Annotated in this window: 34 protein-coding genes and 1 pseudogene; 22 read left to right on the plus strand and 13 right to left on the minus strand. The window is 58.0% G+C overall.

Annotated features, from left to right (window positions below):
• Positions 1 to 179 (plus strand): annotated as a pseudogene (locus tag M3I56_RS34135) (IS256 family transposase); the annotation flags it as partial.
• 663 nt (positions 180 to 842) lie between these two features.
• Here the strand turns inward: M3I56_RS34135 and M3I56_RS34140 are convergent.
• The 3 genes from M3I56_RS34140 to M3I56_RS34150 form a co-directional block, all read right to left on the minus strand.
• A complete protein-coding gene (locus M3I56_RS34140; protein WP_254357751.1) occupies positions 843 to 3,995 on the minus strand; it encodes a glycosyltransferase in 3,153 nt (1,050 codons plus the stop codon).
• A complete protein-coding gene (locus M3I56_RS34145; RefSeq protein ID WP_254357752.1) occupies positions 3,982 to 5,589 on the minus strand; it encodes a bifunctional 2-polyprenyl-6-hydroxyphenol methylase/3-demethylubiquinol 3-O-methyltransferase UbiG in 1,608 nt (535 codons plus the stop codon). The genes M3I56_RS34140 and M3I56_RS34145 overlap by 14 nt, the downstream gene beginning before the upstream one ends.
• A gap of 693 nt (positions 5,590 to 6,282) precedes the next feature.
• Positions 6,283 to 7,221 carry a sulfotransferase family 2 domain-containing protein gene (locus tag M3I56_RS34150; RefSeq protein WP_254357753.1) on the minus strand — a complete coding sequence of 313 codons (939 nt, stop codon included), beginning with the start codon at positions 7,219 to 7,221 and terminating at the stop codon, positions 6,283 to 6,285.
• 640 nt (positions 7,222 to 7,861) lie between these two features.
• Between M3I56_RS34150 and M3I56_RS34155 the strand changes: the two genes are divergently transcribed.
• From M3I56_RS34155 to M3I56_RS34210, 12 genes are all read left to right on the plus strand, one after another.
• Positions 7,862 to 8,122 (plus strand): hypothetical protein, encoded by a 261-nt coding sequence (locus M3I56_RS34155; RefSeq protein ID WP_254357754.1) that lies wholly within the window; start codon positions 7,862 to 7,864, stop codon positions 8,120 to 8,122.
• Between the two features lie 21 nt (positions 8,123 to 8,143).
• Positions 8,144 to 9,001 (plus strand): glycosyltransferase, encoded by an 858-nt coding sequence (locus M3I56_RS34160; RefSeq protein ID WP_375541840.1) that lies wholly within the window; start codon positions 8,144 to 8,146, stop codon positions 8,999 to 9,001.
• On the plus strand, positions 8,998 to 9,954 hold the full coding sequence (locus M3I56_RS34165) for an NAD-dependent epimerase/dehydratase family protein (RefSeq protein WP_254357755.1): 957 nt from the start codon (positions 8,998 to 9,000) through the stop codon (positions 9,952 to 9,954). The genes M3I56_RS34160 and M3I56_RS34165 overlap by 4 nt, the downstream gene beginning before the upstream one ends.
• Positions 9,955 to 9,977: 23 nt before the next feature.
• Positions 9,978 to 10,994 carry a glycosyltransferase family 4 protein gene (locus M3I56_RS34170; protein WP_254357756.1) on the plus strand — a complete coding sequence of 339 codons (1,017 nt, stop codon included), beginning with the start codon at positions 9,978 to 9,980 and terminating at the stop codon, positions 10,992 to 10,994.
• A gap of 11 nt (positions 10,995 to 11,005) precedes the next feature.
• On the plus strand, positions 11,006 to 12,889 hold the full coding sequence (locus M3I56_RS34175) for a nucleoside-diphosphate sugar epimerase/dehydratase (RefSeq protein ID WP_254357757.1): 1,884 nt from the start codon (positions 11,006 to 11,008) through the stop codon (positions 12,887 to 12,889).
• A gap of 1,186 nt (positions 12,890 to 14,075) precedes the next feature.
• A complete protein-coding gene (locus M3I56_RS34180) occupies positions 14,076 to 14,609 on the plus strand; it encodes a hypothetical protein (RefSeq protein WP_254357758.1) in 534 nt (177 codons plus the stop codon).
• A gap of 323 nt (positions 14,610 to 14,932) precedes the next feature.
• Entirely contained in the window at positions 14,933 to 15,592 is a 660-nt protein-coding gene (locus M3I56_RS34185) for a hypothetical protein (RefSeq protein WP_254357759.1), read from the plus strand.
• Between the two features lie 13 nt (positions 15,593 to 15,605).
• Complete coding sequence (locus M3I56_RS34190) at positions 15,606 to 17,657, plus strand: hypothetical protein (protein ID WP_254357760.1); 2,052 nt, start codon at positions 15,606 to 15,608, stop codon at positions 17,655 to 17,657.
• A 29-nt stretch (positions 17,658 to 17,686) separates the two neighbouring features.
• Positions 17,687 to 18,853, plus strand: coding sequence for a nucleotide sugar dehydrogenase (locus M3I56_RS34195; RefSeq protein ID WP_254357761.1), 1,167 nt, complete (start codon positions 17,687 to 17,689; stop codon positions 18,851 to 18,853).
• Positions 18,854 to 19,179: 326 nt separating this feature from the next.
• On the plus strand, positions 19,180 to 20,106 hold the full coding sequence (locus M3I56_RS34200; protein WP_302057115.1) for a UDP-glucuronic acid decarboxylase family protein: 927 nt from the start codon (positions 19,180 to 19,182) through the stop codon (positions 20,104 to 20,106).
• Positions 20,103 to 21,068, plus strand: a complete 966-nt coding sequence (locus M3I56_RS34205; protein ID WP_254357763.1) for a glycosyltransferase — start codon at positions 20,103 to 20,105, stop codon at positions 21,066 to 21,068. The genes M3I56_RS34200 and M3I56_RS34205 overlap by 4 nt, the downstream gene beginning before the upstream one ends.
• Positions 21,065 to 21,496, plus strand: coding sequence for a GtrA family protein (locus M3I56_RS34210; protein ID WP_254357764.1), 432 nt, complete (start codon positions 21,065 to 21,067; stop codon positions 21,494 to 21,496). The genes M3I56_RS34205 and M3I56_RS34210 overlap by 4 nt, the downstream gene beginning before the upstream one ends.
• Before the next feature lie 52 nt (positions 21,497 to 21,548).
• On the opposite strand, the gene cysC is transcribed toward M3I56_RS34210, so the two are convergent.
• Positions 21,549 to 22,151 carry an adenylyl-sulfate kinase gene (gene cysC, locus M3I56_RS34215; protein WP_254357765.1) on the minus strand — a complete coding sequence of 201 codons (603 nt, stop codon included), beginning with the start codon at positions 22,149 to 22,151 and terminating at the stop codon, positions 21,549 to 21,551.
• A 425-nt stretch (positions 22,152 to 22,576) separates the two neighbouring features.
• Between cysC and gmd the strand changes: the two genes are divergently transcribed.
• Together gmd and M3I56_RS34225 are read left to right on the plus strand one after the other, a co-directional pair.
• Complete coding sequence (gmd, locus tag M3I56_RS34220; RefSeq protein WP_254357766.1) at positions 22,577 to 23,611, plus strand: GDP-mannose 4,6-dehydratase; 1,035 nt, start codon at positions 22,577 to 22,579, stop codon at positions 23,609 to 23,611.
• Positions 23,611 to 24,510: an NAD-dependent epimerase/dehydratase family protein gene (locus tag M3I56_RS34225; RefSeq protein ID WP_254357767.1), complete on the plus strand. Its 900-nt coding sequence runs from the start codon at positions 23,611 to 23,613 to the stop codon at positions 24,508 to 24,510. Before gmd ends, M3I56_RS34225 begins: the two co-directional genes overlap by 1 nt.
• A gap of 107 nt (positions 24,511 to 24,617) precedes the next feature.
• Here M3I56_RS34225 and galE read toward each other — a convergent pair whose 3' ends face one another.
• From galE to M3I56_RS34240, 3 genes are all read right to left on the minus strand, one after another.
• Positions 24,618 to 25,649, minus strand: a complete 1,032-nt coding sequence (galE, locus tag M3I56_RS34230; RefSeq protein ID WP_254357768.1) for a UDP-glucose 4-epimerase GalE — start codon at positions 25,647 to 25,649, stop codon at positions 24,618 to 24,620.
• 32 nt (positions 25,650 to 25,681) lie between these two features.
• Positions 25,682 to 26,800 carry a glycosyltransferase family 4 protein gene (locus M3I56_RS34235; RefSeq protein ID WP_254357783.1) on the minus strand — a complete coding sequence of 373 codons (1,119 nt, stop codon included), beginning with the start codon at positions 26,798 to 26,800 and terminating at the stop codon, positions 25,682 to 25,684.
• Positions 26,801 to 27,221: 421 nt separating this feature from the next.
• A complete protein-coding gene (locus M3I56_RS34240; protein ID WP_254357769.1) occupies positions 27,222 to 28,502 on the minus strand; it encodes an O-antigen ligase in 1,281 nt (426 codons plus the stop codon).
• 339 nt (positions 28,503 to 28,841) lie between these two features.
• Between M3I56_RS34240 and M3I56_RS34245 the strand changes: the two genes are divergently transcribed.
• Together M3I56_RS34245 and M3I56_RS34250 are read left to right on the plus strand one after the other, a co-directional pair.
• Entirely contained in the window at positions 28,842 to 29,213 is a 372-nt protein-coding gene (locus tag M3I56_RS34245) for a CidA/LrgA family protein (RefSeq protein WP_254357770.1), read from the plus strand.
• The gene (locus M3I56_RS34250; protein ID WP_254357771.1) at positions 29,210 to 29,953 is read left to right on the plus strand and encodes an LrgB family protein; all 744 of its coding nucleotides are present in this window, start codon (positions 29,210 to 29,212) and stop codon (positions 29,951 to 29,953) included. The genes M3I56_RS34245 and M3I56_RS34250 overlap by 4 nt, the downstream gene beginning before the upstream one ends.
• Positions 29,954 to 30,565: 612 nt before the next feature.
• Here the strand turns inward: M3I56_RS34250 and M3I56_RS34255 are convergent.
• Together M3I56_RS34255 and M3I56_RS34260 are read right to left on the minus strand one after the other, a co-directional pair.
• The gene (locus tag M3I56_RS34255) at positions 30,566 to 30,955 is read right to left on the minus strand and encodes a hypothetical protein (RefSeq protein WP_254357772.1); all 390 of its coding nucleotides are present in this window, start codon (positions 30,953 to 30,955) and stop codon (positions 30,566 to 30,568) included.
• On the minus strand, positions 30,952 to 31,962 hold the full coding sequence (locus M3I56_RS34260; protein ID WP_254357773.1) for a PRTRC system protein D: 1,011 nt from the start codon (positions 31,960 to 31,962) through the stop codon (positions 30,952 to 30,954). Before M3I56_RS34260 ends, M3I56_RS34255 begins: the two co-directional genes overlap by 4 nt.
• A gap of 944 nt (positions 31,963 to 32,906) precedes the next feature.
• On the opposite strand from M3I56_RS34260, the gene M3I56_RS34265 reads away from it, so the two are divergent.
• From M3I56_RS34265 to M3I56_RS34275, 3 genes are all read left to right on the plus strand, one after another.
• Positions 32,907 to 33,821 carry a hypothetical protein gene (locus M3I56_RS34265; RefSeq protein WP_254357774.1) on the plus strand — a complete coding sequence of 305 codons (915 nt, stop codon included), beginning with the start codon at positions 32,907 to 32,909 and terminating at the stop codon, positions 33,819 to 33,821.
• Between the two features lie 500 nt (positions 33,822 to 34,321).
• Positions 34,322 to 34,480, plus strand: coding sequence for a hypothetical protein (locus M3I56_RS34270; RefSeq protein ID WP_254357775.1), 159 nt, complete (start codon positions 34,322 to 34,324; stop codon positions 34,478 to 34,480).
• Complete coding sequence (locus M3I56_RS34275) at positions 34,477 to 34,725, plus strand: hypothetical protein (protein ID WP_028208500.1); 249 nt, start codon at positions 34,477 to 34,479, stop codon at positions 34,723 to 34,725. Before M3I56_RS34270 ends, M3I56_RS34275 begins: the two co-directional genes overlap by 4 nt.
• 1,176 nt (positions 34,726 to 35,901) lie before the next feature.
• Here M3I56_RS34275 and M3I56_RS34280 read toward each other — a convergent pair.
• On the minus strand, positions 35,902 to 36,150 hold the full coding sequence (locus M3I56_RS34280; RefSeq protein WP_254357776.1) for a hypothetical protein: 249 nt from the start codon (positions 36,148 to 36,150) through the stop codon (positions 35,902 to 35,904).
• A 1,767-nt stretch (positions 36,151 to 37,917) separates the two neighbouring features.
• On the opposite strand from M3I56_RS34280, the gene M3I56_RS34285 reads away from it, so the two are divergent.
• Positions 37,918 to 38,133 (plus strand): hypothetical protein, encoded by a 216-nt coding sequence (locus M3I56_RS34285; protein ID WP_254357777.1) that lies wholly within the window; start codon positions 37,918 to 37,920, stop codon positions 38,131 to 38,133.
• Between the two features lie 138 nt (positions 38,134 to 38,271).
• On the opposite strand, the gene M3I56_RS34290 is transcribed toward M3I56_RS34285, so the two are convergent.
• The 3 genes from M3I56_RS34290 to M3I56_RS34300 are packed head-to-tail and all read right to left on the minus strand — an operon-like array spanning position 38,272 to position 40,733.
• Positions 38,272 to 39,075: a hypothetical protein gene (locus tag M3I56_RS34290; protein WP_254357778.1), complete on the minus strand. Its 804-nt coding sequence runs from the start codon at positions 39,073 to 39,075 to the stop codon at positions 38,272 to 38,274.
• A 54-nt stretch (positions 39,076 to 39,129) separates the two neighbouring features.
• Positions 39,130 to 39,585 (minus strand): hypothetical protein, encoded by a 456-nt coding sequence (locus M3I56_RS34295; RefSeq protein WP_254357779.1) that lies wholly within the window; start codon positions 39,583 to 39,585, stop codon positions 39,130 to 39,132.
• A 59-nt stretch (positions 39,586 to 39,644) separates the two neighbouring features.
• Positions 39,645 to 40,733: an integrase domain-containing protein gene (locus tag M3I56_RS34300; RefSeq protein WP_254357780.1), complete on the minus strand. Its 1,089-nt coding sequence runs from the start codon at positions 40,731 to 40,733 to the stop codon at positions 39,645 to 39,647.
• Between the two features lie 1,589 nt (positions 40,734 to 42,322).
• Here M3I56_RS34300 and M3I56_RS34305 point away from each other — a divergent pair.
• Positions 42,323 to 42,596: transposase (locus M3I56_RS34305; RefSeq protein ID WP_254357781.1), on the plus strand; the 274-nt coding region annotated here is incomplete at its 3' end.

Below are 42,596 nucleotides of genomic sequence, written 5' to 3' on the forward strand. Positions count from 1 at the left end.
TACGCAAGATCGTCAAGACGCGTGGGCACTTCCCCACGGACGAGGCCGCGACCAAACTGCTGTGGCTGGCCTTGCGCAATATCACGGCTGACTGGAGCCGTGCCGCACATGACTGGAAAGCCGCGATGAACCAGTTCGCGATCCTCTACGAGGATCGCTTCACCAGGAATCATTTGTAGAATGCAATTGATGACCTGCCAGACGGCAGGTTTTTATCTGCCTTGCACACAAAAATTCAGACACTTCCAGTCCGACCTCTACAACATCTTGCTTTGATGCCTTCGTGGGTTATAAAGATCTATCCGGAAACCATGTTCCGAGATGAAAACCGCACTGGTTGATCTTCAAAAGATCGGCAACTACTCGAAGTGTTCAACTTGTGAGGTATCTTCGATACAGCACTGTGGGTGAGCTCATTCCACTATGTCCGGCGCATCAATGCACGCTTTTCGGCCGGCTGACCCATATGGAATTTGCTAAGGAAGGTATCAGCTAAAACGGGAGTCCAAGATTCACGGCTCCAATCAACTTGTTTCGCGCCGCCCAAGCTGCAGTCCATCATGTAACTCGTTGCGTTCGTTGCTTGGTGAAGTAATCCACAACAGACAAATACCCCTCAGACGGCCCTAGCCGATTTGTTGCACTACGACAAAAACATTGAAGGGACATTGTGCAACCAAATCGTCGAACCTCAGTTCACTCTCAGCCGGATCGACGTCGGTGGCCATGCCCAGGCGCCCGCCATTGGACGGAATATGACACCGCGCCCGGTTCGCAGGGAGCGGGGCCACGTGAACGGCAAACGGCGATCTCCGCAAATGGAGGCCGCCGTCCGCGCCAAATCAGCGTGGCCTTGATGTGCTGCACCCTGAATCGTCCGTCAAGTGAGCGAACAACGTGTCCATGATCCAGTCCGGTATTGGGACGGAATATTCATGAAATCCGCGGATCAGGTGTTCCCTGAAGCCAGGCGTCGCCTCATAGTGTTTCTCGATATCGTAAAGCATCTGATATCGCTCCGGATGCTTCTTGTACAGCAATGCATCTTTCTCAAAGAAATGTGCACGTGCGGCGTGAGATTCCCTATCCAACGATCTTGGTTGGGCTGGATGGAATACGACGATATTGTGTCCGTATGGAACGGCCCCTTGATGCAGCATTCGCCAACCTATATCCGTATCCTCCCTGAAGTGCGGGTGATCGAACTGGAGGTCGAATCCTCCCAGATACTGGAATACCGCCGATTTTACGAACAGATTGGCAGTCATGAAGCCAATTCCTTCGAATCCGACATTGCTCACCGGGCGCCATTCTGGGTCGTCGAGATGGTCGGATTCGATTCGGCCTTCAATCCCGACTACGTCGGGCTCCGAGAAGTAGGGGCGGGCATTGAGGAGCCAGTCCTCCCTGGGTTGGCAATCGTCATCGACGAATGCAATGATCTCGCCCTGTGCCAGCATCGCTCCGGTATTGCGCGCGCGAACCGCGCCCTTTACGGGACTATGGTAGTAAGTCATCGGGTAGCCAAATGATTCGTCGGCGCTCAGCCAGCGTTCTGCCGACTGATCCACCACGATCACTTCGAAGTCGCGTTCGATTTGAGATTGCAGACATGCAATCAGAATTTTCAATTGATGATGACGCTCGTACGTCGGGATAACAACCGAAAATTTGGGACGAGGTTGGCCCGCCATTCGCTGACGTGACTCGATGAATACCCCAAGCTGGTTGGAAATGCGTTCCCAAGCGTAGCCGTCTTCGACACATCGCCTAGCTTCCCGAGCAAGACGTTCTCGCGTCAATTTGTTGTTGAGTCCATCAATTGCAACGCCAAACGACTCGACAACGGGCTCCGCAATAATCATGACCTTTCGCCCACCGGTTTCGATGCCCCGTGCGCCCACCGCAGTCGTGACGACCGGCAGGCTCGATGCCATGAAATCGAACATCTTGATATTTGTGCCGGAGCCCGAAAGCATCGGGTTTATTGCGATATCTGAGGCCGTGAGCCAAGCAAGCTTCTGGGCTTCGTTCAAAAAACCAGTGACGATGACATTTTTGCCAGTGCCTTCTATCGTTGTGCCGACGCCGCCGGCGATGACGAAAGTCACGTTCGGTTTGGCGGGAGCGAGCTCCTCCGCGATGAAGTGTCCGGCTTCGACATTTGGCCCGTAACTGCTGCCGATGAAGATTGCGACGAACGCGTCGTCGCCCAGTCCAAGTCGTCTCCTGGCCTCGTGCTTATCGAGCGAGCCTTCGCCGGAATAGGCCATGACGCCATTAGGAACGACTCGCATGCGAGCGGGCGAAAAGCCATATATTCGATTGAAACGGAGCAGATCTTCGTGAGAGCAGGCGAGAATCCAGTCTGCTCGCCGGCCCACGTCATATTCATCCTGCGCGACTTGTCGTAGCAGCTTGGCCTCCACCGGGTTCGACTCATCGAGGAGCTGCGCCCGCAGATAACCTTCTACGTTCTGCGAATCATAGATAACAATTTGGTTCGGGCGGATGTAGTCGCGAACAAGAGGGAAGATCCATGGATGCGAAAAGATCACCACGTCGGCATTTGCTATCTCCTGACGTGCCGTCGCAAGATAATCAGGAGAAAGTCGACCTTGGCTGCTGAATGCAACGTCGATTACAACCTTGCCATTTGCCTGTCCGCTCAGGGCTGCCGCAGCGGCGTGATGCTCGTTGGACAGGGGAACGTCGATCTCAAAAAGTCCCGGGCTCAGCGTGTGTGCCCGGTAAGGTTCACCTGGCCAGTCGTATGTGCCAACGTATCGGCACTCGATATTTTCGCCAAGATTGTGGTAGAGACCCAGCAAGCGTAGGCGCCCGCCACCGATGGGTGGGTCGATTGGCTGCATGTCGAGAACGATGACTCTAGATTTGTTCCTTGCGCGTTCCTGCGGCGGGGCGAAGCCGGCCGCCGCGAGTGCTGCGGCCGTTTTCTTCCACGACATCTTTTCGACCAGACGCATTCCGTTCAAGCCCATCTCGGCGGTTTGCTCGCGATTTTGATACATCCATTCAAGTGCTTTGCAAAGACTTTCTGAATTGGGTTGCGCAATCAGGCCCGTTTCTAGATTTCGCACGAAATATGTCGGCTCGCCAGAGTCCGTGCAGGTGACGACAGGCTTACCGCTCGCGAAAGCCTCGAGGGTGATGTAACCATAATCTTCGCGAACCGGCACAAACGGAACCGCGAGCGCACCAGCGTACAGTTCGACCAGTTGCTCATCGCTGATTCTGCCAAGGAACTTGATTCTGGGATCATTGCCGGCCAATTGCTTGAGATCGCTTTCGGCACTGCCCGTGCCAGCGATCAAAAACTTCAAATTCAACTTGGATTGGCGGATCGCTTTGATGATCAGGTCCACTCGTTTCCATGTGTGCAACCGCCCAGGAAGGAAGAAGTAGTCACTGGCTTCACCTCTTCGGAAGCCAGTGAATCCCAGCGGGGGGTGCAGCGGCTCGGCCTCGATTCCCCGCCACCGATACAAGCGCTTCGCTACCTCATGTCCAATTGCGAACCGTGCTTTCAGGCCGCCGATCGCCTCGTAATCGAGGTGATGTATGCGCGCACGCTGGACATAAGTCTCGTAAGTCGGGTGGGGTATCTCGGACGAAAACATGTCGTCGAAGACTCGTACTGTGTGTACCAGAAACAGCACATGTCGCGGGTGTCGTGCGGCATATGTTGGGACTTTTGTCGAGACCACCATGTCGTATTTCGACAGGTCGAGTTCCTTGCAATGCTGATAATTATTGATGATTTGATCAAAAGTCGACTCGTCAGCCCGGATTTCGATCAGATCGGCGTCGCAACCGAGGTCGCGGAATCCTTGGGCTACCCCGGTGTAAAATCGCTCCGCGCCGCCTTGCTCTCCGCTGGCGGAAACTGCTGCCAACACAGCAATCTTTTTCCCCCGGAGTTCGAACTCGATTTCATGTATCGAATCCTGGGCTTCGTAGTTACTGTTTTGCATTTTTATGCTCAAGTTCGGTTCTAATTCTGCGCAAGATTTCGTCGTTCGAAATTTCCGATTCCTGATTTTCAATCGATAGTCTGTGTCTAATTTCATCGATTTTCACCGCCTGTGCAGTGTTATGGAGCGAGGCGACAGGCACTTCTGCAGGCGGATTTTCAGACAACAGCTGTTCTGACCTAATTTGTTGTAGGCGAGCCAACAGACCGGGGATCGGAAGAATGCGCATGCCGAACCGCTTGAGCTTCGGTCGGCGAGCGACATAAAGAACGGCATGCCACATTGGATCGCGAAGAACCGCACGCATTCGCGGTATTCCGATGCTTCGGCTGACGGCACGCAATGGCGCAGTGATGCGCCATGAAGTGCTGCCGTAGATGGCCTCGACGTGTTGTACGCGGATAGCCTCCACTTGTTGTGCGCGGGATTCGGCCTGCTCGGCGCGATGAGCCGCAGCATACGCGCGTGACTCGGCCAGTTTTGCCTGGAATTCCAGTTCTGGTATACGCGATTCGGTCCGTTTCGCACGGGTTTCCGCTTCGCGCTTGCCCAATTCGGCCAGTTGTGCCCGAGATTCCGCTTCTCCTTCGCGCAACTCGGCCAGTTGTGCCCGAGATTCCGCTTCTCCTTCGCGCAACTCGGCCAGTTGTGCCCGAGATTCCGCTTCTCCTTCGCGCGACTCGGCTAGTTTTGCACGGGACTGTGCTTCTTGTTCGCGCAGTTCAGCCTGTTGTGCACGCGACTCGGCTAGCTGTGCGCGCGACTCGGCAAGTAGCGCGCGTGACTCTGCTAACTTCGCAGCGGACTCAACTGTAGCGATGCGCTGGTCGATTCGGCCGTCGTAACGAGCAGCAAGACTCTCCAGTGTTAGCCCATACTCTTGGGAAAAGCATGAATCGAGCAGGGCCAGCACATCATCCGCCGCTCGCTTTTGTGCGACGATTGCATAGTCTGGGCTCGCGCCGGAAAGTACATCCTGAAGAGAGATGTTTTTGGACGTCGCGAGTTCGGGCGACTCCTGCAAGCGAAGCGTCTTGGTGCGGGCGAATCGATAGTAGTCCGGCACGAAGGCCAGCAAATCCGGAGGGATGGGGCGTTGATGCGTTGGGTCCAGATAGAAATTGCGAGTTGCAACAACGATGTTTTCCGGATTGGGTGTTTCCATGATCAGCAAACCGCCGGGTTTGAGCACTCGCAAGGCTTCCCGTACGAGGGTCTGCAACTGATCAAAGGAAATATGCTCGACGACGTGGAAGGCGGAAACGACGACTTGGCTTTCGTCAGGAAGCCCGGACAGGTAGGCAAGGGCATCGCCGTGCTCGACGGTCAATCCCAATTCGTGGCACGCAGTGAGCATGCCCTGATCGAGATCGACGCCTACGGTCTGCACGCCAGCCTGATTCAAAATCTCGAGCCACTCACCACGACCGCATCCGAGATCAACGGCGCCCGCGTCAGGGTAAACCGATCGTAATGGGCGGATAAATGGAAGGTAGACTGAAAGTCGGCTTTTAATGAGTTCCCGCGAACCTCGGTAGCGTTCTTCAAAAGAGCGGTAGAACCCGTCGGGTCCTGAATTTTGACGATCATCCATGTAATTCTGAACTCTAAGAGTGTGGGTGTTCAGGCGTTGGGTTCGTCGAGGCCAGCTAGACGACTAAGCTGGTATGGTCGAACTTGAATCGTGTAGCATTTCATGTCGCGGCGCTTTAATTTCTTCCGAATTGGGTGACCTCGGTACGGTGCATTGGGTGACCTGTACGGTCGCCCCCGTGAAGTGCATGGATTTGAGGGCGTGGGCACCATTCGAGACGTGCAAGTACTGCGTCGGCAAGTTTCCGTCACAGCGTGGAATCCGCCGCATGTCGCTGCTTACGCTGGGGTCACGTGGGGCCGAAAATCTCGGATAGAGACACTTCACCGAGTAACCGATGGGCTGGGGTTTTATGCGCCACCAGGCGTTCGGTGACGAGGATGCCGTCGCCAGCGAAAGCCAAAGGACTCGCCAGCGATGGTCGCGCACCTTAAATTTTAACCCAGTTTGGAAGCAACTCATATGGCGTCAAGGGGCACCGAGCGTGACGGTCTAGTCAAATGCTCGCGTGATCAGCTTGCGATTGGTCTAGCTGGACACCTCCGGGCTAGGGCCACATCAGCACCGCGCATCTCGCTGCGCCCGGCGCCGCATTCATTACTTGTATCATGCGAATCTGTCGTTCGCCAGCATCGCCAGTCTGCACTGCTGTCTATGCGCCCGATCGTACGATAGTCTGTTTGCCGAATCCTTTCAGTCCGCGTTGAGCAGGCGGCTGTACCGGGCAATTCCACCGAGAATGATCTGGAGCCTAAGTGTTTCAATATTGCATTTGGTCAAGCGACGCGCGGCCAGTGCTGACCACAACCGGACGTCGAGTCTCGATCGCTGTTGCAGCAGTTCAAGAGTTTCGCTATTTAGTTCCTGTTCCAGTGCGAGCCGGAGATGCTTGGGCACTTTAGCTGTTTCATTCAGACGGCTCGAGGGCATGTCGATCTCAAGCCAATTTTTCAGTCGCTGGCCAAAGGATGGATTCTCGATGATGTCAGAATAGGAGAATCCATCAAGGCGTTCGAATGCGTGTGCAAGCAGGTTGTCATCCATTCGACCATCGATGAATTGATCGGCAGGGATGCCGCTACCTGGCCAAAGCAGCATCCGAACGGTCATGTTGTCGGTTTGGCACGCGATGCGTGTATCCGATAGAAATTCCTTCAGGCTCAAGCGCGATAGCCTTACGAACTCTGCCCATTGTCCCCATCCCGTAAGGTCTTCGTCTCTTTGGCATCGCCAGAACACCCAAAGTGACAGCACACGGACAAGCGGCTCCCGCAAGAAGGTTATGTATTGGGCGTCAGGATAGCGAGTTTTTAGAGTATGGTGCGAGAAGTGGCCCATGACCAGATTCGCATTGGCTGGCATGTCGGCTGGTTCCTGATAGACCACATTCGTTCGTTCGCTGATGCTTGAGTAACCGTTGAATGCACCGAACAGCGTGCGGTCGAAGCCCCTGACATCTACGGCGGGTTTGAGCGATGCGGAGATGTCATGCATGACTGACGTTCCCGCTGTCTTCGGGATATGCATCATTGCGAGCATTTTCCGAGAGTCGCGAGCAGCGCCGCTGAATTCATGTTTCGCCAATGGTCTTGGTTTGAAGATGGAAGCAATGAAGTTGCAGCTGGCTTTCATGTTTTTTTCTGAAGATTGGAGTGGAGTGTTTCGGATATACAAGTTGCTGATTAATTTTCCGTCGGACCAGTGACGTTACATGTATTGGATGATGATTGCGATGGAATACATTTTGCCGAAAGGAGCTGTGTGGTTACGGAATCCAATTTATGCTTGAGGTTTGAGGCGTGGTGCCCGAGAATTATTTTTTGTAGTGTGGATGCAGTTGAAAGTCTGTGCGAATATCGGGTTTCTGTGATAAATCATTCAGAAGTTTAAATTTTCGAGCACTCTATTCGCCTTTAATGGCAAAAGCCGATATGCTGGCGTAGGCCACGCAATCTCCTTCGAGAGTCATTTCTAGTGCAACAGCCCACGAACTCATGCTGGAACAATGCAGGCGGGGAGCGCACGTAACTATAATCGGTGATCTGCTGCACGAGTTGATCCATGCTGGCGGTTTGCGCCCAGCGCGATGTGGGAGTTAGCCGCAAGGTCACAGACCGCAGCGCTTTGTCGCCTAGTCCTCACGAGTCTCCGATAACGCATTGTTTCGCAAAACTCGAAACTTTGTGGTCGGCCACGATAGCGCGTGCACCGGAGACCGGTGTGTTGGAGTGCAACGTCTGCTAACGTTTCCGAATCCATTCCTCGTTGCCCTATGCAAAGTTCCTCCAATTTATCTGGAGATATTTTAGTTGTCGCAGCCTTCCAAGGTAACGTCAACGTGATAAATCGCAACAAGGTGATCCTACGCAATGCCGGTGATGCATTGCGCATTGAGGGCAATGCAAAAAAGGTGGAATGTACTGGGGCGCCGAAGTTGGCGCCAGATTGTTGCAATTTGTGTAATAAACAGAAAGGCGGATTGCTTGAATCGCCAAAATTCGTCAAAATAACTGCTTTTTCGGCCCTCTTTTGAGTTGGCGCGCCCAGCGCCAAGTTGCGCGAACTGACGATAATGATTCCCGTATCGAGCGGAGACCACTTCGAAGTATCCACATCGGTGGTCGTATTCCGGCCCGACCGGGCACTGCTGGCGCGCACGCTGACGAGCCTCGCTGAGGCCGGTGCCGCGCTGAGGCGCTCGGGCAATGAAGGAACAATCCATCTTTACCTAATCAACAACGGCGGCTTACCGGACATGGCCGAAAGTCTCGCCGCGCTTTCACGTGCCGGCGTCAGCCACACGCTGATCGACGGCCACGGCAACGTGGGTTACGGGCGTGGCCACAACCTCGCCCTTGCGCAGCCACTGGGCCGCTTTCACCTGGTTCTGAATCCCGATATCGACATGCATCCGGATGCGCTGGCGCAAGCTGTTGAATTCTTGGATGCGCACCCGGAAGTGGGACTGCTAACGCCCGCCATCTTCGACGACGCAGGCGAACTGCAGTACCTCTGCCGTCAATATCCGACGCTGATTGACCTGCTCGCGCGCGGCTTCTTGCCGACGTCGATGCGGCGCCTGCTTGCGCGCCGCCTTGCGCGCTACGAAATGCGCAACCAGATCAACGTGCGTGACATGCTCTGGGATCCGCCGATCGTGAGCGGATGCTTCATGCTGTTCAGATCCGACGTGCTAAAAAGGCTCTCGGGATTCGACCCTCGTTACTTCCTGTACTTCGAGGACTATGATTTGAGCCTGCGAGCGCATGATGTCACGCGCGTCGTGTATGTGCCGGCGGTGCGCGTGCTCCATCACGGAGGCGGAGCATCGCGGAAGGGTGCGGCGCACATTCGCATGTTCGCTGCGTCGGCTTTCAGGTTCTTCAACCGTTTCGGATGGAAGTGGCTTTGAGCAACATCCTGGTTACCGGTGCGAATGGCTTTGTCGGCCGCTCGGCGTGCCGGGTCATGGCGGCTAACGGACACGACGTGACGGCGCTCGTACGACGCGCGGGCACGTCCGCCGGCGCTACGCGCGAGTGGTGCCATGCCGAGGCCGATTTTGCCGGGCTGGCCGAGGCATGGCCGCGCGATCTAATTCCCGATTGCGTTGTGCATCTTGCGGCGCGCGTGCATGTGATGAACGACACGGCGGCAGATCCCCTTGCGGCCTTTCGTGCCACCAACGTCGAAGGTGCAATGAGGGTGGCTCGTGCGGCCTGCGAACGTGGCGCGCGGCGGATGGTATTCGTGAGCAGCGTGAAGGCGGCGGCCGAGTTCGATAGCGGCGTGCCGCTCACTGAGTCCATGCAGGCGACCCCTGATGATGCCTATGGGCGTTCGAAGCTGCTGGCGGAGGAGGCGCTCTGGCAATATGGCGCACAGAGCGGTCTCGAAATCGTGATCGTGCGTCCGCCACTCGTGTATGGACCGGACGTCGGCGCAAACTTCCTGCAGATGATGAACGCGTTGTGGCGGCGTCTGCCGCTGCCTCTCGGCGCAGTGGACGCGTCTCGCAGTATCGTCTACGTGGAAAACCTCGCGGATTCGCTCATGCGTTGTGCCACTGATGCACGCGCAGCGAACGCGTGCTTTTATGTTCGAGATGGTGAGGACCTGTCGGTGGCCGGGCTGCTGCGCGCATTGGGTCACCATCTGGAACGCCCGGCGCGTCTTTTCCCAGTTCCGGTTTCCCTGTTGCGCGCGGGCGGCGCGCTCATTGGGCGTTCAGCTGAATTAGGGCGCCTTACGCAGAGCCTCAGAGTCGATGACTCGCGTATTCGCGAGACGCTCGGCTGGAAGGGCCCATTTACACTGGACGAAGGACTGACTGCGACGGCGCGCTGGTATTGCGCCACGCATTAAATTTTAGGAGAACTCTGAAGCCGATGTTGCTGGCATCGATATCGATACCTCTGTGTGCTGCCGCGGTCGCAGTGATTTGCGCAGCGCTTTGTGCGGCGGTGTTGGGCGCGCTGCTCAAGAGCGGGCTCGCGTGGCGTCTTGCTACGGATGTGCCGAACGAGCGTTCTTTGCACGAGCGGCCGACGCCGCGCGTGGGCGGTTGGGGCATGATTCCCGTGGCGGTCGCCGCTATCCTGCTACTTGCACCCTCGCTGTGGCTGATGGTCCTTGGCGCAGTTTTCCTTGCCGCAGTTTCGCAGATTGACGATCGCCGCGGCTTGCCTGCGCGCGTGCGCTTTGCGGCGCATTTCGTGGCCGTACTGGCGTTGATCGTCGTATATCCCGCCTCAATCCCTTGGTGGTTCCTTGCGGGTTTGGCGTTTTTGATGTTGTGGCTGATCAATCTCTACAATTTCATGGACGGTTCGGACGGCCTCGCCGGCGGCATGGCGCTGTTTGGATTCGGTGCGTACGCAGTCGCGGCGCTTTTCGGGCCAATACCAATGCGTGAGCTGGCTTGGGCTGGTGCCGCCGTCGCTGGTACAGCATGCGGTTTTCTGCTTTTCAACTTCCATCCAGCAAAGATTTTTCTCGGCGACGCCGGTTCGATCCCCACAGGCTTTCTCGCCGGCGCGATGGGCTACTGGGGCTGGCGTGCTGGAGCGTGGCCGATTTGGTTCCCGGCGCTCGTGTTCTCCCCCTTTATTGCCGACGCTTCAGTGACCTTGATCCGGCGACTGCTGCGTGGCGAAAAATTTTGGCAAGCACACCGCGAACACTACTATCAACGCATGATTCGCCTTGGGACCGGTCATGCTGCAACGGCACTGGTGTGGTATTTGGTAATGTTTGCCGGCATAATAGTTGCTTTCTGGGCCTTGAGTCTCTCTACGGCCCTGCAATGGGGGATCGTTGCGGGTTGGGCTGTCGCTCTTCTTCTGATGGGTGCGGCAATTGACGTGCGCTGGCGCAGTTTCCAGTCCCTTACCAGACAATCCTGAGGTCTACGCTGATGCTGCGCAATAAAGCCTCTTGGCTCTCATTCAGCGCCTTTCTGTTCGATGTCGGCACGGTAGCCGCAGCATGGCTGGCGGCGTATATCTTACGCTTCAACGCGTCCGTCCCGACCGAATTCTGGCATGGTGCCGTGAACAACTTGGCTTGGGTGTTGCCGGTCTACGCCATCATGTTCCGCATATTCGGCCTGTATCGCGGTATGTGGGTCTTCGCGAGCCTGCCCGATCTGATGCGCATCTCGAAGGCGATCATGTCGGGGACCCTGATCGTGATGGTCGGCTCAGTCATGTTGCAGCCATCGCCGACCATTCCGCGCTCGGTGCTGATCGTCTCACCGCTTCTCTTGTTTTTCGTCATGGGCGGTGCGCGCGCGCTCTATCGAGCGGCGAAAGAGTCTTACCTCTATGGCGGCCTCGTAGCGCAAGGCAAGCCCGTCGTCGTAGTGGGAGCGGGCGGGGCCGGCGCAAGTCTCGCGCGAGAATTATCGCGTTCGGCGGAGTGGCGTCTAGTGGGCCTGCTTGACGACGATCCGGCCAAGCAAGGGCGCGAGATTTACGGCTACAAAGTGCTGGGCCCGATAAGCGAGATTGCGCGCTGGGGCGAGACGTTGCGCAGCGAATTCGCCATCATCGCCATTCCCTCTGCATCGGCCGAGGTGCAGCGGCAAGTTGCGTCGCAATGCCTACGCGCGGGTGTGAAGGCGCTGATGTTGCCGGCGCTGACGGAACTGTTGCCAGGCCAGGGTTTCCTCTCGCAGGTGCGGAACATCGACCTTGAAGACCTGCTTGGTCGCGACGCCGTCAACATCGATACGCCGCACGTCGAGGCTCTTCTGAGCGGCCGGGTGGTCATGGTCACAGGGGCGGGCGGATCGATCGGCTCGGAGCTATGCCGCCAGATTCTGCGCTTCGCGCCCGCGCAACTCGTTGCGCTCGATTTGTCCGAATACGCGATGTATCGGCTGACGGAGGAAATCCGCGAGCGTTTCCCTGATCTTTCTGTGGTGCCGGTCATCGGCGATGCGAAGGATGCGTTGTTGCTCGACCAGGTCATGTCGCGGTACACGCCTCACATCGTGTTCCACGCCGCAGCGTACAAGCACGTTCCGCTGATGGAGGAGCTCAACGCGTGGCAGGCGATACGTAATAACGTGCTAGGTACGTATCGTGTCGCGCGTGCGGCAATTAAGCATCAAGTGCGGCATTTCGTCCTTATTTCGACAGACAAGGCTGTCAATCCGACAAATGTAATGGGTGCAAGCAAGCGCCTGGCGGAAATGACGTGCCAAGCCCTCCAGCAGACGAGCGAGCGCACGCAGTTCGAGACGGTGCGTTTCGGCAATGTGCTGGGCAGCGCGGGCAGCGTGATTCCTAAGTTCCAGCAGCAGATCGCGAAGGGCGGCCCGGTCACGGTTACGCATCCAGAAATCACGCGCTTCTTCATGACGATTCCCGAGGCTTCGCAGCTCGTGCTCCAGGCATCGAGCATGGGTCGCGGCGGCGAGATATTCATTCTCGATATGGGCAAGCCGGTTAGGATTGTCGACCTCGCGCGTGATCTGATTCGCTTGTACGGCTTCAGCGAAGAGCACATTCGCATTGCTTTCACGGGGTTGCGCCCAGGCGAGAAGCTGTACGAAGAATTGCTTGCCGACGATGAAACGACGACGCGCACGCCGCATCCGAAGCTCCGTATCGCGCGTGCTCGAGAGGTGTCGGAGAATCTGCTGGACGAATTGCTGCCTTGGCTCATGCAGCATCGTGTACCAAGCGATGATGAGGTACGCCGTGATTTGCGCCGTTGGGTCCCAGAATACCAGCCATCGAGTGCGCCGAATCTGCAAAGTGTGGGAGCGACACCGTCTCGAGCCACCGGCTGAGGACATTGGCGAAACGGCGGCGGTGTTGCGGGCGGCTTAGCTATTTCGCGGGAAGTTTTGCCGACTCAATCGACTTCTATCGGCACGGTCGAAGTCGAGCCCGCGGACGCGCAACAGATAGTCAACAATGCGGTCGACGCAATGTTCGACCGCATTGCTCTTCTTGCGTTGCGCGAGATCCTGTCGAACAGGTGCATGATGAGCTGATCCAATGCTCGTGAATTATGGAATCTCACCACAACGAGTGCGTCGAGATAGCGCCCTGGGGTGACGCTGTTCTCAGAACTCAAGCGGCGTATCGGCAGAAACTTCGACGAACGACCTTTCGCTCAGAATGCGCCGTGTATTATCGAGCCGCCCGAGCGCACGGAAAATCTTCGACGCGTCACCGTGTGGCGGCGCGTATTTACAAAGAAGGTTTTCTCACCGGCACGGCAGCCATTTCGCCCGAGCTCGATGTGGCTCGGGCTGAAGCGAGCGAGCGCGACGTAGTCGGTATTGGTGATGAAAGACGCACGTCGGCTGTCTCGTACGCGTTAGTGCCTGCTACGTGCGCTCACCCAAAGCAGCGCACAAGTCACCACATCGCGTCGCGCAACGGCGCCTTCGAGCCGCTCAAACAGCTGGGCTGTCGTTGCGTCGATCTCTATATTGCCTCGAAGGGCACCAACCCAGAGGGGAATTTACACGCCTTCGTGCCGATTGGACAACCTCCTGTGGGACAAGTGCGTCGGCCACTACGACGAGGCCGCGCGCCAAGATTGCGGCCTTGTGCGCCGGCAGCGATGCCGGCATGTCCGATTCGACCGCAGCGCTTGATGCGCCGACAATCATCGTCCTGTCCGGCGAGGTCCACATGGAAATATGACGACTCGGCGGGGGAGTCGATACCGCGGCAATCGGCGAATTTAGACCTTGCTAGTCATGCGGCCTCAAGACCCTCAAGCAAGGTCAGTGGGGCGTATCGTGCCTTCGTGCTGTTACGCGCGACCACGTGCTAACATACTGTCTCAAGCGTGCGCATAGCCATGCCGCAGCTATTCGGCTCATCGATCTTTCTTGGCATGAGAGCATGCGTCTTGTCATTGACTTATAGGCTGCTTAAGGGGCAGGCAGCTCCGTGGTATGACGTTATTCCCGTGTACTCGCGCCTGCCGTCGCGCTTGAGGCACGTGGCCACGAAGTCATGATCACGCTCTCGGGCGCGTTCATGGGCACGATGGAAGAGTTGGTCTCCGAATTCCCTGCGATCCCCTGCCGCAAGAGAATTTGCGCGTGTGGAATCCAGCCGCGCGGTACCGCACCGACTTTCCACGAAGAATCGTATTGCGAGATGCTGCGTGATGCAAATATTACCGTCCGGTTCTCACAGGTTGTCGCCAACGGGTCGACTCTGCTCGCGAACGATCAACCGGAACGACGCGACCTGCCGCTGCCGATCGGCGTGGCGCATCGGGGCACCGATTTCCGGGAGCGGAATCGCGACGAGGTCTTGGCCGTTGAGCCGCAGGTAGCGCTTGCCGATCGAGACGCGCCGGTGCAGCGAAGCGGAGCTGCAGGCGCTCTAGAACGCGAGCACGGGTCACGAGACATCTTCGCCGCGCCTAGTCGGCTTGCGGATCGCCGAGGCGCTGAAGGTAGGCGTGCCGTTATTAGCGCGCGATTTGCCCGTTTTTCAGGCGATTGGAGGCGAGCACCCTCGCTACTTCGCTGCGATTGATCCGCAAAGCTGCTTGCTTATGCGATTCGCTACTAGGCATTGAATGAATTCGTGCTTTCGTCCGCTATTGCCCGAGTCATCGACTTCGGCGAGTCGCAGTCGGAGTCGGTGTGACGTCATCGGTGCGGATATGCGGCGCGAGACATTGGGGCTGGTTGGCGCACAAGCCGGTGATCAGACTTCGCGCGCAGGTGAGGGCGCCGGCGAAACTCTGTTCGAGCGAATGATTGAGTGAGCCGAAAATGGGTGCTTGAACGACGTTCATCCGGCAGTGATAGGTGTGATCCTGTTTGGTTTAGTTAAATTCATAAACGGAGTGGTGTGTGAGTAATTTTGAATGCGCGGGAACCAGCAAGAACCGCGAAGCCGTTCGGGGCGCATCCTCTACGAAACTCAAGCGTGCGATTCAGGCGACCGTCCTGTTTGTCGTCTTCCTTTTCGCGATTTACTACGTTCACGTTGCCGTCTTCGAAGTGAATGTGGTGTTTTATGCTGCGATATCTGACGGTGTGCTGGCGGCGTTCCTGACCGGCGCCGTGATATTCCTGTTGAGATATTTCGATGCACTCAACAAGTTCGAAAAATCACAGCTTGTCGCGATTTGGCTGCTGGCGGGCTATGGTTTTGCCATCTCGGTCCCGACGGTCATTGACCGGTCGCTTTCTTTTTATATTCTCGAAAAGCTTCAGCAACGGGGCGGCGGTATCAAGCTCGACAGTTTCGAAGATGTTTTTACGAAGGAGTACGTAAAAGAGGATCAGCTCGTCGCAGTTCGTCTCACGGAGCAGCAGCAATCAGGGACAATCGTCATTGAAAACGGTTGCGTAAAATTGACGAAGAAGGGCGACGAACTGGCGACTTTCAGTCAGATGTTTCGGCATCACCTTTTGCCGAAGAAGCGCCTACTTATGGGAACATATTCCGACGTGTTGACCGATCCGTTCAGGAATAGTCCGAATATCGAGAGCTATCGCTGCAAATAACTCGCGAAAATTCATGTCGAAAAAACTTAACACCTCGATTGCGATTGGCTCGTTTCTGGTAGCCTTTATGGCTATACCGCTCGCGCAGCTGGCACATTTTTCGATGATGCCGGGCGATCTCGGCGATGCCCGGCTGAATAACTATTTTCTTGAAAATATCTATCAGACACTCCAAGGTGGCCAGAAATCATTCGTCCATCTGAGCTTCTTTTATCCCTATCCATACATTCTTGGATTCTCGGATAATCTTTTTGGTGCCGCGCCTGCTTATCTGATACCTCGATTCATCACAGGGAGCTCGGACACCGCCTTTCAAATCTGGTATCTAATCGGATATGTGGCGAACTACGCGGCGACGTATTACGCTCTAAGGAAGCTTCGTCAGGGTGGGATTGCTGCTGTGGTCGGGGCGATTATTTTCACGTTTGCGTTGCCCGTGACGGCTCAATCCGGGCATGCCCAATTGGTATATCGGTTCGGGGTTCCGCTGTCGGCTACTGCTCTAATTTTTTTTCTGGAACAGAAAAGCTGGCGTTATCTCGCGATCTCGGGGGCGTGGCTCGTCTGGCAGTTTTATTGCACCATTTACGTCGGTTTTTTTCTGCTGATGCTGCTGGTGTCGATCGCGAGCATTTATATTTTGACCCCGTCTATTCGTCGAGCGGAAAGTCTCCGTAGCGCCGCTACTGATTTCTGCGTGTCATGGACGCGCTCGACCTCCGCTGCGAAGATCGGGTTCTCTGTTGCGCTCATAGCTCTTCTCATCTTGATGAGTCTGCTGTTTTATCCGTATCTCAAGGTGAGCGAACTCTACGGGGCGAAGCGGGAATGGAGCGAGATCGCAACGATGCTGCCTCGTATCCAGAGCTATTTCCTCGCAGACTGGTCCTGGTTGTGGACATCGCAGTCGAGAATATTTGCCGATATTCCAATGCGGCATGAGCACCAGCTGTTCATTGGCCTAGTGCCAATGATGCTCGCCGTGTGCGGCGCCATGTTCGGTAGCAGGGAAAAGGATGGGGTCGCGTTTCCCCTGCTCGGCGGAGCGCTGGCATTGCTGATTCTGATTACGGCCTACTTCGGCGGCTATAGTCTTTGGATCCTGTTCTGCAAGCTGCCACTCGCGTCCGCCATTCGTGTAGTTACCCGAATCATTCTCGTACTACTTTTCCCCATTGCGTATCTGGCCGCGTCGTTCGTCGACACTCTGATTGCAAATAAATCATGGGGTCGGCGTCTTGTTCTGGTCGTACTCGTTCCTGCCTTATTGGCCGAGTGCTCCTTCGTTTCGATCGTAGTTAGCCCCAAGGAGCTATGGCGCGAAAGGCTAAGCGCCGTCGAGAGGGAGGTGCCGGCGAACTTGCCAAAGGACGCGGTTCTATTTTTTGCGCAGTCTCACGGTCCTTATTTCTACGCCGATGAGCTGGATGCAATGTGGGTTGCAATCAATAGAGGTCATCCCACATTGAATGGCTATAGCGGAATTTACCCGTCAGGCTACAATGGGTTCTATGGCGATGACTGTGCCGAGATGCCAAAGCGAATCCTTACGTATCTGAATTTCGTCGGGAAATCGAACGATATCGGCGCCTACACGAAGCTGATTGACCGCGTGGTGCCGATCGGATTTGGCAACTGCAACCCGGCTTGGAGGCGCAGCATACCGCAATTGACCCGAGCTTCTAAGAGCTACACACCGGAAGCGTTTCGTGCGCTGTCCCTTCAATATACGGGCCGCTCCGACGCATTGGGTCAGCACTACGTGAACATCAAGATTGAAAATTCGAGTAATCAGCATTTCTCGGCGATTTCTGAGGTCAATACGCCTATTCGGGCATCGTGGCGTGTGCTCGATGCGAACGGGGTCCCAGTAAGCGGGTGGGATACACGAAAGGATTTACCCTTTGATATTCCTGCTCACAGCGATCTCGATCTCTCGCTGCCAGTCGGCGACGCCGTGGTTCGACAAGGGCGGATGCTTGAGGTATCTTTGGTCCAGGAAAATGTATTTTGGGCCCAAGACATCGGCATAAAGCCGCTGCGCATCAATCTGGGCCAGAAGTAATCAACGAATTCAAATGCGTATTTAAACCGATGAAAATTGCGATCGCGGGAACGGGCTATGTCGGGCTGTCGAACGGGGTGCTGCTTTCACAGCATCACGAAGTCGTGGCGCTCGATATCGTCCCCGAAAAAGTCAACATGCTGAACAGAAAGGAGTCTCCCATCGTCGATGCGGAGCTCCAGGACTTCCTGAAGAACAAGCCGCTCAATTTTCGCGCGACGCTCGACAGGCACGAAGCCTACGAAGGGGCAGACTACGTCGTCATCGCGACGCCGACTAATTACGATCCCGAGACGAACTATTTCAATACACAGTCGATCGAGAACGTCATTCGCGACGTCATGGCCATTAGTCCGCAGGCTTGCATGGTCATCAAGTCGACTGTGCCCGTCGGCTACACCGTCAAGACGAGCGAACTGCTCGGCTGCAAGAACCTGATTTTCTCGCCGGAATTTCTGCGCGAGGGCCATGCGCTGCACGACAATCTCTTTCCTTCGCGGATCATCGTGGGAGAGCGTTCAGAACGCGCGCGCAAGTTCGCCGACCTGCTCGTGGAAGGCGCTGCCAAGGAATCGATTTCGGTCCTCTTCACGGACCCGACTGAAGCCGAAGCGATCAAGCTCTTCGCTAACACGTATCTCGCGATGCGCGTATCGTATTTCAACGAGCTCGACACGTACGCGGTGACGCACGATCTGGATAGCAAGCAAATCATCGAAGGCGTGGGGCTCGACCCGCGCATCGGCGGTCACTACAACAATCCGTCGTTCGGTTATGGCGGATACTGCTTGCCGAAGGACACGAAGCAATTGCTTGCGAATTACCGCGACGTGCCGCAGAACCTCATTCACGCCATCGTCAAGTCGAATACGACGCGTAAAGATTTCATCGCTGATTCGATCATCAAGCGGAAGCCGAATGTCGTCGGCATTTATCGGCTGATCATGAAAAGCGGTTCTGATAATTTCCGCTCGTCGAGCATTCAGGGCATCATGAAGCGTGTCAAGGCGAAGGGCATCAATGTCATCGTCTACGAGCCAGAATTGAAGGAAGCGGAGTTCTATCACTCGCGCGTCGTCGAAGGCCTCGCGGAATTCAAGGCACAGGCCGATGTGATCGTGACGAACCGCTTCTCCGACGATCTTATCGACGTAAAGGACAAGGTTTTCACCCGGGATCTGTTTGGGGACAACTAAGGACGGCGCGCCGCCGAAAGGCGCACGACGGATGTCGCGTAATTTGTGAGCCGGGCATCGGGTCACGCTTGCCCGGGATTTACGCGACAAGGCCGTCAGCTGGTCTTATCGTTGTGGGATTCATCCAAAACGCCATCTTTCAGGTGGCGCAGCGCAGAGTGTTTTGCTAAAGAGGTCGCGCGCCTCGACGACTTGCCAGGCGATTCGCCACGCAAACGGGCAGTCTTTGTTGTCTCGAAGCTCCGATTGACCTGGCACGAAGTTTCGTTCGCTCAGTTTTTTTGATTAAGGGGATTGGAGTGCGTGTTTCGAACAGAAAGAGGGTGATGGTCACGGGCGGCGCAGGCTTCCTTGGTTCGCACCTGTGTGAGCGACTGCTGCGTGACGGCTGCGACGTCCTTGCCGTCGATAACTTCTACAGCGGCACGAAAGACAACGTCGCACACTTCATGGGCGATCCGCATTTCGAATTGCTGCGGCATGACGTGACGTTCCCTCTCTATGTCGAGGTCGACGAGATCTACAATCTCGCATGCCCTGCGTCGCCGATCCACTATCAGCGCGACCCGGTCCAGACGACCAAGACGAGCGTTCACGGTGCGATTAACATGCTGGGTCTCGCCAAGCGTACGAAGGCCAAGATACTGCAGGCGTCGACGAGCGAAGTGTACGGCGACCCCGAGATTCATCCCCAGACCGAGGACTATTGGGGGCACGTCAACCCGATCGGTATTCGCTCCTGCTATGACGAAGGGAAGCGTTGCGCCGAAACCCTGTTCTTCGACTACTATCGCCAGCACGGTCTGCAGATCAAGGTCATCCGCATTTTCAACACATACGGGCCGCGAATGCACCCGAACGACGGCCGCGTCGTCAGCAACTTCATCGTACAGGCACTACGCGGTGAGGACATCACGATTTACGGCGATGGCCTGCAAACGCGCAGCTTCTGCTACGTCAACGACCTGATCGACGGGTTCGTGCGGATGATGAATAGTCCCGACGAAGTAACGGGCCCCGTCAACATGGGGAATCCCAACGAATTCACGATCAAGGAGCTCGCGGAGACGGTCCTCGAAATGGTGGGCGGCCACTCGAAACTCGTGTTCAAGCCGTTGCCATCGGACGATCCGAAACAGCGCCAGCCGAACATCGCCGCGGCGAAGGCGACACTCGGCTGGGAGCCGAGTGTCCAACTGCGCGCGGGCTTGCACGACACGATCGAATACTTCCGGAAGTTCCTCCAGGTATGAGCTTCGATCACTACCGCGTCGTCGTCGTGACGCCCGTTTATGAGGACGTGGAGGCCAGTAGTCGCCTGTTCAAGGAGTTGGCCGCACAGTTCGGCGAATCCGTGTTCGTGGTCGCCGTCGATGACGGGTCTGTCAAGCAACCGCTCGAGGCCGAAAGCCTCGAGGTGGCCGGCATCGACGGCGTGGTCTTGAAGCTGCGCCGCAACGTTGGCCACCAGCGTGCGATTGCCATCGGGCTTGGCTACGCTTCTGAGCGCATCCGGCCCCATCAACGCGTGGTCGTCATGGATTCGGACGGCGAAGACCTGCCGTCGACGATCCACAGTCTGCTCACGCAGCTCGAGCCGGCTGATGTCGATGTCGTGGTGGCGCAGCGCAAAAGCCGCGTGGAGACCTTTCGCTTCAAGGCTTTCTACGCTGTCTACAAGACGTTCTATAGTGTCATGACTGGCCGTGCCATTAGCTTCGGCAATTTCATGGCGCTGAAAGCGCACGCCGTGAAGCGCCTCGTCGCCATGCAGGAGTTATCGATTCACGTGGCGGGTGCGGTACTCGCCTCGAAGCTGCGAACCAATACGTGTCCGCTCGATCGCGGACCGCGTTACGCCGGCAAGTCCAAGATGAACTTCGTTGGGCTCGCGCTCCACGGGTTCAAGGGTTTGATGGTGTTTGCAGAAGACGTGCTTGTACGCGTCGGGATCGTCTGCGCGTTGATCGCGGCGCTCTCCGTGGCGGGGGCAGTCCTCGCGATCGTACTGAAGTTGCTTGGCTTTTCGACGCCGGGCTGGTTTTCGGTCGCACTGGGCATTCTGATGCTCATGTTCCTGCAGACCGGCGCGCTCGCGCTGATGACGCTCATGCTGACCGGTGTCGTCCGCAGCGGCTCCGTCACGACCGCTTTTACCTATAACGACTTCATCGACCGCGTGATCGAAGTCGTGCCGCAGAGGAACGTAACTTGAATACCCGCAGTTGGGAAGTGCTGAGATACGTGATCAACGGTCTGTTTGCAACGGCCGTTCATTACAGCGTGCTCACGTTCAATTTGAAGGTGCTGCATTTCCCGTCTGCGGGCGCTGCCAATCTGGTTGCGGCGATTTTTGGCATTGCCGCTTCATTTATTGGTTCCCGTTATTTTGTTTTTCAGAATCGGGAAGGCTCGATCGTTTCGCAGGCCATCAAATTCAGCGGTCTGTATCTCGCGATTGCTGCGTTGCACGGCCTCGTGCTGACGTGCTGGACGGACTGGCTGCGACTCGACTACCGGATCGGCTTTTTGGTTGCGTCGTTCATGCAGATGTCGCTGAGTTACTTCGGCAACAAGCGTCTGGTGTTCGCCGATACGTTGGATCAAGGCAGAAGCAGCTCATTGGAAAGGAGCGGCAAATAAGCGCGTCCGGACGGTGCGTTGTCTCCGTCTTCAGGTGTACTCGATAGACGAGTCAGAGGCGCGTGCCTGCGTGGAGATCCTGCCGCGCGTCCTTGTGGCGACCCAGCTTCAGGGCGATCCGTTCGGCGACGACCAGATGGTCGACGATCTGCTGCGCACATTCTTGAACGCTGGCCCCCTGCGTGCGAATCACGAGATCGGGATTGACTGGCGGGTGATAGGGCGCTCCGAGACCTGTGAACTGCGGAATCTCTCCGCGCCGCGCCCGCCTATAAAGCCCTTTGGGATCGCGCCTCTCGCAGACCGCCAGCGGCGTGTCGATAAATACTTCGACGAACGAGGCGTCGCCTACGATGCGCCGCGCATTATCGCGATGCTCGGGCTCGGGCGAAATAGTCGCCGCGACGGCGACGAACCCTTCGTTACAAAAAAGCGCCGCCACGTGGGCGATGCGCCGAAGGTTTTCAGTGCGCTCGGTCTCGCTAAAGCCGAGATCCGAGTTGAGGCCCGTGCGAAGAACATCCCCGTCGAGCATCGTGGCGTGAAGAGCGAACGTTTGCAATCGGTCGACTAAGGCGCGCGCAATGGTCGATTTGCCCGCCCCGGACATGCCGGTGAGCCATATCACCACGCCTGTCGATGTTCCGGTTTCCACCCTTTGCTGTCCCAATGAAAATGCATGCGATTCAGGATTCTAACTTCTTGCGCAGAGATTGTAATGCCTTGGTAATAAGCCGCAACAATTTTGCAGGCTTGTAACTCTCTGTGATGCAGGAATGACTGTTGATGTTGTCTACCCGGTACCGGGGCACCTTACGAGAATCTTTTGCAAATTCTTCTCATTCCAGTGCCGGTGGTCCGGACACGCACATTCGATCGAGAACTCACCGTTTCAGGCGACCCGCAACATAAGGCGGCGCGTACTGAGACTCGCGAGCCGGCCGCGGGCCTGCCGGGCGACGGGCTCAAGAACGCGGGGGGCGTCGCTGTCAAGGAATGTGATATAACGGCCGGCGGCGACTAGAGCTCACGCAGAATGTTCCGCATGGCGGCACTCATGCACTTGAGGAATAGAGTTTCGTGAAATCAGCAATCATTACGGGCATTACCGGTCAGGACGGCGCCTACCTGACGGAGCAGCTTCTAGAAATGGGCTACATCGTCCACGGCACCTACCGCCGGACGAGCTCCGTCAATTTCTGGCGTCTCGAAGAACTCGGCGTCGCTCATCATCAGAATCTGCGGCTCGTCGAGCACGACCTGCTGGATGCGGGTAGCTGTATTCGCCTGATGGAGCGGGCTCAGCCTGACGAGGTCTATAACCTAGCCGCACAAAGCTTCGTTGGCGTGTCGTTCGAGCAGCCGGCGCTCACTGCCCAGGTGACTGGGGTTGGCGCGCTGAATCTGCTTGAGGCACTTCGCATCATCAATCCGAAGGCGCGTTTCTATCAGGCCAGCACGTCGGAGATGTTCGGCAAGGTGCAGGCCATTCCTCAGACGGAATCCACGCCGTTCTACCCACGCAGCCCGTACGGTGTCGCCAAGCTCTACGCGCACTGGATTACGGTGAATTACCGCGAAAGCTACAACATGTTTGCGTCGAGCGGCATTCTTTTCAATCACGAGTCGCCGCTGCGCGGCCGCGAGTTCGTGACGCGCAAGATCACCGATTCGCTTGCGAAAATCAGCCTCGGCCAGCTCGACGTGCTCGAGCTCGGCAACCTGGACGCACAGCGCGACTGGGGCTATGCGAAGGAATACGTGGAAGGCATGTGGCGCATGTTGCAGGCCGATCAACCTGATACTTATGTGCTTGCAACCAACCGCACGGTGACCGTTCGCGATTTCGTCAACGCAGCGGCGAAGTGTCTTAGCATCGGTATCGAATGGCAAGGTACCGCGGAAAACGAAATCGGACGTGATCGCCAGAGCGGCAAGACGATCGTACGCGTGAATCCGGCGTTCTACCGTCCGGCCGAAGTCGATCTGCTCATCGGCGATGCGCGGAAGGCTCACGATGAGCTTGGCTGGGCGCCGAAGACTTCACTTGAAACGCTGTGCCAGATGATGGTCGAAGCGGATGTCGCGCGTAACAAGAAGGGGATGTCGTTCTGATGGCTTCAGTGTTGATTACAGGGGCCGAGGGCTTCACGGGGCGGTATGTTGCGCAAGCATTGCGCGCGCGCGGCCATCAGGTTTCGAGTCTCGTGCGACGCTGTGACGTGCCCACCCCCGATGTGTACGTATGCGATCTGCAGGACCGCGCAGGTCTCGCGGAGGTGGTGGCGCGTGTGCGAGCCGACTGGGTCGTGCATCTCGCCGCCATCTCGTTCGTCGGGCACGGCAATCCTGGCGAAATTTACGCGACCAACGTCGTAGGATCGCGCAATCTGCTCGAAGCGCTCGCGGCGGACGAAAAGAAACCTTCGGCGGTGCTGCTTGCAAGCAGCGCGAACATTTATGGCGCGGGCCCGCTAGGGCTGCCGATCCCGGAGACGGCACCGTATCATCCTGCTAACGACTACGCCGTGAGCAAGGTCGCGCTCGAATACATGGCGCAGCTCTGGACGGACCGGTTGCCGATCATCACGGTGCGCCCGTTCAATTGCATCGGCGTGGGCCAATCGCTGAGTTTTCTCGTTGCGAAGATGGCGGATCACTTCCGTCGGCGTGCGCCGGTCATTGAGCTGGGCAATCGGGATGTGGCTCGCGACTTCTCCGATGTGCGCTGGGTGGCTGATGTGTATTGCAGGCTGCTCGAGAAGGCGCCAGTCGGCGAAGTGTACAACGTGTGTTCGGGCCATGCGGTCACGCTCACGCACGTGCTGCAGACAATGTCCACGATCACCGGTCACGATATCGAAGCGCGGACCAATCCCAACTTTGTGCGTGATCACGAGGTGAAATCGCAGTGCGGCGATAACCACAAGCTGTTGAGCGCCATCGGGCAGCTCGATGCGCCGACACTCTACGACACCTTGCACTGGATGTTGTCCGATAGCGACGCCGCCTGAAAGCGGCGGGCATTCTGCCAGCTACCGTCGCGTCGCGCCGAGGTACTGCGCTCGGCTCATCCTTCGCAGCCGCGCTTGCCCGAAAACCAGTGCGGCTGCATTCAGCCTTACTCAAACCCCCGCGGATTTTTCTCCTGCCAGCGCCAATGATCCACGCACATGCGTTCGATTCCGAACTCTGCTTTCCAGCCGATGAGCTTTTCCGCCGCGAGCGGATTCGCATAGCATTCGGCGATATCGCCAGGCCGGCGCGCCACGATCTCATAGGGCACGGGGCGCCCTGAGGCCTGTTCGAACGCCTTCACGACTTCGAGCACACTGTAGCCGCGCCCGGTGCCGAGATTCACGACCAGGCCTTCGGCACGCGAGGCAAGCGCGTCGAGCGCCTTGAGGTGGCCCTTCGCCAGATCGACCACGTGAATATAGTCGCGCACACCCGTGCCGTCCGGGGTCGGATAGTCGCCGCCGAACACGCGCAGCTTTTCGAGTTTGCCCACCGCCACTTGCGCGACGTAAGGCATGAGGTTGTTCGGAATGCCCGCCGGATCCTCGCCGATCAGCCCGCTTTCATGCGCGCCCACCGGATTGAAATATCGCAGCACCGCAATGCGCCACTCCGGGTCCGAGATCTCGATGTCACGCAGGATCTGTTCGGCGATGAGCTTCGACTGGCCGTAGGGATTCGTTGCCGAGAGCGGAAACGATTCATCGATCGGCGAGCGTTCGGGCATGCCATACACCGTGGCCGAAGAGCTGAACACGACCTGCTTCACGCTATGCTGGCGCATCACGTCGAGAACCACGAGCAATCCGTCGACATTGTTGCGGTAATACTCGATAGGCTTCGCCACCGACTCGCCCACGGCCTTGAGCGCCGCGAAATGGATCACGCCCGTGATGCGATGCGCTTCAAAAACACGCGAAACCGCGGTGGCGTCGCGCACGTCGGCTTCGTAGAATGCCACGGGTTTGCCGGTGATCTGCTCGACGCGCTTGAGCGATTCGCTGCTGCTGTTGACGAGATTGTCGATCGCGACTACCTCATAGCCGCCATTGAGCAGCTCGACGCAGGTATGCGAGCCGATATAGCCCGCCCCGCCGGTGACGAGGATGGTGCCCTTTGAGTTCGTCGCAGTCATGCCGTGTTCGTTCCCGTGAAATCCAGACTCGATCAAAAAGTCGACCCGGTGATTTCCCGGATCAGTTCCCGGTAGCGTTGTACCACAACGCGCTCATCGAATTCTTTCTCGATTTTTTTCCGGCCGCGCCCGGCCATGGCCGCGCGCGCCGGCCTGTCGAGGTCCAGCATCCGCGCGAGGCTGGCGGCTAGCGAGGCAGCGTCGCGCGCTTCGCACAGCAGGCCGTTCACACCGTCGGCAACCACTTCGCGGCAGCCAGGCACGTTGGTGGCGACGATCGGGCGGCCCATTGCGCTCGCTTCCATCAGCGTACGCGGTACGCCTTCGCGATACGAGGGCAGCACGACGCAGTCCGCATCGGCGATAAAGGGGCGCACATCGGCCGTTTCGCCCAGGTATTCGATCACGCCTTCGCGCTCCCACGCCGCCACTTCATCACGCGAGATCGCGCTCGGGTTGTCCACGCCCACTGGGCCGAGCAGCTGGAAGCGCACGTGCGGATAGCGCGCGCGCAGCGTGCGCGCGGCCTCGACATACTCGCCCACGCCCTTGTCCCAGAGCAGCCGGCCAATCAGAACGAACGCAAACTCTGCGCGCTCGGGCAACGGCGTGAAGGGGAAATCGTCGAGATCGACACCTTCGCCGTGCAGCAGCCTCGCGCGTTCGGGATGCGCGAGGAGATTGCCCTCCTTGAAAGCGGCTTCGTCGTCGCGATTGAGGAACCACACTTCGCGCGGGAAGCGGAACGCGAAACGATACAAACGCTTGGCGACCTGCGCGGCGCGGCTTTTCTGGATGAACACGTAACCGAGGCCCGTCGTGACCGCCACCGAAGGCGTGCGCGCGAGCCACGCGGCAATCGATCCGTAGATATTTGGCTTGATTGTGTAGTGAAACACGACGCCCGCCTTGAGCGCGCGATACTGGCGATAGAGCGCGAGGAGCGTGCGCAGGTCGTCGAGCGGATTCGTGCCCTTCGAGGCCACCGGCAGTTCGACGCAGCGGCAGCCCATGGCGGCGAGCGGCTCGAAGGTGCGGTCGCGCGGCGCGATCACGGTGACTTGCGCGCCCGCTTCTGTGAGTGCACGCAACAGGCCGCGCCGATACGTGTAGATCGCCCAAGCCGTGTTGCAGACGAGGGCGACTTGCAGCGGATGCCGGCGAGCGGCGGACTGGGGCGCGCTGGCGGTGGTTTGGACGGGCGAGGAATTCACGGAGAGGGAGCGTCGTTGACACGGAATAGCGGCAGCGGCCGGGGCGCACATTTTAGCCGACGGGCATCAAAACCTGCCCAGCCGCGGCGGCGGACCAAGAGCCCGCCACCCTCGGTTATGAGGAGCCGCTGCGCCTTGAGCAACGTCAGCCTACTCCGCGTGTATGTTTCTCGCCCACCGAGCCTTATCAGACGAGAGCACGGCGCGTACTGCCATGCCCCCTCCAGAATGAGAGCGATTTTCACCGAGGGCAATGTCAATGAGATCTCAGTCGAACATATCGCTGGCGAAGTCGTTGGCTATTTCGAAGAGCAAAACTAGGCAAAGTCGAATGAATGCGCAGACCAGACGGCTCGTCCTAAACAGGAGCTGACTTGACGTCCGTGCGGTCCGTGATCGCTGCGAGGATGGCCAGCACGGTCGCGTAGAAAGATACCGTGCTTTTCAGGTCGAAGGTCTCGACCGTCAGCCCAAAGACGAAGAACATCAAGACGAAGGACAGGCCCATGAGCGCAGTACGCCGCGTCGTCCTCGATGCGGACTTGAGCTTCGCAGCGAAAAAAAATGCCGGCACGATATAGATCGCGAGCAGCGCGAGGCCGCCCACAATGCCGTAGTTAGCCATGTAGGCGAGCAACTGGTTGTGCACTTCGCCTTCGCCGAACTGCGCCGCCGTGGGAGTGAGCGCGCCTTGCTTCGCCATCGAGGTCATCTTGTCGCGAAACCCGTCGCCACCGAGGCCGAGCACCGGATGTTCGGCGATAAGTGTCGAAGCCGCCTCATAGAGCTGCAGACGTATGCCTACCGACGTGTCGCGGTGACCTTGCGTGTACTGCGTCAGGTCGGATGACACCTCGTCGACGCGCTCGCGCACTGTTCCCGACAGACCGTACACGAGCCCAAACAGCAGCGCGACAGTCACTGGCATCAGCACCTTCCAGTAGAAAGGCTTGTTGCGGCCGAGTTCCCACACGATCAGCAAGGCAACGAGCGGAATTGCCGCCCAGCCACCGCGCGCGCCAGACAGCAGCGAAGTGGCGACGCCCGCAAACAGGCTCACGATCTTGATCGCGCGCCAGAGCGCCGAATCTTTGCGCCACCAGTTCAGCGCAATCGCCGACAGCACGCCGAGCGCGAGCGCGAGATCGCCAAAATGGATCGGGTTCAGGAACGCACTGCCGATGCGGCCTGAGCCCCAATCGCGCGGCATGAAAAGGCCAAGAGCGAGTGCCGACATGGCCCCCAGCGCGAAGGAGAGGTCCGCCCAGACGAAGATTCGCGGCGGCGCGCGCCGTAGGGCCAGAAAGATCGGAATCGCGAGCAGGAACCGCGACGGCGAGTCCCAGGTTTTGAACAAGGGATGCCCATGCGAGAGCGTGCTGAGCGCCACGGCGGCGACGGGGCCGCATAGCGCGATGCAAAACGCGAGTGCGTGACGCTCGAGCGGTGCGTAGCCATACGGTGCGCCTGCGGGCCGCGAGCACAATGCCGCCAACGAAATGACGCCCGCCCCAATCGATACGGCGCTCGAAGCGCCTTGTACGAGCATGGCGATAGAGGGAAAAGCGAGCAGGAAAGCCGCGGTCAGCCAGTCGCTGGGCGCGGTGCGTCGGGAATCAATCGTAACTGCTGTGGGCATCGCTACACTGCTGTTGTCTGTAAGGGCGGGTTGTTTGGATTACGTCCCCGTGTTACGTCCTCACTACGCAGCTTTGTGGGTGCGAAGCATGACGCGAAAAGCAGTATTGTACGCATTCGTTATCCTCGCCCGACACTGTGCCCAAAAATCTGTGCACTACTTTGGTGATCGCCACCGGCTAGATTAAAATAGCGATCAAACATAGCGCCGATAACCGCCCTGGGACGCAGGAGGAGGGGCGCGCATCGCACTCTGGTATGACGATTGGCTGCGCCTCGCGTGCCATTGGGCTACACTGCGCGCGCCGCGCGCGTTTCCAGCCTCGTCCGAGCCTCACTCATGCTTCGTTCCCTTGCCGCCCTCCTGATCTTCCAGTGTCTCGGCGAGAGCGTGTCCTACGTGTTCTCGCTGCCCGTGCCCGGTCCCGTGATCGGCATGATTCTCTTGTTTGCCTTTGCGTTGATGCGGCCCGCCGCCGCCGAGGCCATCGAGCCGACCGCGCTCGAATTGTTGCGCCATCTCTCGCTGCTCTTCATTCCGGCGGGCGTGGGCATCATGGTGTCGGCGCAAGCGGTGCGCGGCGAGGCGCTCGCCGTGATCGCGAGCCTCGTCGTGAGCACGACGCTCGGCATCGCGGTGACGGCGCTCGTCACGCGCGCGTTGTTGCGTCGCCAGCGGCGCAACCCAACGGCCGGGGAGGGTGCATCGTGAACAGCCACTTGCCCACCACAAAGCTCGATGCGATCTGGGTCTATCTCGCTGCCACGCCGCTGCTCGGCTTGACGGTGACGCTCGTCGCCTATCTCATCGCCATCAATATCTACGCGCGCGCAAAGCACAATCCGCTCGCGAATCCGGTGCTCATTGCTGTGGCGCTCGTCGTTGCAGCGCTCAAAATCACCGATACGCCGTATCGCACGTATTTCGAGGGCGCCCAGTTCGTGCACTTCCTGCTTGGCCCCGCGACTGTCGCGCTCGCCCTGCCGCTTTATCGTCAGTGGGACAAGCTCAAGCGCGGCGCGCTGCCATTGCTCGGCGGGCTCGTTGCAGGCTCGCTCACGGCGATCGTGTCGGCGGTCGGCGTCGCCAAGCTCTTCGGCGCCTCGCATCAGACCATCGCTTCACTCGCGCCGAAGTCCGTTACCACACCGATCGCCATGGCCGTTGCCGACAAGATCGGCGGCATCCCGTCTCTGACTGCCGTGCTCGTGATATCGACGGGCGTGTTCGGTGCGGTGACTGCGCGCTGGATTCTCAACGTGATTCGCGTGCGTGAGACCGAGGTGCGTGGCTTCGCGATCGGCGTCGCGTCGCATGGCATCGGCACCGCGCGTGCGTTTCAGGTGAGCGAGGAAATGGGGGCGTTTTCCGGGCTTGGTATGGGTCTCAACGGTGTGTTCACTGCCTTCGTCGTGCCTGTATTGCTGCCGGTCCTGCTGCGGTGGATGTAGAAAAATTTTCCGCGCTGGTGGCGTACTGCTCCAGTAGGAGCGTCGGCAGACCGGTGGTTTAGGCGCCTAAACGCCTAAACCCGGAATGGCGCTGTTTCTGTTTAGCTTTTGACGGAATCCCGGCTCGTAGACGGTGCCGCCGTCGGTTCAAATGGTTCACACCTTGCGTTTTTAGTTAAGTTGATGTTTTTTAAATGAAAAAGCCAACTGGAAGGAGCGCTTCCGTTTAGGCGCCTAAACGCAATCCTTGCGATATTTAGATTAATTGTTGAGCGATGAAGAAGTTTTTTCCTCATTGTCTGACATTGGATGGATAATCCGACCCGAAAACTGATTTTCGAGGCGCTACGCTCGGCATGATACGAAGCAATTGAATCTGTGCCGGCCGCTGAGCCGCCGTTCGGCGACGACAACGTCGATTTGCCTGCCAGTCATCGACGAATACGCGTACCCGTGTGTGTCGGCCGATTGCCGCATCTACAGCGCGCACCCTGTATCCCCGAAGCGCAAATAGACCATCGCCGAGTCGGCGGTTGGCATTTCCTAGCTCGCCGCCGTGCCAGTTATCGCGATGAGCATATTCGGCGCCGTGAGCGCACGCAGCGCACTTCGTCACCGGGTGTGCGCCCATACTTGGCCCTGTTCGGGGAGGTCAATTGTGCGACCCTGGTCGAAGTAGCCCGCTAGTTGGTTGCCCAGATCGGCGCTGAGACCCGGAGCAATGTCCGCTGCGTTGCCTGCACGCAGGATCTCCGGAGACTCGGGCACGCTCACTTCGTTCGTTGGCAAACTCGACGTCGTCGCGCTCGCTGGTACGGGCGATACAAGCGCAGAATCTGAAATAGATCGTTGCCGTAGCAACTCACGACGAAGCATCGCCTCCGCAAGCGCCTTCAACAGCATTGTGCGCTCGTGCGCCGATACACAACGGCTCAATCGTTCATACAGCAACGGTGAGATGAGAGGGTTGATCGTCACCTGCATCACGATTTTGTCACTCATGCCGCGCCGTCTTCACGCGCAAGTCCAGCTTCGCCGATGATCAGGAATCCGCGCGCGTTTGCGAGGCACGGTGAGTCAATTTGTTCAATGACGACGCGAGGGAACCTGCGACGGATCGCCGGGGCGAAAAGGTTCGCACCGCCTCCTGAAAGAATGATTGAGCGCACGTCGGGAAGGGCGCCGACGTGGCTCTGTACCGCCATCGCAACGTCGGCAATGATCGGCGCTGCCAGCGCGACATACGGCGCGAGGTCAATATTTTTGCCATAAAAGAAGAAGGGTGTCTTCTGTCGCAGTGCCTTGTCAATGCGCTCGATTTCGTCGACCTTTTCGTTTTCGTCGCGTGAAATGAGGTTAGCGATGTGCCGGGAGATCTGCGATGTGCCGACAGGAATACCGCCGCCGCGGTTGTAATCCATCGTGAAGCCGTTCGTGTAGACCCAGTCCGTCGTGAAGTAGCCCACGTCGACAACCAGGTGCGCATCGTCACGTCCGAAACTGCCTCCGCGGGAACTGGTCGCTTGCACGAGCGAACCGAGGGGCTGCGGGATGACAACTACCTTCTCGACTACGACTCGACCGTGTCCGAAGTCATGCTCCCCGATGAAGCGTTCCTTTAGCGTTGCTGAGTACTTTTCGGTATTGCGAACGGGCAAGCCAAGAACGAGATACTTGATGCGCGTGGCGCCGGATAGATGAATCGCTCCAAAGAGGAGTGCCGCGTAGTCACGACTCAGCGCGTAGTCGTTGCCGAGCGCACGCCCTGTCCTGTCATAAGCCGCAGTGATCGGCACGTCTGGGCCAACCTCATAGTCGATGCGGTCGATAGTGATCGTCGCGACTTCACGCGCGCCAAAAATGCTCTCGCTATCACCCGAATGCGTGCGGAGCGGGGCCAGCGGCGTGAGAGACGGAAATATGCCAGTCACGACCGCGCCATTCGCGGCACGGTATGCGTACTTTGTATTTCCGTAGCCGACGTCGACGGCGAAGACCGGGGTTTTCATAGTGTGTGTCCTTTAGAGGAGCGTGGCAGGGTTGAGCAGATATCGACTGCACGTCGGGAGACTCGCTTTGCTTTTCTAAGGGCCTCCAATTCCTTCCGGGGATTGCTTCGCATGCAATGCAATCTGGGGACATGCTTCGACTTTGCAGGGACCAGTCTATCGAGTTCGACGACACTCCAGTTCGGCGAAATCTCACAAAAACAGGGGCTCTTTTGCCCGCTTTCGTTTGCCTCTTCCGCGCCGATCGACCGCTTCGAGGCGGGGGTGTGGCGCGGGAACACTGCAAACGGTCCGAGTATCCTGACCGTGCTGTAATGCTAGCGAAACCAGGTCGGCTTTCGGCGCGTTGGAGTTTGCAGGCGCCTGCGTGCTAAAACCCGGAAAGCTCAACAAAAACGTATAGCTTTCCAGATTAAATTGCGCAGGCGCCTTGTCAACGCAGGTGCGCTAACTTGCCATCGAGGATGCCGTGCGGGACTGGAACGCTAGCGCGGTTCATCGGGAGTGAACGTGCCCGATCTGTTTGTGCTTCTCATGATCGGCTGTCTTGACTACTGGTTCAGCACACGCTCGCGCAACGCCCGCCGCGACGACAGGCCCAATCCGTGGCACGCAGCCCAAGAGGAGCCTAGATGGCTACGTGCCTATAGCTGCACGGCGAGACGAGCGGAGCCGACTTGTCTATCGTGCTCAACGCCTCAATTCTCGAAAGTGAAATGGTCTCTCGCCGAGATTAGCTGCGAGATAACTCTAAAGGCGTCGCAATTATTGCCGTTTAAATGATCGCTTCGCCGCGCTCTGTGATGCGTGGTGAATTGATCAACTTTCTTGGCGCTGGCGACAGCGTGCGCGTATGCCCTTGACGAGTAAGTGCCAGAAGGGCCACCCGTCGCATTGCGGCAAGAGGCTACCGTGAGCTGCACCGTCTCACATAGAGAACCAGTATGACAAACAAAAAGAAGCCGCCTTTAGGCCTGAATCCCGAGCCGACCGTGCGCGAGGAAGCGATCGACCTTCGTTCGCAGTCGCACATGCAGTCGCTTCTCGCCAAAGACCTTGGCGACGACACTGGGAATGCTGTCACTGAGAAGCGCAAGGCGCCCCCGGAAATGTCCGCGCGCGAGGTGACATTGCTGGTTGCTTCGCATCGGCAGATAAAGGATGAGCTAACGGCAACACGAGAGCAGGTGGAGTCAGTCAGCAACGAGATGGCTAGGCTGCATGCGCTGTACGACGCAAGCCAGGCAGAAGAGCTTCGCCTGCGGCGCGAAATGGAACAGATGCAGCTCGAACGGCGGAAGACCCAGGAAGCGAACGATTACCTGCGCAACGAACTCTTCCTCGTCTCAGGCAGTAGGAGCGCACTTCACCAGCAGATCAGCGAAACTGAGCGCGAGCGCGACGCTGCCCGCCGAGAGGCCTCGGAGATGCGGAAGCAGCTGCAGAAGTGGGACCCTACCGAGGCACGGGGGCATCTGCGCCACATTCATGAGCAGTGCAGCAGGCGCCTCACCGAGTGGCGGCAACTTGACGAGAAGATCGACGCGCTGAAGGCCGAAGAAGCCGCGATCGGCGCGAAGCTGCAGGAGCGCAAAGCGGCGCTCGAAGCTTGTACCCGTGTCGACGAGCAAATGAACGCGCTTTGGATCGACTTCGGTGAACTTGCGCAGCGGTACCACAGTGCCTTGCGACTGAGCGCCGGCGAAGGCAATCCCGAGCGATACGAGGCGATCTTCGGCGCGCTTGCAGATGTCGTCGGCAAGCTCCACATGGAGATCGAGGCCGCGAGCAAGGGCCGCCGCTCCAACATGCGGGTGCGGAGAACGCGGCGACGCGGGGGAATGGCGCGTTTCACATGAACCGGAATGACCAAGGAAAAACGGTTGTGCACCCAACCTGAAGAGGCTGTCGTAAGCCGGAAGACGATTGGTGTGAATGCAGCTGAAGCCATGAAGCCGAGCGGCCAGTCGCGCGCGTAGAGATGGCCAGAGAAATGCAGTACGAGTAAAACAGTGCGGGAGCCAACGTGCGCTCTCAGCCGGGGGCTGCTCGCGATAGGTTGTGCGCCTTTACATGCACCGAAAATTTTCGCCTGATTGCAGCAAGTCCAATGCGGCGCAAGCGCTTCAGCTGCGGTTCTACCCCGCTGGCCATGCGGCGTGGCGAACGCCAGCCCAATGATCGCCTTGCGTTGGCTGAGCATGTGGTGGACCACCGACCTCCCTGCCGTCAGGACTACGGAGTAGTGGCGCGGCGACGCGAACTTGACATTCCCCACAGCGTGTAACGATGGACTCAGGCTCCGGTGACGCAGCGCGTCGTGTTGTGCATCAGGGCTTAACGTCAAGGGAAAATCGACATGGAATATGAACGCCTCTATGCCATCCTCCACGGCCAACGTCTGGATGAGCCACTCTCCTGGATCTATCTTGCGGCGCTGGTCGCAGTAGCGATCGCGGGTTGGAAATTCGGCGGAGTTCTATTCGACGCACCACAGCACCCGGAGGACGAGCAATGAAAAGCCTCCAGGCAGCAGTGAGAATATTTCTAGGCTGGCACTGGCTTGCGCGCCGTGCTTCGATTGCGATCTTCTGCTATCTGCTCGCGCTTGTCGGTCTGTTGTTTTACGCAGGGGGTATGCCGGAGGGCGGCAAGTTTCTTTTTACTGTTGGCAGCTTGGGCTTTAGCTGGGCGATCGGATTCCTCTATCTGATACGAATGATTTTTTCCCTGCTTCTGCGGTGCCGTCGCCTGTTTATGTAGATCTGGTCGCTTCGGACGAGCCACGAAGCAGTGGCTCGCAACAGAGGGGAAACACCGTCGCCCCGTCTTTTGCTCTACCGACCTTTGTCCATCGCATCGGATCAACGGAAGCGGCGGTTCCTCACCAAGCGCTGCTCGAATCGAAGGCGCGCGTGTCCAACGATGCGAGCGGATCGGCGATACAGCTCGACAAATCGCCTTGTCAGCGACGGGCCTTTGCGATTACAGGATGGAAAGGGCCGCAGACGAGTTCCGTGCTACCGGCCGAACCTCTGACTCCTTCCACGGATAGACGACTGGGGCCGGCTTTTTACACCTGTGAATTGCACTCGTGATAGTCGGACCAGCACGCCCAACGCCCGTTCTGCATGAAGAAGCGCGGCGGAGTTCTGCACCGGCTGCGGGACGTATGGCGAGAAAGCCGAGTGATTTTGGGCTTGTATCGCCAGACCAAGCGCCGAAAGCTCGACAGAAATTGCATCATTCCGGGTTTAGCCTTTTAGGCGCCTAAACGAGAAATTGGCGAAACGGCGTGCGCTGCTTGGGGACACCGAGTTTGCCTATGCACGGGGACAGTGTTTTGCGGCGACACGAGGGGCGGTTCCCAGCATCAAGCAACTGGAGCCAGCGCGCGCCTTGCCTGGACCCACTCGCGGGCGCCTGCGCGACCGGGTTTCAGCAGAAATTGACAGACTGGCTGGGGCAGCCCTTCGTCGCGAAGAGGGGCTGCCGCAGCCGTGATACTCTCAATACTGGTGTCATCTACGGACGGGGAATGACGATGGGTTGGAGTTTCTTCGCACTGGCTGTCGCCCTCGTGCTCGGCGCTTTGGGCCTGGTCATGGACCACAACGGTCGCAAGGCGGACCGCGAACGCGCAACCGGTGGGCGGCGATACAACGAAGATTGAATACAGGTTTTCCAAGCTAGTAGCTAAAGGTAGCGTTTGCGCGGATCTCCTCGTGCATAGCATCCGCGTCCCTGTCAATGGACGTCTAAGACGAGGCGACATACGGGTATTTGCGAAACAATTTGGCAGAATTTCGCCAGAAAGTAGTGCAATTATTGCAAACGTCGAATTAAAGGTTGCCGGCAGTCGCGTGTCGCATTGTTGGGGCGCACACTAGGGGCTCCTCGGCGACGAACGGCGGGTCAAAAGCTGCGTGAAAAGCATCATCATTTCGCCAAAAGCGTTGCAGGCGCCTGCAACCCTTGGCCTCGCCCTTCACGTCGCACGATGGATCGAAAATAGCGTAGCTTGGTATTGTCGCGCTGTTCATCGCATTTGGGCTGTGCGGCCTTGCCATCATCCCGGATCGAAGCCGCCAGCAAAGCTGGGAGCGCCGTGCAAATAAAGGATGTACTCTCCGCGGAGGAAATAACAATGAGCTTCGCCGTTTTTGCTTTGATTGTCGGGTTGGCCATCTGCTGGTATGGCGGCTATATGACGAGGAAGGGCCGGGAGGCGGACCGTGAACGCCGTTCGCGATCGGACTGAGCGGACGACAGAAGCGTGAGCCTCAGCCGTCCCGTCATTGCCGCGCATTCGGGTGCGGTTATTTGCATTGCTGGGCGCTCTTTCGAGCGTTCGGTGCCCGGCGCCTAGGCGCGCATGGGACGCTTCAGTGGCTATCCAAGTTGAAGGCTGGCAGGCGCTCTACATTGGACGCATCGCAGCGGTTCCAACAGGATGCGCACTTTTCGACGAACGGGCGAGGGCGGCCCCTAATGGTTAAGCATGTGCACCGGAGCGGTGTTACCCTATAACCGAAATTCATCCACGGCCGGAGAACCACGATGGGCTGGAGTTTTGGTGCACTTGGAGTCGCTATCTTACTTGCCGCGATGGGCCTGATCATGGACCGCAACGGTCGCAAGGCCGACCGCGAACGCGCAACTCGAGGACGTCGATAACAACGGAGACTTCATATGGGTTTCGGCATTGTCGCGATGATCGTTGCGTTGGGCCTGTGCGGTGTCGGCATGATCATGGACCGTAACGGTCGTAAGGCTGACAGCAAACGAGCCAAAAGAAGACATCTAGCCCGCGGAGAATAATCATGTATTTCGGACTCTTTGCTTTGGCTATTGGGTTGGCCTTCTACTTTTACGGTGGCTATATGGTGAAGAAGGGCCGTGAGGCGGATCGTGCGCGCCGCTCGCGGACGCAGTAAATGGGCACGGGCAGCCTTACTCTATACACCGCTATTGTCTACTGTCAGAGACGATAATGGGCTGGAGTTCCGCGGCCTGGCAGTCGCCATCGCACGTAGCGTGTTTGCCTTGGTTTTGGGCCATAACGGTCGCAAAGGCAGACCAAGAACGTGCAAACAGACGGCGTCCACTCCACGGAGAATGAGCATGGGTTTTGCACTTTTCACTTTGTTTGTCACGTTGGTCATCTACTTTTACGGTGGCTATATGGTGAATAAGAGCCGTGAGGCAGATCGCGAGCGCCGCTCGCGTTGGCACTGAACGACCGACTGCTGTTTCAGCTTTCACTATCGATTTCAATCAAGGCCGCGTTTTCGTACGCGGCCTTCTGTATTTCTGGCCGGTTTCGTGGATTCGAAGCTTGGACTCCTGCGCCCTGCACGCCGTGCGTTACACCTGTCAGCGTAACCGACAAACCTCGCAGCCTGTCTTGCGTAGATGGTGCGAAGGAGCGTTGCCTGCGTCGGTGCCTTACCCGGAGCCGCTCGCCGGTTATGACATCACGACGAATGAACGGAACGTGAAGAACGTTGCGTTCCAACGCGATGCCGGTTCTTGACATGTGCCGACGCCATTCCATTTGAAAATCATAGCCACTCCCTAAGGTCGGTGCTGCCGGTGTCTTGGCTGGCATCGTACTGTTGTCATTTAGATATCCTGATGACATTCTCCGCCGCAAGCTTGACTTTACGACGGTAGCGGAATACTAGGTTGGCGAACGTCCTCCGGAACGAGGCGATCGCTAACCTCGCTAACAGGAGAGTTGAGATGATGTTCGATGAAACGCCTCGATGCCAGCGTGTCCGGGATCTCGGGTTTGCTGCACACAGATGCGGTGTTGAGATGGCGCACGGACTACGCGACGAACCATGCGTCTTCAATGGGGCAGCGGATGGTTTGCATTGTCGATGTTGCTTGATCGGATGCGTTGACAAACGGGGCAGCTGGATAGCTTCCTATGTCCGGATGAGGCTAAGAATGATGGCGGGCGATATTTTTTCGGTATCCCGCCACACCACCGACTTCGCTTCGCGTGCGTTGCAGGATCGTTTCATCTCGGACACGGATGCCGTGCTGAAACGAGTCCTTGACCTTGCCGCTCTGCGTTATCTGCGTGATGGTTCGACCACCGTCACGCAGGAGGATGTGACAGACGCGTTGCGCTTGTTACTCATTGAGGCCAGCCGCCCGTGAAGAGTCGGACAGGCGAGAGCCAGGATCCGAATCGGCACGAGCCGGATCGCGCGTAAACCGATCGACGGACACTGAGTGCAAGTGTGCCGTCGATCCCCTTTTTAGCGGCGTCGTTACGCCATGCTGTGTTGAAAGCCCTTAATCGAGCGCTGTCGCCTTCGTCCGCCTACGGTTCGTCGCCGGGGCGAATTCGGCACGCCACTCATCCTGCGAAATGCAAGGTAGTCCCAGTGCCTCAGCGACGCGTTTGAACGCACCCGCGGTGTCGAGAAGATCGCGCTGCGCGATCACCTTGTGGGCGAGTCCATGCATGATTTTCTCCGGAGCACCATTGAGTCGCGCCGCGGTCAATTCGGTTTCGAAATCGACAGCGCGGTTCAAGACAGCGGCGATCGGCATCTTGAATTGCTGAGCCTTCGCAAAAGACGTTAGCGCCGGAAGTGTCGCCTCGGGCAACAGCGTGATCTCCGTTTCACGCGCATATTCGGCCACCATGGGGTAGACCTCCTCGAGGGCAGCGCTCGCTGGGGCGTCGGTACAGAGGATCCTGATGCAGGACGCAGCCACACCCGCTGCACTTAATTCCGCAAGCGTTTCTACGGCAGCCTGCTGTGACGCGGTGTCCGGAGACGTCGACACGATGATCGTTTTCAGTTCGGTAAGAACAGGGCGCCTTGCCTGGATGAATGCGATCATGGCTTTCCGGTCTTCAGGCGTCACGTCGATAATCCCCCCGCGCGGGGATGTCATCAAGGTGCAGTAGTGATCCTGAAGTGCTGTTTCACTTGCCGCCAAATGTATGTTGCTCCCTTGTTCGCCGGATATATGAAGCGGGCCGGGATTGATAAGCAATCCTCCAGTCTGTGCGTGAAGAACTTGCGCTGCTGAAGTTTGCGCGGCACCGTTCGAGCTTTGAAAGTGAGCCACAATCAGATGAGTCATGGTTGATCCTTCGATGTTTGTAGATGGAGCGATGAAAGGCGTTAAGAACGTCGCTTACTTGCGATCGACGTCGGTGCGAACCGTATCCAGCGCACACGCTTCGCGCTTGGCCCGGCGCCTGCGACTGCGGGCGAGTTGCGAGGATTCGAGCGGCTGGTAGGTTCGCAGGCGAAATGCGTCCCACTGTCGGTTCTCGATGGGGCGACGAATACGCGGGATCACAACGGAGCGTAGAACTTTGCCGCTGTAGCCTGCGTGCAGGCACACAAGGAGCACGGCGCTTAGTGCGACCAGCGCGTCATCGACATGGCAGTTCTGGTGGTCGAGATGGCTGGCATATGCGCGAAGTGTGTCTTCCGGAATATCGAGGATGGAAGTGGGCGATAGACCGCGCGATTGGAGGAAGTCTTCAAACTGTCGCCATAGTGGTAGCAGCGTTTTGACGGCGTTCTCGCTGCTGTATCGGTTAAGCGCGCCGCGCGCTTCCTCAGTGAGTGGCGATTCCAGCACGTTGTCTTGCTCCGTTGTAAGTGTTTGGTTGGTAGCCGGGATGTAATTTGCAGTGCAGATTAAAAGAATTTTTGTCTGGGCCTTTTCCCTCCATGACTCGTTTGAAAACGGCGTCCACGCGCAGGCCTTCGCCGCCTGTCGGCAGGCTCGTGAGACGCGGATCGATCCTCGGGGCGGCTCGTCGCGGACAACGCGGCGTCCTTCGTTTGCTTGCGGGGAACGAAGTCGCTCGGCAAGTGGATTTTTTCTGGGAACCGATGGCGGATTTGCCAGCAGTAGACCTCGAGAATCATCTTCACCCGCGACGGTCCGTGACCGAGGCGATCCGAGAGCTGGGACAGTACATCGACAGGTGATACGCCGCGATCCAGTGCGGCGTTAGCGAAGTCGACTGCATACGTGAATCTCAGACTGTGGCTCGCGAGTTCGCGACGCATTGGCAATTGCTCAAAGCGCGATTTCAGGCGGGACTTTGCGCTTTTGAGATCGTCGTGGCAGCCGCTCACCAACTCAAAGTCGCGATCGCGGCAGAACGCCAGCGCTGCGTTGATTGCGTCGAGCGTCTCGTCGATATGGTCGGCCAGCACTTCGGTGCGGCGCGGGCGGCCGTTCTTGGCTCCGCGTTCGACAGGCAGGCGTCGATCTCCCTGCAAGATTAGATCTCGCCACGTTTCTAGTGACTTGCCGCACATGAGTGCCTCGCGCATGCGAAGTCCAAGCCAACGCATCAGGCGAATCACGTGCACGACGCTGCTGTCGAACGCCTGCGCTGCGGCGAGCAGGTCGCTGAATTCCTGGGGTGTACGCGCTCGATGCCTGCCATGCCGGTCTCGTCGCTCGAGCTGGAGGTCTCGACTGCGGGTTGAGCGGGACACATCCTGGCCGGCCGTACCTTGAATCACTGAGAGCGACGCTCGATAGTTCGCGAGGGTGCCAGGTTTCATCGCCCCGGCAACGAGGAACCAGACGAAGTATTCGAGCATCCAGTCTTCCGCCTGGTCCACCGCTTCCAGCGTGTGGCCAACGCGCGCGGCGAAACGCGAAAACTCGCTCCAGTGCAAGCGGCGGTGCTTCTGTGAGTCTTTGCTTCCGCCGGCGTCCCGACTCATCTGCGCGGCGTGGTTGACGCCTCTTGATCTTCGTCCCATAGGGTTCCTTTCCTGTGGCTGGCTGGTTTCTCCGCCTGTACTTCAGCCTCATGCGCGGGGCGGCGACGCGCATGAGGGCACCCTGTTGCCATCGGCTGCGGTGGCGTCGTGTCCGCAAAGGACACGTGATTGAGCTGGGCCAACGAGGGTGCGACGTTGACCTGCTGTGATTCGGAAGTGCAAAAAGATGGGCAGAGGCGGTTTAGCTGAGGGTCCCCGGTTAGAACCGGTGGAAAGGTCTGCGCTTGGAAATGAGAGCCCGGGGGCGGTATGAACACCGCGCGTCGCAAGGCGACGCATTCGATGTTCAACCGCATTTGTGTGCATGCAGCACGTGGGCGATGACGGCTCGCGTGAGGGCGAGCACGATGTGGGCGGATTCTCGGGTGAACAAGTCACGTCGGGATCGCGCTTGAGGGCGTGTGAACGGGTTGATGTGCGCCAGAGCGGCGCGTGGCAGACCAGAACGTTCGATGAGCTCGAGCGTTTCAAAGATGCGAAGAAGGACCACGATTGTCCGCAAGCGGACAATTGAGACATGCTACTGATCCCGGTTGCACCAGGAGCTCAGTCATGCCTTCGGGTAGCCCCCTTCGATTTGGGCAAGTAACGTGTGTAGCGTTCAGGCGGGAAAACAGAACCCCGCACAAAAATGCCACATGACGCTTCGGGGAGTACTTGGCTCCAGCAAGGCGAGGAAAGGATGAGCGATCAGTGAATCGTCGGTGACCATCATTGCGTTGGCCAAAAGTGAGGCTGCAAAGCCTTCTTTTGTGCAAGTCAGATCTGTTTAGCGCCTTGCGGCGCGAGACTTTTCAAAGGTGTCGCAGGACAGTCAGCGGATAGACCGTCGGTGCCGGTTAGCGACTTATGAAGGGAGGTAAGCTTCGCGTTAGCTCACACCAAGGCTGTTGAACCAGCAGGCGTAAGCGACGACGAGAATGATGAGGCGACCTGGGAGCCGCGCGCAGTCACGAAGCGACCATGCGGGGGGTAGCACGAATGCATAGGATATTCGCCTGCGTCGGCGACAAAACCGACCACTCGACGAGTTCCCCGAAAGGGAGCATTGCATTCTTCGGTCTAGCCTGGTGAGGCTAGATCAACGTCTCAAAAGAATTTTGGGCGATAAGAGCCCTTACCCGCAAAAAGCGGTTTAACGGTCGATGCTCTGGGGAGCGCACAGCAGCGACATTAAATCTCAATCGTATGAGGATAGTCAAGCGCTTCCTTCGCAATGTGCATCATTGCCGATGCCAATATGGTCATCGTTCCGATTCCGGAACCGTGCTGACGGCCGTTGCCCGGTAGACCTTGCGGCTTGAGCCATACGCGAGCCTCGGCTGGTGTTACGCCGCGCGGCAAGGACGTGTCCCAGCAACCGCGGGCAAAGGCACTTGCCACATTTCCCATGCCGTGCCCGCGGCTCAAATGCGCGGGGAGCCATATTGGATGGGATCTGTTGGCTGCCGGCACGGGTCTGGACGGGTTGGGTGCGTGTTGGGGTCATCACCTGACGCAATTCCACAACGAACGGGCCTGTCATAAATTTTGTGTGTAAGGCATAACATGTAGCTCAAGGAGCATGTATGCCACGCAAACCCAAGACGTCCCCCGAGGCCCTGACGGCGTTGCCGTCCATTCCGAAGGAACTGATCGACCAGTTCGTGAAGGGGCCGATGACGGCCGAAGCGGTGCATGCCGCCTCAGCGGCGTTCAAGAAGGCGCTGATCGAGCGGGCGCTGGGCGCCGAACTCGGACACCATCTGGGCTATCCGGCCGGCGCCGTGCGGCCCGAGAACGCGACCAACCAGCGCAACGGCAAGAGCGGCAAGACAGTGCTGACCGACGACGGTCCGCTGC

The sequence above is a fragment of the Paraburkholderia sp. CNPSo 3281 genome (assembly GCF_024206515.1).
Lineage (GTDB): Bacteria > Pseudomonadota > Gammaproteobacteria > Burkholderiales > Burkholderiaceae > Paraburkholderia > Paraburkholderia nodosa.

Coding starts and splice junctions, on each gene's coding strand:
- M3I56_RS34290 (WP_254357778.1), bottom strand. CDS start 39,075: ATGACTCATCTGATTGTGGCTCACTTTCAAAGCTCGAACGGTGCCGCG.
- M3I56_RS34175 (WP_254357757.1), top strand. CDS start 11,006: ATGCTGCGCAATAAAGCCTCTTGGCTCTCATTCAGCGCCTTTCTGTTC.
- M3I56_RS34270 (WP_254357775.1), top strand. CDS start 34,322: ATGGAATATGAACGCCTCTATGCCATCCTCCACGGCCAACGTCTGGAT.
- M3I56_RS34155 (WP_254357754.1), top strand. CDS start 7,862: ATGCAAAGTTCCTCCAATTTATCTGGAGATATTTTAGTTGTCGCAGCC.
- galE (WP_254357768.1), bottom strand. CDS start 25,649: ATGACTGCGACGAACTCAAAGGGCACCATCCTCGTCACCGGCGGGGCG.
- M3I56_RS34280 (WP_254357776.1), bottom strand. CDS start 36,150: ATGGCCAACCCGACAATCAAAGCAAAAACGGCGAAGCTCATTGTTATT.
- M3I56_RS34190 (WP_254357760.1), top strand. CDS start 15,606: ATGTCGAAAAAACTTAACACCTCGATTGCGATTGGCTCGTTTCTGGTA.
- M3I56_RS34265 (WP_254357774.1), top strand. CDS start 32,907: ATGACAAACAAAAAGAAGCCGCCTTTAGGCCTGAATCCCGAGCCGACC.
- M3I56_RS34275 (WP_028208500.1), top strand. CDS start 34,477: ATGAAAAGCCTCCAGGCAGCAGTGAGAATATTTCTAGGCTGGCACTGG.
- M3I56_RS34240 (WP_254357769.1), bottom strand. CDS start 28,502: ATGCCCACAGCAGTTACGATTGATTCCCGACGCACCGCGCCCAGCGAC.
- M3I56_RS34225 (WP_254357767.1), top strand. CDS start 23,611: ATGGCTTCAGTGTTGATTACAGGGGCCGAGGGCTTCACGGGGCGGTAT.
- M3I56_RS34300 (WP_254357780.1), bottom strand. CDS start 40,733: ATGGGACGAAGATCAAGAGGCGTCAACCACGCCGCGCAGATGAGTCGG.
- M3I56_RS34200 (WP_302057115.1), top strand. CDS start 19,180: ATGGTCACGGGCGGCGCAGGCTTCCTTGGTTCGCACCTGTGTGAGCGA.
- M3I56_RS34150 (WP_254357753.1), bottom strand. CDS start 7,221: ATGAAAGCCAGCTGCAACTTCATTGCTTCCATCTTCAAACCAAGACCA.
- M3I56_RS34285 (WP_254357777.1), top strand. CDS start 37,918: ATGATGGCGGGCGATATTTTTTCGGTATCCCGCCACACCACCGACTTC.
- M3I56_RS34260 (WP_254357773.1), bottom strand. CDS start 31,962: ATGAAAACCCCGGTCTTCGCCGTCGACGTCGGCTACGGAAATACAAAG.
- M3I56_RS34170 (WP_254357756.1), top strand. CDS start 9,978: ATGTTGCTGGCATCGATATCGATACCTCTGTGTGCTGCCGCGGTCGCA.
- M3I56_RS34255 (WP_254357772.1), bottom strand. CDS start 30,955: ATGAGTGACAAAATCGTGATGCAGGTGACGATCAACCCTCTCATCTCA.
- M3I56_RS34205 (WP_254357763.1), top strand. CDS start 20,103: ATGAGCTTCGATCACTACCGCGTCGTCGTCGTGACGCCCGTTTATGAG.
- M3I56_RS34145 (WP_254357752.1), bottom strand. CDS start 5,589: ATGGATGATCGTCAAAATTCAGGACCCGACGGGTTCTACCGCTCTTTT.
- M3I56_RS34180 (WP_254357758.1), top strand. CDS start 14,076: ATGATCACGCTCTCGGGCGCGTTCATGGGCACGATGGAAGAGTTGGTC.
- M3I56_RS34245 (WP_254357770.1), top strand. CDS start 28,842: ATGCTTCGTTCCCTTGCCGCCCTCCTGATCTTCCAGTGTCTCGGCGAG.
- M3I56_RS34195 (WP_254357761.1), top strand. CDS start 17,687: ATGAAAATTGCGATCGCGGGAACGGGCTATGTCGGGCTGTCGAACGGG.
- M3I56_RS34140 (WP_254357751.1), bottom strand. CDS start 3,995: ATGCAAAACAGTAACTACGAAGCCCAGGATTCGATACATGAAATCGAG.